Origin of the sequence: Chryseobacterium phosphatilyticum (assembly GCF_002899825.2) — a bacterium.
GTDB lineage: Bacteria > Bacteroidota > Bacteroidia > Flavobacteriales > Weeksellaceae > Chryseobacterium > Chryseobacterium phosphatilyticum.
This window is the reverse complement of the sequence record NZ_PPED02000002.1, coordinates 503,631-561,301: the sequence shown is the minus strand read 5'-3', so window position 1 is coordinate 561,301 and position 57,671 is coordinate 503,631. Positions and strand designations below refer to the sequence as shown.

Here is a 57,671-nt window from a genome sequence, read left to right as displayed (position 1 = left end):
AGAATGTTGATGAATGAATATACGCTCAACAAAGACTTACTGAGAGAAAGCCGGCTTTTGTCAAAATTAACCACCCGGGAATATTATAAGCAGCTGTTCAAAGGAGATGATATCATAGAAGTATTAAGTTCTATTGCCATTTATCTGGGAGCGATCTCTCATGAAGTAAATGCATTTTATTTTTTACATTTTTTATATGCAACATTTTATGGAGGACAAGCTTATGTAAAGGGAACCGGCCAGCGTATTTCTGATATTCTGCTAAAAGAATTTGTAGATCGTGGAGGGCAGATCTTAAAGAAAAACCCAGTCTATGAAATCGAGAATATGGGAGGATATATGCTGGCTAAAACAAAGAAAAAAAGGATTGAAGCAGAAAGAATAATAGCCACCTGTTCCCCCAACGACGTTGTTACGATGTTAGGAAGAGAAAAAGTTGAAAATAATTTTCTGAAAGTATTAGATCAATTCCAAATAGGTTGGGGGCACTTTTGTGTCTATGCTGTTACATCCGTTCCTCCTGATGAACTTGGGCTCATAGGTTCTGAGTATCTTCTCGTTTCCGATACCGGTGATTATTTTACAGAAGACGATTTTCAAAGAGATGTATACTATGACCTTCTGACGTTGAGTGTAACAAATTATCATAAGATAGATTCTTCGGGAGGCTATATTATCCAATTTATCATTCTGGATCACGGAGACAAATGGTTTTCTCTTTCCGAAGAAGAATACAACGACAGAAAAGAAAAAGTTCAGGAAAAAATTACCCAAAGAGTGTATAAAACTTTTCCGAAACTGGAAGGAAATCTTGTCTACATAGAGTCTTCAACGCCAAAAACCAATTACAGATTCACATTATCGACTCAGGGGTCGGCATTTGCCTACAAAGTATTGCCCAAAACTCACCTGGGGATGTTGAATAACTTTCCTGAAGAAAAAATAAAACTGGTAAGCAGCTGGGTCTCAGGGCCGGGCTATGAATCTGCGATGTGCTTCGGTTTTACACAAGCCTTATTATTAAATACCCAAAAATCATTAAAACATGTATGATTTAAAGAAAAAAAAATTAAGCTCAAAATTTTCAATTCTCCTTGAGAAACTTAATAAAGCCTCTGAAAAAAAACAAATGAGTCTTCTTTTGGATCATCCCTGGGATGAGCCTGTTGAAGGAGCCTGGCTGAAAAAAAGAGAAAATATTGCCATCTATGGAACCCCGTATTATGATCTTGCTTCAGAGGAAGAAAGAAGATTGCTATCGGTATACGAAACCGGGGCATGGTGGTATACCTTTATCGTTTTCGAAAATCTGGTATCGGAGTATTATATGAAAATCGTGAATCACGGTACCTTAAAAAGATTTCCGGATGTTGTTACTTATATGCATCACTTCTGCAAAGAAGAGATCGTACATGCAATGGTCTTCAGAAAAGCAATGACTCACTTTAAAATTACTCCGTTTCCCATTCCACTAAACCTGAGAGAAATATACAGCCATAATGCCGCTATGTCTGAATTCCCTCTCAAAGCCATCTACCTTACCATCCTTATAGAATGGCTGGCAGAAAACAATGCGATGGAAGATTGTAATGACAAAGGAATTTCAGTATTGTCCAGAGCAGTTGCCGTAGAACACCATAAAGAAGAAGCCAGGCACATTGAATGGGGTAAAAATATGATCCGAGAGTTTATTGACGTCGTTCCGGATTTTCTTCAGGAAGCTCAGCAAATTACAGCCCCTATGATCCGCAGTATGCTGGACATGGCTGTATCTAGTGTCGTTGTCTATTCCCGTGTTGGTTTTGAAAATAAAGCATTCAGAAATTATAAAGATCTCATCCCAACCGTACTGAATTCTGACAACAGAAAGAAAATCAATTCCAGAATTGTAGCTCCTATGATGAGGTATTTTGTAGAACTGGGAATATGTGATCCTCAAAACACCGAAAATATGAAAGTATGGGAAGAACATGGATTCGGGCAGGATGCCATAGATGCTTTGGAATACTTCAAAAAGAAAACCGCTACAGATACGGATATAGACAACGTAATGAATAAAAATTATAATTAATCATAATCACCTGATGAATACCATAATTTCCGGATTCGGACATGCTTTACCTGCTAGAATTATAGATAATCAAACAATTGTCAACTGGATCAATACCACGGAAGAATTTATCGAAAAGAGAACCGGCGTTCTTACAAGACGTCATATTTCTGAAACAGAAACCACCAGCATGCTGATGGCTAATGCCTGTTATGATGCCATTCTAAAAGCAGGACTTTCTCCTGAGGACATCGATATGTTGATCGTAAATACGCTAAGCCCCGATTATCACGACCCATCCCAAGCCTGTTTATTACAACCTTTAGTCTTTTTAAGAGATCATATTCCTGTATTTGATATAAGAGCACAATGCAGCGGGCTTATTTACGGGATGACCATTGCCGAACAGTTTATTTCTACCGGAAAATACAAAAACATTCTGGTGTGCTGTGGAGAAGTTTTATCTAAAAGGATGGATGATTCCGACGATGGCAGAAACCTGTCTATTCTATTAGGAGATGGCGCCGGAGCAGTTGTATTAAGTGCATCTGACATCAGTAATAAAGGGATAATTGATTCCAATATTCATGCAGATGGAACCTATTTTCAGCTGCTGTGGACAGAAAGTCCCGGAACCTCCGGAAGAGTATTTAATGGAGATGAAACAACATGCCCTCATTTTAGAATGAACGGAAAACAGATGTTTCGTCACGCTGTGGAAAAATTTACCGAAATAACCCTTCAGACCTTAGAAAAGAATAATCTTACCATTGAGGATATTGATGTCATAATCCCACATCAACCTAATATGAGGATACTGGATGCCGTGATGGAAAACCTGAAACTCCCTAAAAATAAAGTCAGAATAAATGTAGACCAATATGGAAATATAGCTTCAGCTTCTCTACCCATTACATTGAGTGAATACATGACAGAGATTCCGCTGGAACAAAGAGAAGGTAAACTGGCTCTGATCGTTGGGTATGGGTCCGGTGCAACCTGGGGAAGTATTCTATATAAATTTTAACAGAAGATTGATTATGTGGATAAATACAACAGGTATCGTACAGGATCATCTTATTATTTTGGGAACACTTACAAATCCCGTATACCTCATCAAAGGAAAGGACGAATATATTCTGGTAGAAAGTGGAGTAACCCGCGATGCTCCAACAATATTGTCCCAATTAAAAGAACATGTATCCGACCTGTCCCTGATAAAACACTGGTTCATTACCCATTCCCATTATGATCATTGCGGAACGATAGAATCTCTTTACCCTTATTTCAGGAATGTACAATTGTACGCCTCTGAATATGCTGTATCTAATTTCAGAAATGAAAAATATGTAAAAAAAATACGGCAATTGAATGCATTGATATCTGATCAAGAGATCACAGGATTCCCGGCAGATCTTCAGCAAATTCCTTTTATAACTGTAAAAGATAATGACATCATAGAAACAGATTCAGGAATATGGCAGATATTGTACACTCCGGGACATAGCCAATGTTCTGTAAGTTTGTACCATAAAGAAAGTGATACTCTTTTCGTTTCAGATGCCTTGGGAGAGATTATCGGCCATGAAAAATGGTTTCCCCTGGCTTTCGATCATGTTGAAAAGTTTGTGGAAAGCATCAATAGGTTGAATACCTTACACCCTCAAACCATAGCACTCGGACACAACGGAATACTTACCGGATCAGATGCCCGGCTCGCCCCTGAGCACAGCCTGCGGGGATATCATGAAACCCTGCAATTCATTTCAGAACTGCAACATACCTTATCTCATGAACAATTGATTGATGAGATCTGTAAAAAATTTAAAGTGATGGATCACTCTTTTATTTCCGATAAAGTATATCGAAAAAGTATAGAAATGTTATTATTTAATTTAAAAACAGAATCCATACTATGAGCCAGACGACAAAATCTAAAGAATATGACGTTTGCATAGTTGGTGCCGGAATTGCGGGAATTCTATTAGCCTGGTTACTGGGTTCACAAAATAAAAAGGTACTGATTTTAGAAAAAAATGCTGAAATCAATATGAATGGAGCAGACATTCTAAAACCTTCAGGAATTGATGTTTTAGAGAAATATGGATTATTTCAGGAACTGTTAAAAAAAGATTGCAGAGTAAGGGACAAGCTTAAAGTATTTCATAATGGGAATCACGTTCATCAGATTGATTATGCATTGGAAAATGAAAGAGGCTATTTTATGGTATGCCCTTATCATATCTTGTTGGAAACTATTTACGACAAAATTCAAAAAATCAGCACTATAGAATTGCGGGTCAGCCAAACTGTCTCAAAAATTAATGAAACAGACAAAGGAGTTGACGTTACCCTTAATTCAGGTGAGGACATCTTTTGTGAAGTATTAATCGGTGCTGATGGCATCCATTCTATAGTTAGAAATCATACAGATATAAAAGCTCATTTCACCTATTATGATCAGGTAATGTATTTCAAGAAATATCCCATAACATCAAGTATAGAAGAAATAAACAGACTCTATGTTGATGAAAAGGGAGGACTTGCTTACTTCTATCCTATTAACAAAACTGAAGCCCGTTGTATACTGGGTTTTAAGAAAGACGAAGGACAAAAACTAATGGAAGGGGGGGATTTAAAAATCGTAATACCCCGTTTAAAGCAATTTATAACAGAGAGTGACGATATACTCGGCCAAATAAAAAATCTGGAAGATTTCTGCACTTTTCCTTTATGCAGAATGCATACAGAACAATATTACAAAGGGAGAATTCTTCTTTTAGGAAATGCAGCTCATTCCATACACCCTATTACAGGGCAAGGGATGAACCTGGCCATTGAAGATACCGGAGAACTTTTTATATGGTTATCTGCATATTTTGACAGAACACTTACCCTTGACGAAGCCTTTTCGGGATATCAGGAAAAACGGTTTGATATCAATCATAAAGTTATCGAGTACGGCCACCAACTGGCAAACAGCTTTGAAACATCAGATCTGTTCATCAACAGTCTCAATCCGAAAGTTCAGACCAGTAGCCGCAAACTGTCTGTTCTTAATAATATTTAATTTTTTTACTATGCGTATTGATTTAACAGACAAACATTTTTTAGTAACCGGAGGAGGAAGAGGAATAGGTAAAGCTATTGTTTATCAATTACTTTCTTCAGGAGCTTCCGTTTCATTCACATACAATCACGGAAAAGAAACTGCAGAACTATTTTTGAAAAATCTGCTAGAACAATTTCCGGAAAAAGCAGCCTTATACCAGGCAGATATCAAAGATGAAGACCAGTCTAAAGCTTTAGTTGATCAGATAGAAAAATCTTCTTTAGGCCCATTATACGGTCTCATTAACAATGCCGGAATTACCGCTGATGCACCCTTCTTTAGCATGACAACCGATATGTGGAAAGACGTTATGAATACCAATCTCAACGGGACTTATTTTCTTTCCAAAGCAGTGATAAAATCATTCATCAGAAAGAAAAATTCGAAGATCATTAATATTTCGTCCGTCTCAGGAGTAAGAGGAGCTGTAGGACAGGCAAATTATGGAGCCACTAAAGCCGCCATTATCTCTTTGACCAAAACCTTAGCTCTGGAATTTGCAAAATTTAACTTACAGGTAAATGCTATTGCTCCTGGATTCATCGATACCGAAATGGTAGCCAATATGAACGAACAGGATAAAAAGAAAATTCATCAGATGATTCCTATGAAAAGAATGGGAACACCTGGTGAAGTGGCAGATCTGGTAGTGTTCCTATGTTCTGAAAATACGAATTACATGACCGGCCAAACCTTCATCATTGACGGAGGATTAACATTATAAAAACAAAAATAAAGATATGAAAAGAGTTGTGGTAACAGGAATGGGAGTCATAAGCCCCTTGTCCTGTGATAAAGAGACTTTTTGGGAGAAAATACTGAACGGTGAAACGGGAATCAGCGACCTCACCAAACTTGATTCTTCCTATTACAAAGGGATTACCAGATCGGCAGAAGTACATCTGGAAGACGAATATAACAATGCTGAAGTTTTACAGCATTTCAAACCTTACGGTAAGGCCGTTTCTTATGCCGCTGCTGCCGTAGACAGAGGACTGAAAGATGCAGGTCTGGAAGATAAAATACCTCAGAAAAATAATTACGGCATTATTCTGGGGACTACCAATGGAAACCAGGATATCGTTGAACGAATCGTTGATGAGTGGAATCTTGAAATGGAACATGAAAGTCTGAATGAGGCTGCCTCAGAAAACCTTGCCTACTTCAGACCTATTGAACTGAGTGCAAGTATTGCTAAGTTTTATAATCTTGGCGGAACCAATATGGTAATCCCTACTGCCTGTGCAGCAGGAAACTATGCAATAGGAACAGCCTGTTCCATGATCAGAGAAGGACGTTCACCGGTTATTATTGCCGGAGGAGCAGATCCTTTTACCCGTTCTTGTTATACCGTCTTCTATCGTTTGGGAGCCATGGCAAAGAATGATTGCCGCCCCTTCGATCAAAACAGAACAGGAATGGTGGTTGGAGAAGGTGCTGCTGTTCTTATATTGGAAGAGCTGGAACATGCATTAGCCAGAGGAGCAAAAATTTACGGAGAAATAAAAGGATATGGTTTAGCATGTGATGCCTACGACCCTACCGCTCCGGACCCTGAAGGCTCAGGAGCTACTTTATCCATGAATAATGCCTTACATGCCAGCAATATGGATATTCACAGTATCACCTATGTAAGCGCACACGGAACCGGAACCAAAGCTAATGATGCACACGAAGTAAAAGCAATGAGCAATGTGTTTGGAGAAAAAATCGATACGCTATATGTCAACGGAATAAAATCTATGCTGGGGCATTGTATGGGGGCAGCAAGTGCTATTGAAGCTGTTTCTGCCTTATTATCTCTTTACAATCAAAAAATTCCCAGAAATTATAATACAGAAAAGATCGACGAAGCTTTTAATAAAACATTCAGGATACAACCTTATCCGGAAATAGAAAACAAAGTAGACAACGTACTCAGTAATTCATTTGCATTTGGTGGTAATATTTGCAGCGTAATATTTAGTAAATATGATACAAAATAATTTTTCAGATACCCATATCGCAGTTTCAGAAATAGGTTTTAATAGCCCTTACGGAACAGAGATAAATACCTATTTCTCTCAGGCAGGAGTAGACAATGATTCTTCTTTGATGATTGAAGACCATGATCCTCAAAAGTTTTTAAAGCCTAAAGGTCAGCGTTTTCTTAACAAAGCAACTCTTATTTATTGTAATACAGCATTTCATGCAATACATAACCGGAATTTAGCCGAGAAAATCGACAAAGCTCCACAAAGGATAGGATTGTATGATGGTACAGAACTTTCAAATCTGGAAGACTGTTTTATTTTTGACCTTACCGCTAAAAATCAGGGTCCTGACCGGGTAAGCCCGATGAAGGCACCAAGTACGATTGCCAATGCAGCAGCAAGCCAGATGGCAATACAGGCAGGAATTAAGGGGCCTAACTTCAGTGTATGTGCAGGGATGGCAGGTAGCTTACAGGCAGTAGATATTGCCAGTTTACACCTGAAACAAGGAATGATTGATTATGGAGTCATCGCTTCAACAGAAGTACGCAATGGTTATCAGGAATCGATTCGCAAAGGACACAGGAATGGTCTTACTCCTTCTTCGGAGCTGGGAATTTCTATGATACTGGAACATACAGATTCTTTAGAAAAAGATGGAAGAAAGCCTTTAGCTATCATCAAAAAAATACATTCCGAAACCCATACAGATGAGACAATTTCCTTAGAAGTTCACTTAACTCAGGTACTTTCCAATCTATCAGCATTCTTTGACTTTGATACCGTGATTTTCTCCGGGGGGCTATCTGCCATTGATGCCGAGGTATTTGAAAATATCTTAACCGCAAATGAACCGACAATATCAGTACTTTATCCTGAAAATACGTTCGGAGATTTTGATAACGTAGGAGGCATGTTCGGAATTGCCTATGCTATTTCCATTTTCAACGGAAAAAATAATCATCAGACCCATCAAAAAAATATTGTAGTTCTTTCAACAGATAAAACCGGAACCATTATTTTGGCTGTCATAGAAAGAGCTCATCCATAATCCATTTTTCATGCAAGCAATTTTAGAATCTTATCAGATTATACAAATATTAAAATACCGCTATCCTTTTTTGTTAATAGATAAAGTAACAGATTATATACCGGGAACAGAGCTTAAGGCCATAAAGGCCGTTTCTATGGGAGAACCTCATTTTGCAGGTCATTTCCCTGATTTTCCCATTATGCCCGGAGTTCTTATTACAGAAGCACTGAGTCAGGCTGCTTCTCTTATGCTCGCTCTGGATGATCTGGCTTGGGAAGTAGGTTCTTCAATCCCTACTATAGAAAGTTCAGTCCTTGGGGTTTTGGGAAATACACAAATCAATTTTATAAAGTCAGTATTACCCGGAAATCTATTAGAACTGGATGTAAAAGTAGATTGGCGAAAAGGTTCAGCTTGCTCTATTCATGTAAAGGCATCTGTTGATGGATCAGTCTGCGCAAAAGGAAAAGTAACCGTTATGACCATTGACAAAAACAAACTTTTTTCATAGCATGAGTGATAATGCCATCCTATTTTGCATTCCTTATGCCGGAGGTTCATCAATGTCTATTTCGAATGTTACCCGTCTTATCAATACAGATGGTTTGGATATTCAATGTCTGGAGCTTCCGGGAAGAGGAATGAGAAGTAAAGAACCTCTCGTATCTACCATCGATGAGGCAATGGATGATCTTTATGAAAATGTGAAAAGCAGATTGCAGAATCCACATCAACCTATTATTTTCTGGGGACATAGCCTTGGAGCTCTTTTAGCACTCTTGCTTTCACACAAGTTTCACCAGGACGGATATAATATTGCCGGATTAATTGTTTCGGGAATGAAAGCTCCTTCATTCGTAGAACCCTTTTCGAAAAATGCTGTAAAAAAGCATAGAGATTCATTATTTTCCGAAATGATGCCCATGAAAAAACAAAGCAATAAAGAATCTCCTTTATTCCGGAGAGCCCATAAAAAAGGAATGGAAATCATGGAAAAAGATATCGCAATTTTAGAAAAAAGTGATATGAAAAACTGGACTGAAATCATTATAGAAAAACCTTTAACGGTCATCATGGGAGAACAGGATGAATTATTCCCGACCACAGAATACTATAAAGACTGGAAACTTCATACTGCTGATAAAACGTATTATTACTCAATACCAGGAGGACATCTCGTGGTTATGCAACATCCCGGGGAAGTTGCAGCATTATTATCACAGGTTATCACCAACATCATATTAAACTAAACAAATGAACGAAGCTACCATTTCTTCCGCCCATACTCATATTGCCTTAGAGAACTTTTTCCATATTGAACATTTCTACGATTTCTTAAGGAAAAAGAAATTAAATAGTATCTGGTTTGAAGTCTCAGAAGCAGTGAGTACAGATCATCAAAAACTTATTTTCATAGGAGTAGATCCTATCGCTTCACTAAAGGTAGAAAATGATAATGAGTTATCTTATCTCATAGGAGAACAGGAAAAAAAAATTAAAACCATACACAACAATCAAGTCTGGCAATATGTTGAAGAATGGTACAATACCATTGTTCCTGTAAAAAATTTCCATCCTTATAATGGATTATTGGGATTCAGCAGTTATGATTCTATTCAGCTGGTGGAAAATATCAGATTACAAAAATATCATCAAGAACAAAGAGACAGCAATGTTCCTTTATTTAAATTTTCTCTGTACAGATATATCTATGTGTTCAATGAAGCTCTTTCTACGGTCACGTTGATCAATAATTTTTCTGAACAGGAGGATGAAATCAATATGATGAAAAGCTGGCTGGAAGATGTGCATAACCAAAATATCAATGATTTTTCTATAGCTGATCATGAAGAGAAAGATTGTAATGACGAAGAGTTTCTGGAAAAAGTAAAGCAGGCACAACATCACTGCCAGATTGGAGATGTTTTTCAACTCGTTGTTTCGCGGAAATTTTCCAGAAAATTTTCAGGAGATCCCTGGACATTTTTTATTGAATTAAAAAAGAACAATGCTCAATATTACTTTTTCCTTGATGAAGATCTTTATATCATCACAGGTGCCTCTCCCGAAACACACTTTAGCAGCTCGAAAGGAGTAGGTATTGTAAAACCTATCGCAGGAACCTATAAAAAAACGATGAATGCAGAAGAAGACACCCTACTGGAGAAAAAGTTATTAGAAGATCCTAAAGAAAATGCTGAGCATAATATGCTTATTGATCTGGCTAGAAATGACCTCAGCAAATATGCAAAAAATGTCCACATCAGTAAGTTGAAAATTATTGAACATTACAACAATGTCATCCATCTTGTAAGCCAGGTACAAGGTGATATGGACACCAGCCATAATGCCATCCGTCTCATCAAAGAATTTTTACCTGCCGGAACATTATGTGGTGCCCCCAAATACAGAGCCATTGAACTTATTGATGAAATAGAAAATTCATACCGCTCCTATTACGGAGGATTATTAGGATGGATCAGTTTTAATAGCGATATCAACACCTGCATCCTGATCCGAAGCGCTTTATTTGAAAATAATACGATGATTTATCGAGCAGGAGCAGGAGTAGTCATCTCTTCCGACCCTCAGAAAGAGTTGGAAGAAGTTAATAATAAGATTACCCTCATTGTAAATACGTTGAAAAAGTTTAACCGCCAATCTGAATACTATGAAGAACATTCTAATTGTTGATAATTATGATTCATTTACATACAATCTGAAACAATTGGTTTCTGAGTGTGTCAATTACCCTATTGATGTATGGAGAAATGATGCTTTTGAGTTGGAAGATATTGTAGATTACGACTATATTATCCTCTCTCCCGGTCCGGGAGTTCCACAAGATGCAGGACAGTGTCTTCCATTGATTGATTATTATAAACATACAAAAAAGATCCTGGGAATATGCCTGGGACATCAGGCGATCGGTGTGGCATTTGGAGCTCAGCTGATGAATACTTCAAAAGTTTACCACGGCGTTTCTACTTCTATAACGATTCATACTCATGAAAAAATATATACAGAATTGCCCGAAACCATAGAGGTCGCAAGATATCACAGCTGGATAGTAGAGAAAAAAGGGTTGCCTGAAGATTTAATTGTTACTTCTACAGATGATTCAGATATTATTATGTCGTTGAGACACAATCAGTATGATATTACAGGATTGCAATATCACCCTGAAAGTTTCCTGACTTCAGAAGGGAAGAAAATCATGAAAAACTGGCTTGAACAATAACTTAACTTACATGATAAAGAATAATGAAATGTCGATAAGTATTGTCGGCAAAGGAATAGGCGGACTTACTTTAGCTTATGCTTTAGAGCAATCAGGTTACCATAATATTACAATCTATGAACAATCTACGACCATAGAGCAGTCTACAAAAGGTTCAGGAATCATGCTAGCCTGTAATGCAATGCAGATCATGAAAAAATTAGGTCTCCATGAAGAGCTGAAGCAAGAAGGTAATATTCTGAAAAGGATGAATATCACTAATGAAAACTTAAAAGTCCTGTCTTGTGTCAATATAGAACCTTTTTCTAAATTATATGGCGTAGATATGGTCGCTATTCATAGAGAAAAACTCTACAACATTATCACTTCTAAAATTAAAAGTCCAACCCTTCTGGGAAAAAAATTAGATCGCATCACTGCAGTTCATAATCAATTGAATATGCATTTTGAAGACTCAACCCTTGGTACATCTGACATGATTATAGGAGCTGATGGTGTCAATTCCAAAGTAAGGGATAGTTATTTTCCTGAAATAACCATGCGTGATTCGGGGCAATTATGCTGGAGAGGGATCGCACATATGGAAATGTCCGAATTTGAAGAAGAACTCAATGAACTCTGGGGGAAAGGCAAACGTTTTGGTTTTGTAAAAATCAATAATCATCAGGTATATTGGTATGCTCTTATCAATAATCATGGTCAATATACTTCTGTTTCGTTAAATGAGCTTAATGATTTATATACAGATTTCCACCCCATTGTTTTGGAGATCATCAGTAATACCCATGAAGATGAGATCATCACCAGACAGATTAAGGATTTTAAAACCCCGGAATTATGGCATAAAAATAATGTTTGTCTCATAGGTGATGCTGCCCATGCCATGACTCCCAATCTGGGGCAGGGTGCATGCCAGGCCATAGAAGATGCGTATGTATTTTCCGAATGTCTAAAAAGATATGAAAGTGAAGAAGCTTTGGCTCAATTCAATAAAATCCGGGGAAGTAAAGCATCATGGGTTGTGGAAAGAAGCCGGAAAATCGGTAAAATGTCTCAACTTAATAATGCAACAGGAATTTGGCTGAGAAATACCATCATGAGTGCAATTCCTTCCCAATTAGCTTACGGAGATACCAAAAAAATGTTAGATATTTACTCCTATGAATCTATTTTGTAATTTTACTTTAACTTTAATTCTTGCTTCTATAGCAATTATCCACATCTATTGGGCTTTTGGAGGGAGTTGGGGGAAACAGCAAGCTGTTCCTACAACTCCGACAGGTGTTCCACTCTTTGCTCCCGGTTTTGTTGCTTCTTTCGGGGTTGGAGCAGTTCTTACTTGCTTCATAATATTGGTGAATCTTGGAAATTCTGATTATATCCCCCAGAAGATCTACACGTCCTTACTGGCCCTGGTAGCCCTTATCTTTTTAATAAGAAGCATCGGTGATTTCAAATATGTTGGATTTTTCAAAAAAGTCAATGAAACGAATTTTGCCAGATTAGATAAAAGGTATTATTCCCCTTTATGCCTGACTATTTTTATACTTTTTATTCTTAAGATAGTCAGCTTATAATACACTTCAAATCTGAATCAGTGATATTCATAAAAAAGCGGTTGCCTCGAAATGAGCCAACCGCTTTTTTTACTATAATTTTATGAATTAAACCAGATCAAATCTGTCCAGATTCATCACCTTTGTCCAGGCTGCCACAAAGTCATTCACAAATTTACCTTGTGCATCCGCACTTCCATACACCTCAGCTATAGCTCTCAATTCAGAGTTTGATCCAAATACAAGATCTGCACGGCTTGCCGTCCATTTTGGTTGACCTGTTTTACGGTCTGTACCTATGTAAACTTCTTTATCATCTGACATGGCTTTCCACTGTGTTCCCATATCCAGAAGATTGACAAAGAAATCATTGGTTAGAACTCCCGGACGATTGGTAAAAATTCCATTCTTTGATCCGTCAAAATTAGTGTCTAAAGCACGCATACCCCCAACCAAAACGGTCAGTTCAGGAGCAGTAAGCGTTAATAGCTGAGCTTTATCAATCAGCAAAGATTCTGTAGACACAGTGAATTTTCTTTTCAGATAATTACGGAATCCATCAGCAACCGGTTCAAGATAGCCCATAGATTCTATATCGGTTTGTTCCTGAGAAGCGTCCATTCTTCCCGGAGCAAATGATACTTTCACTTCATGTCCTGCATTTTTTGCTGCTGCTTCCACTGCTGCACTTCCTGCTAAGACAATAAGATCTGCCAGAGATATTTTCTTGCCTCCGTTTTGAGAATCATTAAATTCTTTTTGAATTCCTTCCAATACACCTAATACTTTTTGCAATTGTGCAGGGCTATTCACTTCCCAGCTTCTTTGAGGCTCCAGCCTGATCCTTGCTCCGTTTGCACCACCACGTTTGTCGCTCCCTCTGAAAGTAGAGGCAGAAGCCCAAGCAGCAGATACGAGTTCAGAAATACTTAATCCTGATTGTAAAATTTTTGATGTAAGATTTTCAATGTCATTAGCATCAACAAGTTCGTGATTTACTTCAGGAATAGGATCCTGCCAGATCAGTTCTTCCTGTGGTACTTCAGACCCCAGATAACGGGCACGTGGTCCCATATCCCTGTGGGTTAATTTAAACCAGGCTCTTGCAAACGCATCTGCAAATGCATCAGGGTTTTCATAGAAATGTCTTGAAATTTTTTCGTACACAGGATCCAGTCTCAACGAAAGGTCTGTTGTCAACATGGTTGGCCTGTGTTTTTTAGAAGAATCAAATGCATCAGGAATAATTTCAGCTCCGTCTTTTGCAACCCATTGATGGGCTCCGGCAGGGCTTTTCGTTAATTCCCATTCATTTTCAAATAAATTTTTGAAGAAATAATTGCTCCACTCGGTAGGTGTTTCCGTCCAGGTTACTTCCAGACCACTGGAAATAGCATCTCTTCCGCTTCCCGATTTATAGCTGCTTGCCCAACCTAATCCTTGTTGTTCAATTCCTGCTCCTTCAGGTTCTTTGCCTACATGATCTGCAGGACCTGCACCGTGAGTCTTTCCAAAAGTATGTCCTCCGGCAATCAAAGCTACGGTTTCCTCATCATTCATAGCCATACGCCCAAAGGTATCGCGGATATCTTTAGCGGCAGCGATGGGGTCAGGATTTCCGTCTGGTCCTTCAGGATTTACATAGATCAGTCCCATTTGCACTGCTGCCAATGGTTTTTCGAGATTTCTGGAATGAATATCACCATCTGCATCATCATCTGTAGGAAGCACCGCAGAGTGTCCTTCTACTACTCCTTCTGAACCGTGAGCATAACGTATATCACCGCCTAGCCATGTTTTTTCTGATCCCCAATATACATCTGCATCCGGTTCCCAGACATCCTCACGTCCTCCTGCAAACCCGAATGTTTTGAATCCCATTGATTCAAGGGCTATATTACCTGTAAGAATTAAAAGGTCAGCCCATGATATATTTCGGCCATACTTTTGTTTGATCGGCCATAATAATCTTCTTGCTTTATCCAAACTTACGTTATCGGGCCAGCTGTTCAACGGGGCAAAACGTTGTTGTCCTGCTCCGGCTCCTCCTCTACCATCTCCTACACGATAAGTTCCGGCACTATGCCATGCCATACGGATAAAAAGAGGTCCGTAATGTCCGAAATCTGCCGGCCACCAATCCTGTGAATCAGTCATTAAAGCGTGCAGATCTTTTTTTACCGCTTCAATATCAAGACTTTTAAATGCCTCAGCATAATCAAAATCTTTGTCCATAGGATTAGACAGGGATGAATGCTGACGAAGAAGATCTACTCTAAGCTGATCAGGCCACCAATCCTGGTTTTGGGTTCCGCCACCTGCTACATTCTTTTTCATGGTTCCGTTGTGAAACGGGCATTTACTGATGTCATTCAAATCGTTTTCCATTGTCGTTTATTTATTTTTTATATTGATTAATAATTTTATTTGTTATAAGAATGTGACAAACTTACAACGTTCACTCAATAAATACAATCTATTAATAGTTATTTCAATGATAGTTAAAAACTATAAATAAATATTTTCGCCGACATTTGAGTAAAGACACAATTGTGGTATTAAGTTACTCATTTTTTAAATCCGTTCAGCTACCTCTGCTCTATTTAGAATAACTCAATGTAAGGAGAAAGAGTTGAAAGAACGAAGCGATTATAGACAGAAAAAACTACAGAATACTTGTTGAAACTCATCAATATACACTTGGAAAAAGTATTTCTACTTCATCCTGAAGCATCACCAACTTCCCTTCTCCCAACTTCTCACCTCATCATGATCCTTCAAAAAAAATACCTATCTTTATATTTCCCTAAACATGACCATCTATGAAAAAAATATTAGTTGTCATTCTTGTGGCATTCATTATCATTCAGTTTTTTCCTATTGATAAGACCAATCCGGCTCCTACTCCCGGCATGGATTTTCTGAAAATAAAAAAGACACCGGATCCCATCGCCAAAACCATCCGTACCTCCTGTTATGACTGTCACTCCAACGAAACAAAATACCCCTGGTATACCAGCATTTCACCCTTTTCATGGTGGGTTAAAAATCATATTAATGAAGGCAGGAAACATTTGAATTTTTCTACCTTTGCAGTATATGAACCTCAGAGGCAACTTCATAAAATCGAAGAATGTATTGAAATGATCGAAAAGAAAGAGATGCCTCTTGAATCTTATTATATTGGACATCAGAATGCAAAACTGACCGATGATCAACGTACAGATCTTGTCAGATATTTTAAAAAGATAAAAGAAGACACCGAAAGAGGAATCATGTTTAACAAATAGAAATTGTGGAAAACTGGCAAAATAAACATATTGTATTTTTTGATGGCGACTGCGGAGTCTGCAACTTCTGGGTACAATGGATTCTGGAGAGAGATAAAAAAGATCAATTCATGTTTGCTTCTCTGCAATCTGAATTTGGCCAGCAATTTCTTTCTGAAAGAGGATTGGATACAAAAGAATTCAACACCATGTACCTTTGGAAACCGGGACGATACTACCTGATTAAATCCAGAGCAGTACTTAAAATTGCAGACCTGTTGGGCGGAATTTATAAACTCTCTGTTATCGGAAAAATAATGCCCAGATTTGTTAGTGACACCATTTACGATACCATTTCAAGGAACAGGATGAAACTCGCCAATCAGAAATGTTATTTACCTGATCAGCACCAGAAAAAAAAATTTATTCAGATTTAGTATAATCTCCCACAGGTTTCACAGATACTTTCGTTATAAATAGCTTTCGTTATCAGCAAAATCTGCGGGATAAATACTCATAAACAGGTTCCTGGCTCAGAGTTACTACTCATTACTTATAAATTAAGCGACCATACCGAATAACTGTTCGGCGGACATTGAATTTTCACCCATTTATCTCCCTGCGTTGTAGGGTACCAGTTTGAATTTCCGGTAAAATCCTTGATTTGCTGACCACTCCAGTTGGTTTCAACCCATCTTTCCTGCCAGCTGGAAGATGTGTTAATGTAGACGACCAATCCCGGGTTACCATTATAACCGTTACGTCTCGCAATATATTCATCATTATCAGTATACAAAATCGAAGTCGTTCCGGTAGCTTTATTGTTGTGAATCCAGATCAGGTTATTCATTCTCTCTTTATTCAGCCATTCTTCATAATCTCTGTAAAAAATTGTAGGATAGCCTTCATGGGTTAAAATATAGGCATAGGCCGGCATTTTATTATTGATAATATCCGTATCATGATTGGCTACAAAAGTGACTGCTTTATATGGATTTCTTTTCCACATCATATCGTCATTCAACACATTCAGATTTCCATTATCAAAAGCTTCATCCATTTTATAATAGGCAGCAAAATCAAATACGGAGCTGTTTGCATTATTTGCCCACCATTCTAAGGTATTCACATTGGAATCCCATAATTCACCCACAGAAAATCCACCCACTTTAGAGTTCCAGGTATTAACCACCCAGGGCCCAAAACCTTTTACGTAATCAAACCTCCATCCGTCAAATTTCATGACATTTTTATAGTATTTTCCCACAGAATCATCTCTACCCCACAACCAATCCTGTACGTGAGGATTCGCATGACACAAATCCGGAAATCCACCAAAAGAACCTTCGTCATTGTTTCCGTAAGCATTTTTATAAAAATCGTTATAGTTCCTCTGAAATTTTCCTGAAGCTACTCCGGAAAAATCAGTCCAGGTATTGGTTCCTGTAAAAGGATTAGCCTCAGATTGACCACCACTATTATGATTGATAACAATATCAGCATAGACCTGCATATTTTCGGCATGAGCTTTTGTTATTAAAGCTTCCAATTCCGCTCTCGACCCAAAGCGTGTCTCTACTGTTCCATTTTGATTAAAATTTCCAAAATCATAATAATCCGTAGGATCATACCCCATTGATAACGGGCCGTTCTGAGCTTTTGAAGCCGGAGGAAGCCATACTGCACCAATTCCGGCGTTAGACCATGCCGTTAATTTATCTTTAACGGTATTCCACCAGTTCCCTCCTTCCGGGACGTCCCAATAGAATCCCTGCATTAAAACTCCCCCACCAGGGCCTGCGATAAATTTCCCTTGTGCTGATCCGGAACCTTTTCCTGTACTAAATGGTCTCCCGTCATGATGGGTTACATGGACCGTTTTATTATGGACTTCCAACTGTTGTGGAGACTTATTACCAATTTCATCATTATTCTGGCAGGAAGTGATAAGCCCTAAAGCCAGTATAGAAGGCAGAAAGTATTTTTTTTTCATTACTGTATTTAATTACCAATATATCAACCAATATACAATTTAATTAAAAACAAATTCATTTTAAGGTGAAATATTTAAATTTCCAACAGGAAATCAAGTTAAAATCTCAATCTATATTTTCATTAAAAAATCATAAATTTTTAAGATTCTCGAAACAATTTTTCTTTTAATGCATATATTTGCATTCTATGGAATACAATACCCAAAAAACTCAGCTTCATATGCCGGAATACGGCAGAATTATACAACAGTTGGTTGAGCGCTGTAAAGAACTTCCTACCAAAGAGGAAAGGAACGAAATGGCTATGGCAATCATCGATTTTATGGGTCAGAGAAACCCACAACTTCGTGACGAAGAAAATTATAAACATAAACTTTGGGATCATCTTTTTATTCTGTCAGGTTATGATTTGGACGTAGAATCTCCTTATCCGTTTCCAACTATGGAACAATTGGCAGAAAAACCTAAAAGGATGGAATACCCAAAACTTCAAGGTGATTTTAAATTTTACGGAAAAAGTATTCTTCAATTAATAGAAAAAGCAATTGAACTGGAAATGGGCGATGAAAAAGAGGCGCTTATTGAAGTCATTGCCAATAATATGAAGAAGTCATATAATGTATATAATAAAGAACATGTAACGGATGATGTTATTTTTCGTCATTTAAAAGAATTGTCTGAAAACAGACTGGATCTTACAGGAATTGATTCTCTTGAAAAAAGCAAGATCTACTATACCAACAATAACAACCGAAACAATAACAATAATAACAACCGGAACAACAATAATAACAACAACAAAAATCAAACGAACAAGAAAAGGCACAACAATAATCATAAAAACAGAAAATAATGAGTGGAACATTTCAAATAAGAGGAGGAAAAAGACTGCAGGGTGAAATAACTCCACAAGGAGCTAAGAATGAAGCTCTACAAATTTTGTGTGCGGTTTTATTAACTGACGAAGAAGTAAGAATTAAAAATATTCCTGACATTCACGATGTCAACAGGTTGATTGAAATTCTGGGTGATTTCGGAGTAAAAGTGACTAAAAACGGACAAGGTGATTATACGTTTAAAGCTGATCAGGTTAATTTTGATTATATAAAATCCAACGAATTCAAAAAAGACGGGGCTAAATTACGTGGATCCATTATGTTGATGGGCCCTATGTTGGCACGTTACGGAGAAGCCTATATGCCAACTCCGGGAGGGGATAAAATCGGAAGAAGAAGACTGGACACTCACTTTCAGGGATTGGTGGAACTTGGCGCTGAATTCAATTATGATGAAGAGGAATATTTCTACTCATTAAAAGCAAAAGAGCTCAGAGGGAAATTCATCTTGCTGGAAGAAGCTTCTGTAACCGGAACAGCTAATATTGTAATGGCAGCTGCATTGGCAAAAGGAAAAACAAGAATTTACAACGCAGCATGTGAACCCTATCTTCAGCAATTATGTAAAATGCTGAACAGAATGGGAGCCAACATCTCAGGAATCGGTTCTAACCTTCTTACCATTGAAGGGGTAGAATACCTGAGAGGGACTGAGCATACCATGCTTCCGGATATGGTAGAAATCGGATCATGGATTGGTCTTGCTGCCATGACAAAATCTGAAATCACCATTAAAAATGTAAACTGGAACCAATTGGGAGTTATTCCCAATACATTCAGAAAATTGGGAATTGAGCTTGAACAAAGCGGTGATGACATCTATATTCCGGCTCAGGAACATTATAAAATTCAGAAATTTATTGATGGATCTATCCTTACCATTTCTGATGCGCCATGGCCGGGATTCACTCCGGATTTATTGTCCATTATTCTGGTAGTAGCGACTCAGGCTAAAGGAAGTATTTTGGTTCACCAGAAAATGTTTGAATCCAGATTATTCTTCGTTGATAAATTAATTGATATGGGGGCTCAGATTATTTTATGTGACCCACACAGAGCAACGGTAATCGGATTGAACCAGGAAGCTCCGTTAAGAGGAACAACAATGGTTTCCCCGGATATCAGAGCAGGAAATGCCCTTCTGATTGCAGCTCTTTCTGCTGAAGGAAAGTCTATTATCCACAACATCGAACAAATCGACAGAGGATATGAAAATATTGATGCAAGATTAAGAGCAATCGGTGCTGATATTGAAAGAATCTAGAAATTTATTTTTATTACTATAGAGCGTTCAGAGGAATCTGGGCGCTTTTTTTATCCCCCACCGACACTCCTTTAATGGAGATTATGATCAGAATTGAGGAGGCACTAAGGATCTGATTTCTGCTGAATCCCTTCGAGAGAATAAAAATATTATTTAATACAAATAAAAGTGCCCGATACAATACCGGACACTTTCGTAATTAAAACTATATGAATCTCTCTTAAGAATATTTCCGGCAGGTATACTCCACCGATGTGCTTAAAAGTTTATTTTTATTCAGATAGACATCAAGTTGCTGCTCATCTTCTGAATTGACATTAATGTATAATTGAACTGTCCCAAAGCTATATCCGTTCACATATTCCACATTAGCTGACAACACTCTGTGGCAAATCCCGAACTGATTATAGATGGTATTCATTAAATGTTCAAATTTCATTTTGCCATTCAACTCTATTTCCAGGATCAGTTCTTTTTTGGGCAGGTTTAATTTATTTTGCAAAACCTGCAGGCTAGGATTAGGTGTAATCATTGCTAAATATTTTGGGTTAAACATATTCAGTCCATTTTGCTATTGCGTTAAATCTGTGACAAAAATATAAAAAAATATTAGTCCACCAAATTAGTAGACTAATATTTTTTAAATTTTAACAAAAAAAGAAGCCGATGAGCTTCTTTATTATTTTATAGTTCTGTAATTCTTTCCAGTTTTTCTGAGCCTGCCAATCCATTGGGATTGCATCCAGGTTCCCCTTCAGGAACTTTTATATTTTTCTTTTTATAAAATTCTTCCCAGAATACATTCGTCTTTCCCGTTTTAGGATCAATGAAAGTCATAGGCTCCAGAGAAAAGATCTGATCACTCCTGAAAGACCTCTCTACAAAATCCGAACAATAATATGAGTTCTCATTCAGGATATAATTAAAGTTATAAGGTTTACCAAGCATTGAATTTGCTTTTTGAATAGCTGCCGGAATTGCTTTTTGATATTCAGGTTTCAGGCGATACACAATTACTCTTTGTTTATCTGCTTTCTGATCTTCAATAAATGCAGTAAGACTCTGCTTTTGAGAACCTCCTTTAGGAGCAGCATGCAATACAAACATTCTACTTCCCTCTTTTTCCAGTATCCCGATATGATCGAAAGAAGCTATCTTTTGCTTTTGTGTTACATTATTTATGGCTCCTGAAAGACCGGTTTCATTTGCAGTTACAAAAAGTAAATCCCCATTTTTAAGCTGCGAGGTTTGATAAGAGCTACAGTTGATTAATGCTAAAATCCAAAAGAATAAAAATCCTTTAACTACTGATTTTTTTATTTTTTTATCAAAAGATATTTTCAATTCTGACATCTGATTATTATTTCATTATCAAAATTACAAAATAGAATTCATTACATTTGTGTGAAGTATTGATCGGACTTCGCACCAACTTAAAAATTCCCTATATTCTTATGCCACATATTTTATTAGTTGAAGACGATGACAGGCTTTCCAAACTGATTGCTAAAGGTCTTCAGGAAGCTTCCTTTGAAGTAAGTATGGCTTATGACGGAGCAACAGGGCTAAAGCTGGCTCTACAGACCAATTTTGACCTTATTATAACTGATATTGTTCTGCCTAAAAAGAGTGGCCTTGAATTTTGTAATGAAATAAAAGTTTTGAAACCTAATCTTCCGGTAGTAATGTTGACCGCACTTGGAACAACAGATGATAAACTGGAAGGATTTGATGCCGGAGCTGATGATTATATGACAAAGCCTTTTGAAATGCGAGAACTGGTTGCAAGAATTAAAGTTCTTCTAAAGCGTTTTTCTCAACAGAAACAACAACAGGTTTTTGTCCTTAAATATGAAGGTATTGAAATGAATCTGGAGCAAAAAACAGTCAGCCGTAATCATACTCCTATCAAATTAACCCCAAAAGAGTTTAACCTGCTGAAATTCATGATGGAAAATTCCGAAAGGGTTCTTTCCCGCACTGAAATTGCAGAAAAAGTATGGGAAACACACTTCGATACGGGAACCAACTTTATTGATGTCTATATCAACTATCTCCGAAAGAAAATTGATAAAGATTTTGACATCAAGCTGATCCATACCAAAGCTGGAATGGGATTTATTCTCAAAAAAGACTACGAAACAGGCACTATATAGATGAACTAAAAATATAAAGATGAAAATAAGAACCAGACTTACACTGCTTTTTACTTTAATCACTGCATTGCTATTGGGTATCTATAGCATTTCAATTTATTATTCATCAAAGGAAGCCAGAGAAAAATCTTTTTACAGCGAACTACAAAACGAGGCGATTGCCAAAGCAGACCTGTTTTTTCAAAGCTCACTTCCCGAGCAGGAAATGCATCAATTGTATAAGAACAACAACAGGACTCTCAATGAAGTTCAGGTGGCTATTTATAGTATCAATAAGGAGCTTATTTATCATGATGATGCTAAAGTAGACTATGTAAAAGAAACTCCGGAAATGCTTTCGGAGATCTTCAGTCAAAAGAAAATCAATTTTTTTCTGGATAATTTACAGGTTATCGGGATGGTGTATCATTATAATGGAAAGTCATACGCAGTAACGGCCGCCGCTTACGACAAATATGGCTACGATTTCCTCACTCATCTTTTGACCATCAGTATTATTGCTTTTATCAGCATCTTAATCCTGATTTATCTTGCCGGGATTTTTCTTTCAAAAAAAGCATTGTACCCTCTCAGTGAAATGGTCAGCCAGATTAAAACGATTACTGCCGGAAAATTGCAGCTAAGACTCAAAACAACCGGAGAAAAAAAGGATGAGCTTAACGAATTGGCTCAAAACTTCAATGGAATGCTGGAACGCCTTGAAAATTCTTTTGACGCTCAAAAATATTTCGTTTCTAATATCTCCCATGAACTCAGAACTCCTCTATCTGCCATAATTACCGAACTGGAGCTGGCTTCTGAAAAAAAACAGACCCGGGAAGAGTATCAGCAAACCATTCGATATGCACTGGATGATGCCCGCAATATGGCTAAACTTTCCAATAGTTTAATGGATCTTGCCAAGGCAAGCTATGACCCGAATGAAATCAGTTTCTCAGAAGTACGTCTTGATGAAATTCTCCTCGAATCCTATTCGAAAACCATCAGGGAAAATCAGGAATACAAAGTTACATTGAATATTGAGGATACGGTAGAAGAACATCAATTGGTTATTCAGGGTAATGAATATCTTTTACAGGTTGCTTTTAATAATCTCATTGATAATGCCTGCAAATATTCACCGGAACATTTGTGTTCCATAAATGTAAAAGTAAAAACCGAAACCCTTCACATCAGTTTTATCAACACAGGAATCATTATTTCTCAGGAAGATTTAGAACATATTTTCGAGCCTTTCTATAGAAGTGAGAATTCAAAAAAAGAAAAAGGATATGGAATCGGGCTTTTCCTTACTGAAAAAATCATTCATCTTCACAATGCTATTATTAAAGTAACATCAGATGATAAGGCCACTGTTTTTACGGTGAAATTTACTCTCTAATTTTTTTTAAAGCCACAAAGCCTAAACACTTAAGTTGGTGAAAATGTAAAGTTTTTCATTCATAAGTTTGAAGTTGTTTCTTCATGGCTTCCTCTCTTATTGAAAACAGTCGTTCCTATACTGGCTGCTATTACACAAATAATGGAGATCCACTGTAAAAAGCTCAATTCTTCTGCCAGAAACACCAATCCCGAAAGGGCGGCAAATGCAGGTTCCAAACTCATCAGAATACTAAAAGTTTTTGCAGGCAACCTTTTGAGCGCCATAATTTCCAGTGAAAATGGTAATGCACTTGATAAAATTGCCACTCCCAAACCTTTCGCAAAAATCTCAGGTGTAAGATTGAATACAGCTCCGTCCCATGTAGCAAATGGGATAATGACAAGGCTTGCGAATAACATTCCGGTAGTAACAGCATCTTTTCCATCCATAATTTTGGCAACTTTACCACCCATAACAATATATAAAGCCCAAAACATTCCCGCAAGAAAAGCCAATCCAAGTCCCATTAGATCTACATGATCACTCTGCCATGGGACAATGAGTAATATCCCGATACAAGCCAGTAATGCCCATACAACATCCAACAATTTGCGTGAAAGTGCCAGTGCAAGAAATAAAGGCCCCGCAAATTCTACAGTAACCGCCAATCCCAATGGAATTCTTTGAATGGCCATATAAAAAATAAGATTCATCGCTGCCAGACCAACCCCATACATCGCACAGTATTTCCATTTTTGTGCTGTAAACTGTAAAAATTTTGGCCTGTTAATCAAGGTTAGCAAAATAGCTGATAATACAATCCTCAAAGTGACAGTGCCAATAGGTCCTATCAGAGGAAAGAGCTGCTTGGCAATGGAGGCACCTCCCTGCACACAGATAATCGCTAAAAGCGTTGCGGGAATCGCTATGTTTGAATTCTTCATTTCTAAAATCTCATCTTGTTATAAACCTCCTTGGAAAAGAATTTCCGGACTTAAGCGAACTTTATTATATACATTATCATTCGAGTTTATGATCTATAATAGTTTGCCCACAAATGTATTGAAATTTTGTTTTTTACAATGGATACAGATGCTGGTTTATTTTTCAAAATTCCTGGATATTATATAAAGTAAACCACTCGCCCCTAATGGCTTCTACCCTAGAAAAGCAGTTATTATTAAACATTAATATTTTATTAAAAAATACAGCTCAGTAATTTCTCTAATAATTTTCTAATAACATTCTAAGACCTTTCTAACAGCCTTTTTCCAAGGCTCACAATACCTTTGCAGCAAATAAAAATCACTATGGATACCGATTCATCCCATTATTACATCAACTAAGTATTCAACCCTATACCCTTCTTCTGTATAGCTGCTGAATGCTATAAAAAACAGAAAGGTTATGACCACATTAGAATTTACACTTCGTCTCTTTATCGCATTTTCCCTTGGCGCCAGTATTGGTTTTGAAAGACAATGGCGTCAGAAAAGTGCCGGACTCCGTACCAACACTCTGGTGTGCCTTGGTTCCGCCGCATTTGTTCTTCTATCCATAAGGATCGGGGGAGATGCCACAGGCAGAATAGCATCTTATATTGTAAGCGGTATTGGTTTTTTGGGTGGCGGGGTCATTATGAAAGACGGGTTAACCGTTCGGGGATTGAATACAGCCGCTACCATTTGGTGTTCAGCTTCTGTTGGTGCTCTCAGTGCTATGGGGCTTCCTTTTGAAGCAGCTATCACCAGCGGATTTATTATTCTTACTCATGTTATTCTCCGCCCTTTAGGGTTAAAATTAAGTAACAATATCAACAGCAGAAGTCATTACACTGAATATCTGATTACGATCAAATGTAAAAGTGAGGTAGAAAACCATATTCGGGTGCAGCTTATGCAATCTTTAAGCGGAAATGATAAAGTATTACTAAAATCCCTTACCAGCGATGATAACGGACTTCCTGAAAATGCCATCATTACGGCAGAAGTACACGCCTCCACTCCACAGGATAGTTTTATGGAAAAAACAGCCAGCAGATTAACGATCGAAGATAAAGTTATCAAGGTAAGCTGGGAAATTATAGGTACTGAAAATGATTTGTAACATTTGAAATAACAACTGAAACGATGTTAAAAAAATCCTCAAACAAAAATCTCAATTCAGCAGCGCTTGTAAAGTTGAAAGAAGCGGCATCTGAGAACGAGAAAATGGTTTATGCCATGCTGGAAACTTCAGAAGAAGGACTTAGCGAAAACACAGTAAAGGACCGTCTGAAAATGTATGGTAAAAATGAGATCGCAACACAAAAAGCTCCCTCCTGGATAAAACAATTTGCCCACTCATTTTTTAATCCCTTTAATTATATTCTGGCATGTATTGCTGTAATTTCATTATGTATTGATGTAATTCTTGCCCCTGCAGAAGAAAAGGATCTTAGCACAACCGTTATTATTTCGGTGATGCTTCTGTTGAGTACTGTTTTAAGATTTATCCAGGAATTCCGTAGCAACAAGGCTGCAGAAGCTTTAAAGAAAATGGTTAAAACAAGTTGCCTCACCAAAAGAAAGTTTAAAGAAGGTGAAGAAATTGAAATTTCCGAGATTGTCCCGGGAGATATTGTCATTCTTTCAGCAGGAGACATGGTTCCAGCTGATTGCAGAATTCTGAAAAGCAAAGATCTCTTTATCAGTGAATCCATTCTGACCGGAGAGGCGCTTCCCGTAGAAAAAAATGCCTTCCCTATCCGGGATGCCAAAGAGCAAAATCCGCTAAACCTGCAAAATATTTGTTTCATGGGAACCAATGTGGTAAGCGGATCAGCAACAGTAGTTGTTGCCAACACCGGAATTTTCACCTATTTCGGGAGCATCAGTAGAAGTCTGGTGTCCAAAAGACCGGAAACAGCCTTTGATATTGGCGTGAATAAAGTAAGCTTTCTTCTCATCCGGTTTATGTTGGTGATGACCCCGGTTATTTTCCTTATCAACGGATTGGTAAAAGGTGACTGGATGCAGGCCTTATTATTCGCTATTGCCGTAGCTGTAGGGCTTACCCCTGAAATGCTTCCCATGATTGTCACAGCTAATCTGGCTAAAGGAGCTGTCAACATGAGTAAAAAGAAAGTGATCGTTAAACGGTTGAATGCAATTCAGAATATCGGAGCAATGGATATCCTTTGCACCGACAAAACAGGAACCCTTACTCTGGATAAAATTGTACTGGAAACCCACCTCAATGTTCGTGGTATTGACGATGATGAAGTATTGAAATGGGCTTACCTCAACAGCTTTCATCAAACCGGGCTTAAAAATCTACTGGATCAGGCGGTTTTGGATCATGCAGAGGTTCACAACATGATGAAGGCTGATGAGCTCTATTTGAAAGTAGACGAAATTCCTTTCGATTTTGAAAGAAGGAGAATGTCCGTTATTTTAAATACTTCCAGGGGTAAGCATCTGATGATTTGTAAAGGTGCCGTAGAAGAAATGCTTTCTCTATGTACCTATGCTCTGGATCCGGGAGATGATCACAGTCTCCATATTGAAAATGACAATATTGTTCCCTTGGATAATTTGATGAAACAGCAAATTATCAGAATGTCCGAAAAACTTAATGCCGAAGGATTACGGGTATTGCTGGTGGCCATTCGTGAATTCGATGGAAACCACCCCCTGAACTATTCTGTAGCAGACGAAAATAATATGACATTAACAGGTTTTATAGGTTTTCTTGATCCTGCAAAACCATCTGCAGAGCCAAGCATCAAAGCTTTATACAAGTTAGGTATTGAAGTAAAAGTAGTAACAGGAGATAATGATATTGTGGCTAAAAAAATATGTCATGATGTTGGAATTCCGGTCAATACGATTATGCTGGGGGATGAATTGGATACCGTAAGTGACGAAGAATTGAGCAAAGATATGGATCTCTATTCTGTTTTCGCCAAGGTAAATCCGTTACAAAAACAACGTATCGTAAAAATACTGAGATCAAAAGGTCATACGGTAGGATTTATGGGCGATGGCATTAATGATGCAGCAGCAATCAAAGAAGCTGATGTGGGAATTTCTGTAGATACAGGAGCAGATATTGCCAAAGAAAGTGCGGATATTATTTTGTTGGAAAAAGATTTGATGGTACTCAGAAGTGGAGTCATCTATGGCAGAAGAACCTTTGGAAATATTGTAAAATATATAAAAATGACTGCCAGCAGCAATTTTGGGAATATGTTCAGTATGATCGGGGCAAGTGCTCTGCTACCGTTTCTGCCGATGCTTCCGTTACAGATTTTAACCCAAAATTTACTGTACGATGTTTCCCAATCCTCTATTCCATGGGATACCATGGATAAAGACTTTCTGGAGAAACCAAAAAAATGGGAAGCTGAAAGCATTAAAAAATTCATGTTGTGTATTGGTCCTTTAAGTTCCATTTTTGATTATATGACATTTGCAGTTATGTTCTTTATTTTCAAAGCCAATACACCTGAAAATCAGAGCTTATTCCAAACGGGTTGGTTTGTGGAAGGACTACTCTCCCAGACCTTGATTGTTCATATTATCAGAACTAAAAAAATTCCGTTTATTCAAAGCTGGGCTACCGCTCCTGTAGTTGCTTTAACCAGTTTGATTATGTTAATCGGAATTATGATTCCTTTTACACCTATAGCTGCATACCTGAAGATGCAACCTCTTCCGTTAAGCTATTTCCCTTATCTGATCGGAATTCTTACCGGATATTGTATCCTCACTCAGTTTGTCAAACAGTGGTTTATCAAAAAATTCGGCTACTGGCTTTAATACTCAAAAACGTCTCTCTTTCTAATCGTTTTCTAATAGCTTTCTAAAGGCTTTCTAACAGACTATTACAATCGATGAAAATACCTTTGCAGCAAAAAAAAGCAGGCAGAAAAAACTTTCTAAAGACACACCTAAAGATTGAAAATAAAAACTAAAATTTAATTCGTTGTTATACCCATTTTATATGAAAAGAATAATAGTAACAATTATACTTTTGGCAGTGATTACCTCTTGTAAAAATTCCAAAAGTGAACCCGCTAAAGATCAGGAGCTCCTCGTAAAAGGTGATAATGTCATCATTCCGGAAAACAATCCTGTTTTCAAAAAAATCAAAACCGAAGTGATTTCCGAGCAGGAGCATAGCGATGGGGTAATTTCGGCAGGAACTATTCAGGCTATCCCAAATCATTATGCAGAAATTGCAAGCCCATTTTCAGGAAGAATTACAAAATCATTCATTCAGTTAGGACAAAATGTATCAGCAGGCAGTCCCCTTTTCGAGATTCTTTCTTCCGATTATTTTTCAGTTCAGAAAGATTATACGGATGCATTGAACGATGTACAGCTTGCGGAGAAAAATTATAAACGTCAGCAAGATCTGGTAAAACATGGAGTAGGAATTCAGAAGGAACTTGATGAAGCAGAAACAGATTTTAAAAATAAAAAAACTTCACTTTCCAATGCTACTTCTGCTTTAAAAGTATACAATAGTAAAGGAGGAGGTATCGGAAGTCCTCTTATTGTAAGAGCCCCGATCAATGGAGAAATTATTTCCAACAAAATTGTTAACGGTCAATACCTGAAAGGTGATGCTGATCCGGTTATTATTATCGCTGAGCTATCCAAAGTATGGATTTCCGGTGATGTAAAAGAAAAAGACATCCGTTTTGTCAATACCGGAGATCATGTTTCTGTAAAGGTAAGTGCTTATCCGGATAGAAATATCACCGGAAAAGTCTATCATATCAACGAAATTGTAGACGAGAGCACCAGAAGCATAAAAGTACTCATTGAATGTGATAATCCGGACAGAAAATTAAAACCGGGAATGTATGCCACCGTTAATTTTTCAACTACTCCAACAAGAACAATCATGATTCCTGTTACAGCTTTGATGCAGCAGGACAGCTCTCAATATGTATGGGTAAAAACAGGTAAAAATCAATTTGCCAAACGCTCGGTTACTACAGGAGAAACAGATCAGAAAACAGTAAGAATTACCTCGGGATTGAAACCGGGAGAAACCATTATGACAGAAGGCGGAATTTATATGCTGGACGCAAAATAATGTACATGAAGTTCAATGTATAAATTATCTGCATGCTCAATGCATGTAAAAACTTTGTACACAAATTAAGAATTATGAAGCAATTACTTACAATCTCTATACAGAAGAGATGGCTCATGCTGGCCCTCTTCCTTTTACTGGGGTTCTTCGGATATTATTCCTGGACCAAATTATCTGTAGAAGCCTACCCCGACATTGCTGATGTAACCTCACAAGTAGTGACACAGGTTCCGGGACTGGCAGCCGAAGAAGTAGAACAACAAATCACCATTCCTCTGGAACGCGCTTTAAACGGACTTCCCGGAATGCACGTAATGCGAAGCAAAAGTACTTTCGGGCTTTCTATTATCACCATGGTTTTCGATGATGGTGTAGATGATTACTGGGCAAGACAACGTATACAGGAAAGATTATCCGATGTAGATCTTCCTTATGGTGCACAACCCGGACTTGATCCGCTAACCTCTCCTATCGGCGAAGTATATCGTTATATTATCGAAAGTAATAACCATAGCTTACGTGAGCTGACAGATTTACAAAAATTCGTCATTATTCCTCGTATCAAACAGGTTTCAGGCATTGCCGATGTAACCAATTTCGGAGGGATTACCACTCAGTTTCAGGTTGAGCTGGATCCTCATAAACTTGAACAATACGGACTTTCACTTTCCGAAGTGACAGAAACTATTTCCAAAAACAATGTCAGTGCCGGAGGAAGTATGCTTCCCCGTGGAAATCTGGCATATGTAATTCGGGGAATAGGTTTGGTAAAGGATCTTGACGACCTTGGAAAAATAGTCGTAAAAACTGAAAATGGAGTTCCTGTCTTTCTGAATGATGTAGGAACATTAAAGTATGGAAACCTTGAAAGAAAAGGAATTCTGGGCTATACTGACAGAAAAAGAAATTATTCTGAAAGTGTAGAAGGTATTGTTCTTTTATTAAGAGGACAAAACCCGTCACAGGTTCTTGAAGGTGTTCACAAGGCCGTTGAGGAATTGAATAATGAAACTCTTCCACCCGGAGTCAAAATTCATCCTTTTCTGGACAGAACTGATCTTGTGGACACCACCCTTCACACCGTTTCTCATACCCTGACAGAAGGAATCGTATTGGTTATTATTGTCCTTATTGTATTCCTTGGAAGCTGGAGAGGGGCTCTGTTGGTCGCCATTACCATTCCACTGTCTTTATTATTTGCATTTATCCTGATGCAGTTTACCAATATCCCGGCCAATCTTCTTTCTCTTGGAGCTATCGATTTTGGGATTATCGTAGACGGAGCCATTGTAATGCTGGAAACTATTCTTAAGAAAAGAGAAGATAATCCGGAAGAAGCCCTGGAAGAAAAAACAATTACCAAAAGAGTAATTGAGGTGGCCAAACCCATTTTCTTTTCCACGATCATTATCATTACCGCCTATCTTCCATTGTTTGCTTTTGAAAGGGTAGAGAAAAAATTATTTACTCCAATGGCATTTACGGTTGGTTATGCTTTGCTGGGAGCTCTTGCCGTTGCCCTGCTTCTCATTCCGGGGCTTGCTTATGTTATCTACCGGAAACCGCAAAAAATATATCATAATAGGTGGCTGGAAAAAATAAGTGCTGCTTATGGAAAAAGAATAGAAAAAATAATGCAGGTTCCAAGAAAAGTCATACTTCCTTTAAGTATCGTCTTAGTATCTGCCGGAGTTTTATCTTACAGCGTAGGAAAAGATTTCCTGCCTGAACTGGATGAGGGTTCTATCTGGCTCCAGGTACAACTTCCTCCCGGAATTTCTTTGGCTAAAGCAAAAGAAATGAGTGACACCTTACGTACGAGAACTTTAAAACACTCAGAAATCACCTATATGATGGTTCAGGCCGGCCGTAATGATGACGGAACAGACCCATGGACCGCTTCCCACTTTGAAGTATCCGTAGGTATAAAGCCCTACGACCAATGGCCATCCGGAAAAACAAAAGCAGATCTCATTAAAGAACTTGCAGCAGATTATAAGGATATGCCGGGATTCACTGTCGGTTTTTCACAACCGATGATTGATGGCGTGATGGATAAAATCTCCGGAGCGCATAGTGAGCTTGTCGTAAAGGTATATGGAGATGATTTTAAGGAAACGAGAAGAATAGCAGAAAACGTCTTATCAACATTACATAAAATTCCCGGTTCTGCTGATCTTGCTATCGATCAGGAGCCTCCGCTACCTCAGCTGCAGATCATTGCCAACAGAGATAAAATTGCACAATATGGATTAAATGTTGCGGATGTCGCCGATCTTATTGAAGTGGCACTGGGTGGAAAAGCAATCTCACAAATTTTTATTGGAAACAAAGTGTATGATATTTCCTGTCGTTACACCGAAGACAGCCGCGATACTCCTGACAAAATCGGAAATCTGATGCTTACCTCCGCTACAGGAGCCAAAATTCCTTTATCACAGGTGGCAGAAGTGAAATTAAGTACCGGTGAAAGTACCATTACCCGTGAAATGAACAAGCGACATCTTACGGTAAAACTTAATCTGCGGGGTACAGATCTTTCTTCTTTTCTGAAAAAAGCTCAGGATAAGATTGAAACGGACATCAAATATGACCATGAAAAATACCAGATCAAATGGGGAGGTCAGTTCGAAAACCAAAACAGAGCATATTCCAGGTTAGCATTTATTGTTCCGTTGGCATTGGCAATTATGTTTTTGTTATTGTATGGTGCATTCGGAGACTTTAAGCAGGCTTTGGTACTGATGTCAATTGTTCCGTTGGCATTATTCGGAGGAATGCTGGCTCTCAATATTCGTGGAATGTCTCTGAACGTTTCTTCAGCAGTAGGATTCATCGCATTGTTTGGAGTTGCCATTCAGAATGGAGTCATTATGATTTCTCATATCAATGATCTGCGTAAGAAAGGTCATGACCTGAAACATTCAGTAATCAAAGGAGCACATGATCGTTTCAGACCGGTTCTGATGACTGCAACCGTTGCCGTGATCGGCCTATTTCCGGCATCACTGGCCACAGGAATTGGTTCGGATGTACAGCGACCTCTCGCAACAGTAATCGTTTATGGACTTATGTTCTCTACTATTTTAACCCTATTCGTGCTACCTGCTATTTATTATATGGCTGAACGTCGCAGCGAAAAACAAAATTCAGAATCAGATGAAACACTTACATATGAAGACTAGCTTTCATTTTATTATCGTATCTGTCATCGTATTGAGCCTGACAGGAATGGTAAAGGCGCAGGAAAAAGAACTTTTACGTTTTGGTGAATACCTGAGTCTTGTCGGAAAGAAAAATCTTGGCTATGCATCACAGAAATATAACGTAAGTATGGCTGAAGCAGCCATTCAAACTGCAACTATGTTTCCCGATCCTCAGCTGGAAGTGGAAACCACCAACAATGGTGTTAATAAAAATATGGGATACGTGTATGGCACTTCCATAGGATGGACCCTGGAACTGGGAGGAAAAAGGAAAGCAAGAATAAATCTGGCCAAAAACCAATCAGAGTTGAGTAAAATACAATTACAGGATTTTTTCAGAAACCTTCGGGCAGATGCGAGCTTAGGATATATTGAGGCACTAAAAACTAAATCTTTACTGGGAGTACAACAGGATTCTTATCAAAATATGCTTCAACTGGCAAAATCTGATAGTATCAGATATCAATTAGGTACCATATCATTGGTTACCTCAAAACAAAGTAAATTAGAAGCAGCCTCCCTTCTCAATTCCATTTATCAGGCTGAAAGTGAAGAGCAACAGTCTCTGACCAACTTATCCGTATTTCTGAGTGATAACAAAATAACCGGCAGAGATGTTGATGGAGATTTTAACGCTTTCAACAGGGATTTCAATGCTGATGATCTGATTCTTCAGGCATTGAATGAAAGAGCAGATGTATTGGCAGCCAGACAAAACACACAGGTAGCTAAAAGCCAGATCAACCTTGAAAAGGCTAATCGTATGATCGACTTAGGATTAACTGCCGGTGCAGAAAGACATACCGAAGCTACTAACGAAATAGCTCCATCTCCAACAGTAAATGCTGTAAAGGTAGGCCTTAGCATTCCCCTGAAATTTTCCAACAGAAGAAATGCAGGATTAAAAATAGCTGAAATGGCACATTCTCAGGCACAGATCGAGTATCAACAGATTGAACAGGGAATAAGAGCTGAAGTGATGCAAGCCTATCAACAGTATACAGCTACTCAAAAGCAGGTAAAGCAATTCCACAACGGAATGCTCACAGAAGCTAAAAGTATATTGGATGGTATTATATACAGCTATAAAAGAGGAGAAAGCTCTATTCTCGAAGTTTTAAATGCACAGCGTACCTATAATGATGTAAGAAAAGATTATTATCAGGCCCTTGCAGATAATGCAGCAGCCCTAATCGAATTGGAACGTAAAGCAGGAATCTGGGATATTGAATTCTAATAATAAAACTAAAGAAAGCTGGTAGCTGAAAACAATTTTTGAGTCATTAACTTCCATAACCTTTTAACAGAAGCAGGCTCAATTAAAAAAACACTTTCATTTTCAAGCGAGTTTCTTCCAACTTATAAGTTACAACCTTACCCTCATTCAAAAAAGCCCTGAAATCTATTTGATTCCAGGGCTTTTGTTATTTCTTATACTGAGATTCATAAATACCGATCCACTCTTCAACCGTCATTTTCTTACTTAATTCAGAAATGAGCTCAAAAGGAATATCTTCCACTTTTTTAAAGCGAACACAGGATTTACCCATATCAAGTTTTTTCTTTGAATGTTTTGGATATTCTGCCACAAACCAATCCAGAATTTCAGGGGTAGAATATAATCCCATATGATATAAGGCTATAAAATTCTTTTGGGAAGCCAGATTGATAAATGGTAACGGTGTCCCGGGAGTACAATGATAACCGGCAGGATATGTTTTCAAAGGTACAGCCCATCCGATCATTCCATAACTTGGATTTTCCTCAAACCCCTTCGGCAAATTCTGACTGATGGTCTCAAAAAGTTTTCTGAAACCTTCCTGTCTCTCTTCAGGAATTTTTGAGATATAATCTTCTATGGAAACTGCTTGAATCTGCATATTTTATTTTTTTCTAAAGTACAATTATTTTATAAAATTGTACACACTAAACATTTGCACATCTTTACCGTTCTTTTGTAAAAACATCATTTTATTCACATTAGGAATATATTGAATCATGTTACCATCTGCAAAACCATAATTCTGGAAGAAATTTCCTCCTTTGTAACTAAGACTTACTTCCTGAGGTTTCAGCGTTGCGAAGTCAAAAACTTTCATAGAAAATCCAGTGTTCCCGAAAGCTCCTTTGGGATAAAATGTAGAAATATAAAGGTTATTTCCGGACTCGCTTACATGAATTCTTTTTCCTGTAGAGGCACCGGCAGCTACAAATTGTGTCACTTCACCTTCTTTATTAAATTTCATCAGCATCCCTGCTTCCAGTTTGTAAACAGGATCAGGAAAACGATTCATTGTAGAAGGCATTGGTCTTGTGACAGTTTCCTGCTGAACAGCCATCAAAATATCATCATTTTTTATAATAGTTTTGATCACTTTTACATCGTTCATATCTTTATCTCCCCCAAGATTAGTATTGCTGATTACAGCTTTTCCCGACTTCATATCATAAAACATTACTGTTCCAAAAGTACTGGCACCAATCGTCACTGCAGCTTTTTTTCTTCCGAAAGAAATCAGATAATCATTATCATTTTTGCTGATCGCATACAATTTTTCAGGAATATACTTATCATCAAAAGGAAGATCCCTATCTTCAGTATTGGAAACCAATTCCAGTTTATAAGACTCTTTCCAGCCTGCCGCTTTGCGCAATACGACAATTTTCGCTGAATTGGTTAACGCAAGAGATTTTTCCACATAATCACTGCTCAAAGTAATTTCTTTATTCCAAACCGGGGAAAGCGTTCTCAGATCCATCACCAGAACATCATTGATATTATCTGTCTTTTTATTGGCAAATCGGTCATTAAAAACCGCCGCATATTTTCCGTTTTCGGAGAAAAGAACATAGGTAGTTCCCGATCTGTTAGCAGATTCGATGCTGTATTTGGCAATACTTTTTGTTGTAAAAGTTCCGTCTTTTTTACTGAAAACATGCTGGAAGACTTCCTTCCTGTTTTCTTTTCCAAAGTATTCTTCCGTAAACGCTACGAACTTATCATCATCAATCTGTTGGGAGCCCAGATAATTATGAAGGACGCCGTTGGTTTTGTTAGCATAATCTTTGGTATAAGTATCCACCAGGCTACCGTTCTGATCCAGCTTTCTCATCAACAACTTTTTATGAGGATATACATTTCTCATTAATCCGTCAATGTTGATGGCACTGAACATATATGAATTGTAATCATCAGCCAGTACCAGCTTATCATCAGTTTCAAGGTTGGCATCAACAGAAAATTTTGTACCCTCCGTTACTTTTGTTTGGGCAAAAGAGCATACGGAAGTCATCATTAATGCTGAAGCAATAATTTGTTTAATCATATTATTTTCAAATTCTTAGTTATTGTAAATTTTTTCTTCTAATCTTTTTAGTTCAAGATTAGCATCATAAGACAATTTAATGTCTACAAGATGTTCCTGTAATTCGTTTAAGTATTTTTCTGCTTCCTGGTAATTTCCTAAAGCGATATTTAATCTTATCAAATTAAAATAAAGATATTCACCAATCTTTTGGTTGTAAACAGCTTTTTTATCCTGATAATTCACCTTAGTTAAAGTATTTTTCCAGATATCAATTCCCTTCTGCATATTCTCCATCGCTACTTTATTCGGTGCATAATCAGATTTTGCCTGAAGCTTTTTAAGATTGGTAGTAACATAGATGTAAGCCTTTTCCAAATCATCATATTCTCCTTTATTCTTCACGGTAGACAATGTTACCATAGAATTAATCGTCTGATACCCAAAATTTTCATTGATGATATTTCTTGTACGATCCATCGTTCTCTGTAAAAATCTTTTTTCCTGAGCATTCAGATTAATCTCATTAGTTGGGACACTGGCGATTTCTGTAAAATCAGAGAAATAGGTTTTATCAAGCTTAATATCTCCGTTTTGTTTACCAATAATTCTGGTAGGCTGATTGGCAAAAGTTTTTCCCTGATTATCCTGAAAATTTGTTCTTTCCATTTCGATGACAATATCAAGATTGCTTCCCCCTTTTGAAAATCCTGTGATATCCATCTGGGAAGCAAGGATTTTATTATCTACAATCAATGCATCTTTTAAATCAGGTTGTCTGTAAACGGGTACGGGAGGGATATTCAAAACAGGTCTTGATGGGATCCTTAATACCGGAGCACCGTTTGTTGCAGCTATTTTTTCAACGGCAGATAGCTTGCTGTATTCTGCAGATTCCAGTTTGTATTTTTCCTGAAGCTTTTTTACCTCTGCATCATAATCCTTCAATCTTTCGGCATGTTCCAGTTTCGCAGATTCTACGTTGGTCTGATAATTATCTACCTGTTTCTGATAATCTTCTTTAGATTGTCTTAAAACGTCATCCTTGGTAATATTATATGGAGACTTTACTGTGATGGTATAATTTCTACTGCCCTGATCGGTCGCAAAAACAGGCTCCTTTAATAACTGGAAACTGATGGTCTCTTTATCAATTCGTTGTGCATGCGAAAACGAAGAATAAAATACCGGAATTAAAAAAAGTAGTTTTAATTTATTCATGGGTTTTGTTTTTTCGGCGCAAATGTATAATAATTTTATCAACATCAAATTCAATAAGGTATTAAATCATTCATTTTCTAAGTTGTAATAAAAAAGACAGCCATTATATAGCTGTCTCTTGAAATGATTAATTGAAAAATTATTTCTTGATCGCTTTTACAGTAGATTTAGAACCATCTTTAAAGTGAAGAGTTACAAAATAGAGTCCGGTACCAAGTTCACTTAAATCAATTTGTTTCACAGAGCCTTCAATACTTTTCACAATTCTTCCGGAAGCATCTCCAACAATTATCCTATTGACATCTTTACCATCAGAAAGATAAAGAATATCTTTAAACGGATTAGGATGAATACTTATTTTAGGTGTTGATCCTTTTACCTCAGATGTACTCAACTGTGCACTTTCAACAGTGAAATTATCAACATAGAAATTATAGTCCGGAGTATCATCCACTGTTCCATCAGTCCCGTAGAAAGCAAATACTGTATTAGCTCCCACATAATTTGCTAAATTATAAGTATACTCATTAGAAGTATTGGAAGGTGTATTACTTGCATCCCAGGTTTTAAGGATATCCCATGTGCTCCCGCCATCATTGGAAATCATGAAATGGATCACATCATCAGATCCCATTGTGGCTGATGCCGTTCCTGAATAGGTTGTTACCCCGTAATTAAATTTCGCTCTGTAACCTCCGGCAGAAAGATCAAAAGGAACAGTCTTCAGCCATCCTATGGTGTTGGTTGTAAACAGGTTTATTCTTGCTGAGCCACTGGTACCAACGTTAAGAAACCCGTCTGCAGTCCAGCTGCTTCCATTTCCTGTTGGCCCTGTAGCCGGAGTTCCTCCTATAAGATTCTCCCAGCATGAACCAGGGAAACTGACAAAATCATTAGTATATGGTGGAATCATTGATCCACACAACGTTTTAAATGTCCCTACAAATGACCAGGAACTTTGCCCTGTTCCGGTACTACAATTTGTTCTCACCCAATAATAATAATTTGTACTTGGAGATAGGTTTCCTATGGTATATGAAGTACCTATAATTCCAGGGTAATTAGGCACAGCATTGCTTAACGGCGTTGTTGGACTCGTACTATAATATATATCATGGCTTGCTGCCGATGTCCCTGAAGGAACCGTCCATGAAATTTGGGCAGAATTTGCAGTAACTGTTCCCACAGAAGCCAAAGTTGGAGCAACGCAAGTACTATAAGCGTCTGCTGAAAATGCAAATATATTGGCGACTCCACTACTGTTTGTTTTGGTAATAGTCACACTTTGAATAGGTTTAGCCTGATTGGTAGGATCAATATTGAGAAGAGTTTGATACAACCTGGGATTAGTGGTACTGGCCTCCAATCCGTTTGTATTTCTCAGAATTCTTCCAATGCCGCGGATCGCATAATTAGTACCATCATACCAGTCAGGAACACTTTGCCCGGTAAAAGTCTGAGAAGTAGTATCTGTAAAATTGACTGTTATATTTACGGTAGAAGCTCCACTTCCACTCGTAGAAAGCATATAAAGCTTAAAAGCAGCCATAGGATTCGCAAACACAATGGTACCTTCATTGCTACCGGCAGTACTGCTATTAATCCGTAAGGAATTACTTCCACTTAAATTTCCAAGCTGAAAACTCAACCCCGGTGTTGAAGCTACCGCCGAATTGATCATACCATCCGCAGGAATACCATAAGTAAGAGGATTGCTCGTAGCGGTCAGCTGAAAATCTCTTGCTACAAAATTGTAGGAAACCCCATCAACATCCACTGTAGTAGATGTATTAGCAGCACCAATTCCATTTGCAATTACATCTTCTGTATACCCTGACTGTACAGGCATAATTTGAAAGTTTTGAGCCATTACAGCTGATACTGAAAAAAGAGCAATCACAGGTAATACTCTAGAAAATAAATTTATTGTCATATTTTTCATATTTGTTGTGAAAAATAAGAAAAATATCAATATAAAAATGTTATTTTTAATAAAAAATCAATATTTAATGAAAATATTTAAATATTAACCTTCAACACATTAAAAATTATTTATTCCAGAAAAATAATCCAACCCTAAGATCTACTTCTTCTTGTCTCTTAATTTTATTATTGAGAAATTAAATCTTATTTTTGTCATACAAATTTTTAAACAATGCCGAATATTTCAAACAGAGCACTGCACATGCCACCATCGCCGGTAAGAAAACTGGTTCCTTTTGCATTACAAGCAAAACAGAAAGGAATAAAAGTATATCATCTTAATATCGGGCAGCCTGATATTGAAACTCCGGAAACAGCTTTAAATGCTTTAAAAAATATTGATTTAAAAGTATTGGAATATGCACTTTCTGAAGGTAATATCGAATATAGAAAAGCCCTTACAGAATATTATCATTCATTAGGCTTTTCAGATCTGACACCGGATAACTTTATGGTAACCAACGGAGGTTCTGAAGCTCTTAATTTTGCAATTTCCACATTATGCGATGAAGGTGATGAAGTTATTATTCCTGAACCTTATTATGCCAACTACAATGGTTTCACAAGCACATTTGATGTAAATGTAGTTGCCGTACCTTCTACTATTGATACAGGTTTTGCTCTTCCAGCTATAGAAGAATTTGAGAAAAAAATCACCGAAAAAACAAGAGCAATCATCATCTGTAATCCGGGTAACCCGACAGGATACCTGTATACGCGTGAGGAACTTCAGAAACTTGCTGAAATTGCTTTAAAATATGACATTGTAATCATCTCTGACGAAGTATACAGAGAATATGTATATGACGGAAAGCAGCAAGTATCTATGCTTGATTTCCCTGAATTAGCAGAAAATTGTATCATTATTGACTCAGAATCCAAGCGTTATTCTATGTGCGGTGTAAGAATCGGATGTATGGTAACCCGTTCCAACAAAATCCGTAATGCAGCAATGCTTTTTGCGCAAGCAAGATTAAGCCCTGTTCTTTTGGGACAAATTGCAGCAACTGCTGCACACCAGAACGATGGTCCTTACATCAGAGCGGTAAGAGAAGAATATACACATAGAAGAAATATCCTGGTAGATCTTTTGAATGCTATTCCGGGAGTAATTTGCCCTAAGCCAAAAGGTGCCTTCTATTGCGTTGCTGAACTTCCTGTAGATGACACTGAAAAATTTGCACAATGGTTACTTGAAAAATATTCATTGAATAATGAAACCATTATGGTAGCTCCTGCCGGAGGATTCTACAGTGATCCTGAATTAGGAAAAAAACAAGTAAGAATCGCTTACGTTTTAAAAGAAGACGATTTAAAAAGAAGTGCTGAAATTCTGAAAGATGCTTTAAAAAAATACAGAGAAGAATTTAGTCTGTAAATAATATACAATGCCGACAACAAAAAATATACATCTGAAAATATTGTTTTCGATCCTTTTGCTGTCGGCATTTCTCTCTTGTGACAAAAAAAAACAGGAAACGTCTGGAGCTTCTGAAAATCCAAACGAAATAGCACTTATCAGTGTGTCTCATATCGGAGGAACATTAGGAGAGTACACCATCATTAAAGTCACAAAAGATTCTGTTTTTGCAGAAAAAGGAGCCACAGTCAGTCGCACCCACCAGAAATGGACTTCAGCCATCAGTAATGATACATGGAAACGGCTTATATCATCCATCAATATTAAAGATCTTGACGATATCAAAAGTTCTCCGAGCCAACAATCGGTAGACGGAATTGATGAAACCTTTCAGATTCGCACCCCTAAAAAGGCTCACATCTATGTCAATTCTTTCGCGGACACTGCTCATTACAAACAACTTCAACAGTTTAAAGAACAATTAGACAACATTCTTCCTAAAGAATACAAATAAAACATGCAAGAAAATTTTTCCTTACAGCCCTACAATACTTTCGGTGTTGATGCCCATGCCCGATACTTTATCGAAATCAATGGTATTGAAGAACTAAAAGAAGCGCTTACCTTTTCAAAAAAGCAACACCTTCCCCTTTTATTATTGGGTGGAGGGAGTAATATTTTGCTGACAAAGGACTTTGAGGGATTGGCTATCAAACTCAATTTAAAAGGAATATCTGAAGAGAGCATTAACGACAATGAAATTCTTGTAACGGCCAAAGCAGGAGAAAACTGGCATGAATTTGTGATGTATTGCCTGCAAAGAAACTATGGCGGATTAGAAAATCTTTCTCTAATTCCGGGAAATGTTGGAACCTCGCCTATGCAGAATATCGGAGCGTACGGAACTGAGATTAAAGATATTTTTGTTAACTGTAAGGTATTGGATTTGGAAAATCTTGAGATCAAAACCTTCAACCTTGAAGAATGTAATTTCGGATACAGAGATTCTATTTTCAAACAAGATGGAAAGGGTAAATATGTAATTCTTCAGGTTACTTTTAAACTGACTCAAAAAGACCACCACATCAAAACAGAATATGGAGCTATAAAATCTGAGTTGGAAAATCTGAATATTCAACATCCAACAATTCAAGATGTTGCTAAAGCAGTTATCAGCATCAGACAAAGTAAACTACCCGATCCTAAACAAATCGGAAATGCCGGAAGCTTTTTTAAAAACCCAACCATTCCGCTGGCACAATTTGAAGATTTAAAACAAAAATTTGAAAATATTCAGGGCTATCCCAATGGAGATGTAGTAAAAGTTCCTGCCGGATGGCTGATCGAACAATGTGGATGGAAAGGAAAACAAATCGGAAACGTAGCCTCACACAAACTTCAATCATTGGTCATCATCAATGCTACAGGAAAAGCTACAGGAAAAGAAATTTTTGATTTCTCCACAGAGATCATTAATTCCGTAAAAGAAAAGTTCGAAATAGAACTGGAACGGGAAGTGAACATTATTTAAAAAAACGGGCTGTTTCAATTTTGAATACAGCTTTTTATTTATTTTGTCGGTAACAATAAGGCATAAAGGTTCGCGGTATAGCTTCGTTTTTAAGAAGAAAGAAGTTCATCTATAAAAAAATTTAAGAACGTCTTAGCTATTGTTTATCATATAAAATCCTTTGCACCTTAATACAATCAACTTATCTATAATCGTTTTATCCCCATAAAATCATTATTTTAGCTAAAAAAACAGACACAATATGAAAATAGCAATTCTTGGAGCCGGAAATATGGGACTATCTTTTTCAAAATCATTTTTGAAATATGAACTCATCAAACCTGAACATCTGCACCTTATTATAAGAAGTGAATCCAAAATCTCCAGAATAGCTGAAGAATTTCCAAAATCCAAAATCTCTACTTTTGAAGAAGTCAGGGATCTTGATGCAGATCTGATCATTATTGCAGTGAAACCTCAGGACTTTCAGACAGTGGCTCAAAATATCAACTTTTCATTCAAGGAAAATCAGATGATCCTATCCATTATGGCAGGAATTAATATTGAAAAAATTCAGAAATCATTCAAACATCCCCTTGTGGTAAGAGCAATGCCCAACTCTCCTACTCTTCTTGGAATGGGAATTACAGGGTATACTGCTGCAGACGGAATTTCTTTCAGTCAATTGATTAATATAGAAAGGCTACTGAACAGTACAGGAAGATCGGTTTATTTAGAAAATGAAGAACTTCTGGATGGTGTTACCGCTCTTTCCGGAAGTGGTCCCGCTTACTTTTACTATATCATTGATGCGATGATCAAAGCAGGAATAGAGATGGGAATTGAAGAAAACCTTTCAAAGTTATTTGTAAAACAAACCATGCTGGGTGCTTATCATTTGATCAATAACTCTGAAAAAAACCTAGAAGAACTCATCAAAGATGTTGCCTCTAAAGGAGGGACTACCGAAGCAGCCTTAAAAACATTTGAAGAAAATAATTTTAAAACTATTTTACAACAAGGAATTCTGAACGCAGAAAAACGAGCTAAAGAACTTAATAAATAATTCTTTTTTCAATCCACCTGCAAAGCATCCATCCTGTATACACTCCAAAAGTATTCAGAATGATATCATCCACTTCAAATATTCCCATTCGGGTAAAATATTGAAGGGCTTCTACAATAACGATTGCCGAAATAAAAGTAAAAAGCAAGGGTTTCAATTTCCGTAACCCCGGGAAAATCCAGCCCAGGAAGCCAAAAGGAATAAACATCACAACATTTCCCAAAACAATCATAATGATACTCTTCCATTCCTGAGTACCCTGAATAAATTTTATCGTAGAAAAAACAGGCTCAACCGTAATTAAATTATCTTCATATTGAAATCTTCCCATCCCTAAAAACATCAGGTACAGCAAAAATAAACCATAAGGAATAATAATAATTTTATAAAATTTCTTTAACATCAAGTGCTAAGATATTCATTTCAAAAACATTAAATTTGTATGTTAAAATAATTTAATGAAATACGTCTTACTTACACTTATTTCAGCAATGCTGCTGTCGGTTTCATGGCCAACTTATGGAGTTCCGTTTTTTATATTTTTTGCTCTTGTTCCGCTTTTGATGATGGAACATGGAATCTCAAAATTTTCGGATTATAAAAGAAAAGGATGGATGGTTTTTGGACTTTCCTACCTATGTTTTGTCATCTGGAATATCGTAACAACGGGCTGGCTATATGGTTCAAAAAATCCGGATGGAAGTCATTCTATGATGGCTGTGGTATTTCCGGTACTTGTTAATTCTCTGTTGTACTCTGTGGTTTTCCAATGTTATCACTGGTATAAAAATGCACAGGGAACTTATTGGGGATTAGCTTTTTTAATAGCTATCTGGATGAGCTTCGAAAAATTTCATTTGGGATGGGAACTGACATGGCCATGGCTGAATCTGGGGAATGTATTCTCAGAATACCCTAAGCTGATTCAATGGTATGACACCTTAGGGGCAACCGGTGGAAGTTTCTGGATTTTATTGATTAATGTTTTAATATTCTACACCATAAGAACGTTTGAGGCCGGGAGAAAAAGAAAAGATCTGATCAGAAACTCTTCTATTATTGTGGGCTTAATTGCAGTTCCAATGATTATTTCGGTGGTCAAATACAATAATTTTAATGAAAAACCGTCAGGGCAAGTCAATGTATTGATGTTACAGCCGGATCTTGATCCTTACGCTGAAAAATATTCCAAAGACAGTTTAACGATTGAAAATGATCTGTTAGCTCTCGCTGAAAAGAATTCAACCACTGCAATTGATTATTATATTGCTCCTGAAACCGCACTTCCGGGAAGAGGTTCTATCTCTGAAACAGCATTTGAGAAAAGCTTACTATTAAATAATATCAAAGATTTTTTATCCAGACATCAAGGTTCTGTATTTGCAACAGGAATTTCATCTCACCATTTATTTTTTGATCCGGCAAAGATGCCAAAAGAAGCCTATCAAATCAATCAGGGAGTTTGGGTAGCCAGTTACAATACCGCCATTCAACTTGTTCCGAATCAAAAAGTACAGGTATATCATAAAGGAAAACTTGTACCGGGAGTTGAGATTTTCCCTTACATGAGCGTTTTGAAACCTATTTTAGGTGATGCTATGCTTAATCTGGGAGGAACCGTAGCTTCTTTAAGTACAGATAAGGAAAGAGTTGCTTTTGCCAACCCTTACAACAAAGGAAAAATAGCTCCTATTATTTGCTATGAAAGTATTTACGGAGAATTTGTCACCGATTATGTAAAAAAAGGAGCAAATTTCTTAGGCATTATGACCAATGACTCCTGGTGGGGAGTAACGGAGGGACACAAACAACTTTTGTCCTATGCCAGATTAAGAGCCATTGAAACCAGAAGAGAGATTGCCCGTGCCGCCAATAGTGGAATTTCTGCCCACATCAACGCAAAAGGCGAAATTGAGGCCGATACTTTTTACGGTGACCAAACAGCTTTATTTGCCAAAGTTAAACTCTATGATACCATGACATTCTACACAAGAGCCGGAGATCTTCTTTCAAGGTTCTCCCTATTTGCATTAGGATTTTTATTATTTTACTTCCTGATTAAATGGTTTCAGGCAAAAACAAAAAAAGCATAATTTTCAAACAAATAACCAGAAAAATCTGTTTAATCAGCTGAATTTTTAAGAGTTCATATTTTCTCCCGGATTTTGTAGATCAAGCAGATTTTCTGAGCATAAACTTTAATTATTATAACTTAAATTTTGAGCAAAAAAAAGAAAAGCCAGCTGGACGTCTGGCTTTTCTCATTGATAGAAGATAGAATTGATTCAATTACTTAATCGTAAGCTTCCTGGTGGTTATTTCGTTTTTTATCTTCAGTTTTAATACATATACGCCTTTAGGCAGATGAGAAACATCTATTGACTGATCTGCTTTTACAATGATATTCAGCTTTTTCCCGTCCATTGAATACATTTCGGCTTCCGATACCTTACCTCCCCTGATAAATACTTGATCAGAGGTCGGATTTGGATAAATAGTCAGCTGATTTGTACTAATATTATTCTCCATTGTTCCCAATGTACCTTCTGCAGACGGGTCGGAATATACTTTTGAAGCATCTATTGATCTTACACTCCAGAACACATTTTGAATCGCAGGATCAAGGTCAAGAAACCATGAAGGAGTTGTTACCACATATTTTGCAATATCCTGTCCTCCTTGTGTGGTTCCTACTTTAATTTCATAACGAAGAGCATTAACCGGCGTTTTGTCATCAGAAGCCCCACTCCATGCAAAATTGAACCTGTTTCCTGTTTTTGTAAGATTCAGGTTTGTAGGTGCTGTAGGTTTTAAATTGATATCAGTGGAATTGTTCTTAAAAAGTTTCGTTAAAGAAGGCAAATCATTATTTGCCCAATCAAACCCAGTTAGTAAAACATCCAGATGATTATCGTTATCGAAATCAAATAATTGTAATACTCCCGGCCCACCAAGCTGATATAATCCGGTCGTTGTTCCTTCCGTAAACTGATGCGTAGAAGGATTATAAATGTACGCTTTTACAAAAGCATTATAATTTACGTTTCCGGAGACGATGAAGTCATAGTATCCGTCATTATTCAAATCACCAAGACTTACTGATGAATCTGAAATATCAGGCATGGTAAGCTGCTGAGCAGTAAGATGTCCTGTTCCGTCATTCATTAAAACAGCAAAATATCCGTTATCATTTTCATCCTTGCCCATAACGATGATATCCTGAAAACCATCAGCATTGAAATCTGCAAAATCAATTTTCCCAACTGAAACCGGATCAAGATCCTGAGTATGAACCAAAGTACCTCCCTGATTCATATATACCTTAGACACCGGAAATTGATCAAGATCTGACCCGATAATGACTAAGTCTAAAAGTTGGTCGTTATTCAAATCAACTACTTTAAAACTTCCGTTCTGAGTTCCGTTCACCCAATTTTCAGTCATGGTAAAACCGGACCCCGTATTTTGGTACAAGTCTAAAGTATTTCTGAAACCTCCACCATGAATGTATTGAGTCCCGTTGATAGCATAATCCGGTTTTCCATCGTGATTAAAATCAAAAACCTCCATAGATCCATACACTTTCCCCGGAAGTTCACCTTCTTTTACAAAATCCGAACCGGTATTCTTGAATCTGTAATGCTTGTAATTAACAATATCCATATAGCTCAGGCCGGTAGAGATAATATCCATCAATCCATCATTATTGTAATCTATAAATTTGATGTCTCCCATATGGGTTACTCCGCTTAAGCCCGCATAAAGCGACATTGTACCGCCATTATTTTTATATACTTCATTAAATGTCTGATCTACATTCCCGTCTCCGTCCGAATCTATCGCTCCATTGAACACAATATCCTGAGTACCGTCATTATCCATATCAGCAATATCAGCTGCAGAATAATAAAAATTACTCATTCCGGTTGGTACCTCAGTAAAGGTTTGCGCTGTGAAAGCAATAGGCAGCATCGACAATAGAATATAAATTCTCTTCATAGTTATTTTTATTTAGATTAATTAAAAACAAAGATAGGCCATTAAATTATCTGATCTAAAAAAAGCCTGTATGAAATATATCAGCCTTGATTTTCTGGGATATCCCGGAAATTCGGATATTTTAAAATTTCAATATTATTAATCAGTTACTTATTTGCAAATATTTTTCAAAAGATTTGCCTATCTAAAAAATTCTTCGTTATTTTGCACTCTCAAATATTATACAAATAAGAACATCGAGATATGTCAAGAATTTGCCAAATAACAGGAAAGCGTGCAATGGTTGGTAACAACGTTTCTCACGCTAATAACAAAACGAAGCGTCGTTTTGAAATTAACTTATTAGAGAAGAAGTTTTACCTTCCGGAGCAAGATAAGCACGTAACACTGAAAGTATCAGCTCATGGATTGAGAGTGATTAACAAGATTGGAATCGAAGAAGCTATTGAAAGAGCTACTAGAAACGGATTGATTAAAAAGAATTAATAAATCATGGCAAAAAAAGGAAACAGAGTTCAAGTAATCCTTGAATGTACAGAGCACAAAGAAAGTGGTATGCCAGGAATGTCTAGATACATTTCTACAAAAAATAAAAAGAACACTACAGAGAGATTGGAATTGAAAAAATACAATCCTGTTCTTAAGAGATCTACCCTTCATAAAGAAATCAAGTAATTTATAAATATAATTTACAATGGCAAAGAAAGTAGTAGCAACCCTACAAAGCGGTCAGTCAAAAAAAATGACTAAAGTTGTGAAAATGGTTAAGTCTTCTAAGTCAGGAGCTTACGTTTTCGAAGAAAAAGTAATGAATGCAGACGAAGTAGATGGTTATTTGAAAAAATAATCAACACTTTATTTACAATATAAAAACTACTCACATTTTGAGTAGTTTTTTTATTTTTATATTCAAAAGATCTACTCATGAAATCGTTGTTCATTCTACTTTTAAGTATTTGTCTTTCAAGCCCCGTTGATGCTCAAAACAGCAAAAACAAAGAAAAAGAAACCTCAGATAAAGGAGTAACTCTGATTGTACTTGGAAATGTACAGGATGCAGGCTCGCCACAGGCAGGCTGCAAAAAAAGTTGCTGTGCAGACCTTTGGAAACATCCGAAACAAGACCGGAAAATAACATCGCTGGGAGTCATAGATCATGACCTTCAAAAAAACTATATTTTTGATGCCAGCCCGGATTTCCCGCAACAAGTTCAGCTGCTACAGCAACAATCCGGCTCCTTAGATAAAACAACCCCGGATGGAATTTTTATTACTCATGCTCATATTGGCCATTACACAGGTTTAATGTTTTTAGGAAGAGAAGCTATGAATTCCAAAAATATTCCGGTGTATGCCATGCCAAGGCTGAAAAAATATTTTGAAAACAATGGACCCTGGTCACAATTAACCCATTTAAAGAATATTTCGATCCAGGAAATGCAGAATGAAGTTCCTTTACAAATAACGGCTCACCTTCGGGTAACTCCTATCCAGGTCCCTCATAGGGATGAGTACTCAGAAACAGTAGGATACCTTATTCAAGGGCCTCATAAAAAAGCTTTATTCATCCCTGATATAGATAAATGGGGCACATGGAAGCATAACATTACAGATCTTATCAGGACTGTTGATTATGCCTTTCTGGATGCTACATTTTACGATGCAGAAGAAGTAGGTTTTAGAGACATCGCCGAAATTCCACATCCATTTGTAACAGAAAGTATGGAACTTTTCAGGAGTTTGCCTGCTCTGGAAAAAAAGAAAATACACTTTATACATCTGAACCATACGAACAAACTTTTAATTCCGGACAGCCAACAAACACAAACAGTTCTGGCAAATGGTTTTAATATTGCAAGGCTTGGAGACAAGGTAGAATTATAACATTTAAAAAAGATAAAAAGAAACAAGATACAAGTGTACAAGGTATAAGATTACCTTAAAACCAGTCTGTAATTTATATACAATGTAAAAAAAACACTTATCTTTTGGGTAGTTTTTTTGTTATCTTTGCTCACCAGATTATTAATCAATTAAATATGAAAAAAATTCTTGCTCTGGTTTGCACGGTATTTTTTCTATTTTCATTCAGTCAGAAAACAATGGATCCGATAGAATATAAAAGTTCACCAAAAGTTTTCAGCATTAAAGGGCTATCTCAATCAGTAAGTATTGACTGTGGCAATTCCAGGATGATTTTTTTATCCGGACAGGTTCCTTTAAACGATAAAGGAATTCTGGTAGGAAGTAATGTAGAAGAACAGACTCAACAGGTTTTCAGGAATATCGAAAATATACTGAAAGAATATGGAGGTACAGGAAAAGATATTATAAAATTAGGAATCTTTATAACCGACATTTCCAAAACACCGGATTTCAGGAAGGTCAGAGATCTATATATCAATATTCAAACTCCGCCTGTAAGCAGCCTTGTAGAGGTAAGTAAACTTTTCAGAAATGATGTGCTTATAGAAGTAGAAGCCACAGCAGTGATTAAAAATAAATAAGAATAAACTAAAACTATGAGTTGGTTTAAAAATATTTTCAAAAAGGAAGAAAAAGAAACTTTAGATAAGGGGTTAGAAAAATCCAGCCAGGGTTTCTTTGAAAAAATGACAAAGGCCGTAGTCGGCAAAAGTAAAGTAGATGATGAGGTTCTTGATGATCTTGAAGAAATATTGATTGCATCTGATGTGGGTGCCTCTACCACTATTAAAATTATAGAAAGAATTGAAGAGCGTGTTGCCAGAGACAAATATGTTGGGGTAAGCGAACTGGATAATATTCTTCGTGAAGAGATTTCAGGATTACTTCTTGAAAACCCTCATGCAGGAACAGGAAATATTGATACTTCCAAAAAACCGTATGTTATCATGGTTGTTGGGGTAAACGGTGTTGGTAAAACGACTACCATCGGAAAACTGGCTCACCAGTTTAAATCCGAAGGTAAAAATGTTGTTTTAGGAGCTGCCGATACCTTTAGAGCTGCTGCAGTTGATCAATTGACTATCTGGAGTGAAAGAGTGGGTGTTCCTATTGTAAAACAAGGAATGGGCTCTGATCCCGCTTCAGTAGCATTTGATACTGTACAAAGTGCTGTAGCTCAAAATGCGGATGTAGCCATTATTGATACCGCAGGAAGACTTCACAATAAGATCAACCTGATGAACGAACTTTCTAAGATTAAAAGGGTAATGCAGAAAGTTATTCCGGATGCTCCTCATGAGATTTTATTAGTTTTGGATGGTTCAACAGGACAGAATGCATTTGAACAGGCAAAACAGTTTACAGCCGCCACGGAGGTGAATGCGTTAGCGGTAACAAAATTGGATGGAACAGCAAAAGGAGGAGTAGTTATCGGGATTTCCGATCAATTCCAAATTCCTGTAAAATATATTGGTGTAGGCGAAAAAATGCAGGATTTGCAACTTTTTAATGGTACGGAATTTGTAGACTCATTCTTCAAGAAAAGATGATTTATATCATATTTTCCCTTATATTAGTAAACAAATCATTTAAATATTAACAATTAAAACATTTGAAACTATGGGAATTTTAACTTGGATCATATTTGGTCTTATCGCAGGAGCTATTGCAAAATTAATAATGCCGGGTACTCAGGGAGGTGGATGGCTGATGACAATTATCCTGGGGATTGTAGGAGCATTTGTTGGAGGATTTGTAGGAAACCTTATAGGCTGGGGAACAGTTGAAAGTTTCGATTTCAGAAGTATGTTGCTTGCCATAGGAGGATCACTCATTGTTCTCTGGATTTACGGAATGGCAACCAAGAAAAGCTAAGAGATAATAAAAATAAAATCCCGGATCTGAAATTCAGATCCGGGATTTTTGTGTACAATATAATTTAGTTAGTTAACCCTGATTTGGTAAGGCATTTCCATTTTAATTTCAGACTGTAATTTTTTGTCTGTGATCTGTTGTAAGATCTCATAGTTGGATTTACCTATTTTATTTTTAATAATTCTTGCAGATACATCCTCTTCATTAAGATCTTTGAAAAGTTGCTCTACAGGAGAGATTCTCTTTGGAAAAGAATCAACATGATAAGATTTTAACCCTGCTTTTTGTGCAGCAAATTTAACGGCATCATTTAATGTTCCCAGCTCATCTACCAGACCAATTTGTTTAGCACGAGTCCCACTCCATACTCTTCCGCCACCAACATTATCAATTTGTTCAAAACTTTGTTTTCTGTTTTGTGTTACGAAATGGACAAATCTTTTATATGTTCCTTCAACGCTTTTTGTCATCATATTCACTCCATACGGCGTCACTCCATTTAATCCTGAATAATACATAGAATTTGCATTCGTAGCAACAATATCTGCACGGATTCCGTTTTTATTGGCAATATCTTTATAATAAGGCATCACTCCAAAAACCCCGATGGATCCGGTAAGCGTATTAGGTTCCGAATAAATCTTATCTGCAGCCATTGCTATGTAGTATCCACCCGAAGCTGCATAATCCCCAAAAGAAACAACCAGAGGCTTCTTCTTTTTCAATTGCTGTAATTCAAATAAAATTTCATCTGAAGCATTGGCACTACCTCCTGGAGAATTAATTCTAAAAACAACGGCTTTCACTTTATCATCGTCCTGAAGCTTCTTAATATATTTCACGTATTTTTCAGAATAGATATCGTTATAACCATCTCCGTTGTTAATAGATCCTGAAGCATATAGTACAGCTACTTTCTCTCCGGAATTATCCTTATCTGAAAAAGAATTGATGTAACTCCCTAATGAAATTTTATTGAGGTTTTCTTTATCCTTTACACTCAATTTTGCTTTAATCAGGTTCTCATATTCTGTTTTCTGAATAAGCTTGTCTGCAAGTTTATATTTTACCCCAAGCTCCGGTATCATTCCGTACAAACTATCGACTACTGTTTTGAACTGGGCTGAATCTATTTTTCTTGAAACAGCAATTTTATTGGATGTATTTTTCCAAAGATCATTCAAAAGAGTACTCAGCTGTTCTTTATTTTCAGGAGAAATATCATTTCTTAAAAAAGGTTCAACAGCAGACTTAAATTTACCGTGACGAATTACTTCGATACCAATTCCATATTTATCCGCAAAATCTTTCAGGAATGTAACTTCTGTAGAAAGACCTTTTAATTCTATACCTCCGGCAGGGTTTAGGTAATACTGATCAGCCACTGATCCTAAATAATAAGCAGATTGCGAAACCCCGTTTCCATAAGCATACACAAATTTCCCACTCTTTTTAAAATCTGCAATAGCATTCCTGATATCATCAATCTGAGTCAACCCCGCATTTAAATCATCAGCTTCAATACTAATTCCTTTAATGTTATCATCAGTCTTAGCTTTGTTAATAGCTTCCAATACATCATATAAAAGGACGCTCTTATTCTGACTTCCGATTCCAAATAATCCCACTTCTTCTTCAGTAGGGCTATCGATAATATTTGTTTTCAAATTAATCGTAAGAACGGAGTTCTTTTTCACCACTACTGACTTGTCACTGCCCATAGAACTAAAAACAAGCATCATAATGAAAAAGACGAAAAATAAAGCGCAAAGTATAAGAATTGCTACTATATTTGCCAAAACATTTTTAAAGAAACTTCTCATAAATCAATCAATTTTCCAATATGTCGCAGCAAAAGGTAGTTTTGTTACTAGGAAGTAATCTTGGAGAGCAAAAAAAAAATATAGAGCTTGCTTTACAGAAAATACAGGAGGCAGGGAATAACATTTCACAAATAAGCGAATTTTTATTTTCAGATCCTGTAGAATTTGCTAGTTCCAATATTTTTTGTAATATTGCAACAGTAATATTCACGCATTTAACACCAATTCAACTGCTTAATTGTATAAAAAGCATTGAAGTTGAAATGGGAAGAATTAATGATTCAAAGGTATCTGGAGGCTATACTGATAGACTAATAGATATTGATATCATTAAGTATAATGATTTGAATTTTAAATCAGAAAGATTAGAAATCCCTCATAAAAAACATCTTTTTGAAAGGGATTTTTCCAGAATATTATTAAAAGATTTTATTTAAAACATAAAACATACAGTATGAAATTAGGTTTATTATTATTGGCTACACTGCCTATCGCAGCTTACGCACAAGCTCAAAACAGCAGTACTACAGTAAACTCTTCCACTGAGTATCCTAATACTTTCTCTTCGGGTTCCGCCAATGTTCAACCATTCAACAATAAAGCCAGACGCTTCAGAGACTGGTCTATATCTGTTGGAGGGGGTCCTGCATTTATGGTGCACTCTGCCCTAACCTCTATCAACAAGGATAAGGTCAATTGGGGATATAATGCTTACGTAAGTATTGATAAGCAAATCTCACATACATTCGGGGCAAGTATTATGTACACCAGAGGAGAAACAAAACAAACAGGTCAGCTTCCCGGTGTACCTGGACAGTTAGCAGGCGTAGCAACGGCTACAACTCAGTTTGATCAAATTGCTTTATTAGGAGATATCAACTTCTCCAATTTACTAAGAAGAGTGGACAATCATTCTCCATACCGATGGGCATTCCATGGTTATGGAGGTATTGGACTTCAAGGGTACAGAACCTCTCTGCATGATAATGACAGAAACAGATGGAGTGATAATCCTAAGAGAGTTCCTCAATTTGTGAAGAAGGATCTTGATTTTGGTTCTGTATACTATCAGCTTGGTTTAGGGTTAAAGTATAACGTTTCAAAACTTATTGATGTTGAAGCCAGAACCATGTATCTGATTAGTGGAGAACAATCATTTGATGGAAGTGGATATAACAACGCAAGTTATGATCCTGCGCAACCTGTAGAATCCCAATACAGATATACAATCCTTAACAACAAAAGATCTTACAACGCCTGGACAGTATCTCTGGGAGTATCTTTCAAATTAGGAAAACATGAAACACATCTAGCGTGGCATGACCCACTTCAGGAAGCATACTACAGAACCAACGTTTTAGAAAACGCCTCTACAGACTTTGTAGTGTGTGAAAAAGGTGATAAAGATAATGACGGAGTATGTGACGACTGGGACAGACAACTTGATACTCCTGCAGGAGCAAGAGTAGATGGAGCCGGAGTTGCTTTAGATATGGATCTTGACGGAGTTATTGATCTTTATGATAAGTGTGTAACTGTGCCGGGACCTGTTGAAAATAACGGTTGTCCAGTCAAATAACAAAGTGTTTTAAAAACAACTTTGTACTTTATTAAAAAAATCAAATAATAATACACGATGAAATTAAGTTTAGCAATAGCATCACTGGCTTTGGCGATCCCGACAGCCAGCTATGCTCAAGACTCAACTGCAGCTACAGATGGAAAATATCCCAATACATTTTCTTCTGGTTCTGCGAATGTTTCCCCATTTAATAATCAATCGAAAAGATTTAATGACTGGTCTATATCAGTAGGAGCAGGTGTTCCCCTGATGCAATCAGCAGATTTAACCTCTATCAAAAACGGTAATGGTAAGAATCTTTTTGGATATTCTGCTTATGTAAGTATTGATAAAGCAATTACCCACGCTTTTGGAATTAATTTACAATATGACAGAGGTGAAACCAGACAGGGATGGTTCAATACTAAGGATGCCGCTCCAGATGCGAAAGCAATAGCCGGCAGAACCCAGTATGATGCAATCTCAATCTTGGGAGATATCAACTTCTCTAATCTGTTGAGAAGAGTAGATAACCACTCTCCTTACAGATGGGCACTTCATGGATATGGAGGTATTGGTACAATAGCATACAGAGCGTACCAAAAAGATAGCAAAGGACAGCAACTCATGACTGAAGTTAAACCTTTCAAACTAGGCTCTATGTTTATGCAGGCTGGTGCTGGTTTAAAATTCAAAGTGAACAGAAGAATTGATATTGAAGGTAGATTAATGTATGTCATCACAGGTGATGATACATTTGACGGAGGAGGAGATCCATACAGCGATGTAAACAGACGTTCATCACAAGTTTCCGACAACTTCTTCAACGCTACTTTAGGTCTTTCATTCAAACTTGGAAAACACGATTCTCACTTAATGTGGCATGATCCACTTCAGGAAATCTATTACAAACTTGATGTTTTGGCTAACAAAAAGCAGGATATCGAAGTATGTAAAAAAGGAGATGCTGATAACGATGGGGTATGTGACGATTGGGACAGACAACTTGATACTCCTGCAGGAGCAAGAGTAGATGGTGCCGGAGTTGCTCTTGACACTGACTTAGATGGTGTTATTGACCTTTACGATAAGTGTGTAACGGTTCCCGGCCCTGTTGAAAACAACGGATGTCCGAAGAAAAAAGACAACAATGATACTGCAGTAGAAGTAGAAAAAACATTGAAAGACATCTACTTTAACTTCAATAAGGCAACGATCAGACCTGAATCTAACAGTAAATTAGATCTTGCGGCTTCAATTATTAAAGAAAACGGAGGAAATTACTTGTTAACAGGACATACTGACATTAAAGGAAATGCAGCATATAACCTGAGACTATCTAAAGAAAGAGCTGCTTCTGTTGTTTCTGCTTTAGAAACCAGAGGAGTTAATGATAATGTGCTAAAATCAAGAGGTGTAGGTTCCGCAGAAGCCAAGATTCCTGCATCAGCTTCAGACGCTGAAAGATTAGCAGACAGAAAAGTAACAGTGAAATTTATAGAAAGTTCTGAATGGAATTCTATTAAAAAGAAAGACTATGAAGATGCTCCAGTGAAAAAAACTGTGAAAAAAGCACCTGCTAAGAAAAAGAAAAAGTAACTTTTTACTATACACATAAACCGAAAAGAAGTTCTTTTCGGTTTATTTTTTTTTTACTACGAAATATTTTACATACCTTTATATCATTTTAGAGGGAGTTCGTATTAAAAGGACTAACAGCCAACACGTTCCTCGGAAAAAAAATAACACGAAATCACTTTTTAACGTAAAAAATCATTTAAAATAACTTAACTTAAAAAAATAACACTATGAAATTAAGTTTAGCAATTGTTGCATTAGCTATGGCAATTCCTACTGCCACTTATGCACAAGACTCAACGGCAGTTTCAAAAGGAGAGTACCCTAATACATTTTCTTCTGGGTCTGCTAATGTTTCCCCATTTACCAACCAATCGAAAAGATTTAATGACTGGTCTATTTCCGCGGGGGTTGGAGTTCCATTGATGCAATCAGCAGATTTAACATCAATTAAGAATGGTAACGGTAAAAACCTTTTTGGATATTCTGCTTACGTAAGTATTGATAAAGCCATTACTCATGCTTTTGGTTTAAAACTACAGTACGACAGAGGTGAAACCAGACAAGGATGGTTCAATACTAAAGATGCTGCCCCTGATGCAAAAGCAATAGCCGGTAGAACTCAGTATGATGCAATCTCAATCTTAGGAGATATCAACTTCTCTAATCTGTTGAGAAGAGTTGACAACCACTCTCCTTACAGATGGGCACTTCACGGATACGGAGGTGTTGGTACAATAGCCTACAGAGCGTACCAAAAAGATATCAAAGGACAGCAACTCATGACTGAAGTTAAACCTTTCAAACTAGGCTCTATGTTTATGCAGGCTGGTGCTGGTTTAAAATTCAAAGTGAACAGGAGAATTGACATTGAAGGTAGATTAATGTATGTCATCACAGGTGATGATACATTTGACGGAGGAGGAGATCCATACAGCGATGTAAACAGACGTTCATCACAAGTTTCCGACAACTTCTTCAATGCTACTTTAGGTCTTTCTTTAAAACTAGGAAAACACGAATCTCACTTAATGTGGCATGATCCACTTCAGGAAATCTATTACAAACTTGATGTTTTGGCTAACAAAAACCAGGATATTGAAGTATGTAAAAAAGGAGATGCTGATAACGATGGGGTATGTGACGATTGGGACAGACAACTTGATACTCCTGCAGGAGCAAGAGTAGATGGTGCCGGAGTTGCTCTTGACACTGACTTAGATGGTGTTATTGACCTTTACGATAAGTGTGTAACGGTTCC

The 57,671-nt window shown here is 37.2% G+C and carries 53 protein-coding genes (1 of these 53 only partly in view); 41 read left to right on the top strand and 12 right to left on the bottom strand.

Translation table 11 applies throughout. The annotated features are described in order from the left end of the window. The 14 genes in view from C1631_RS09610 to C1631_RS09545 are tightly spaced (at most 16 nt apart) and all read left to right on the top strand, a layout consistent with a single transcriptional unit that may run on beyond the window. A protein-coding gene (locus C1631_RS09610) for a phytoene desaturase family protein (protein WP_109711877.1) crosses the window boundary here: on the top strand, positions 1-1,053 show its 3' portion. 444 nt of this gene lie to the left of the window's left edge; 1,053 of the gene's 1,497 nt are visible here — the last part of the coding sequence; its start codon lies beyond the left edge, outside the window; the stop codon is at positions 1,051-1,053. Further along, on the top strand, positions 1,046-2,071 hold the full coding sequence (locus tag C1631_RS09605; protein ID WP_103248384.1) for a diiron oxygenase: 1,026 nt from the start codon (positions 1,046-1,048) through the stop codon (positions 2,069-2,071). Before C1631_RS09610 ends, C1631_RS09605 begins: the two co-directional genes overlap by 8 nt. Before the next feature lie 13 nt (positions 2,072-2,084). After that, a complete protein-coding gene (locus tag C1631_RS09600; protein ID WP_228441148.1) occupies positions 2,085-3,077 on the top strand; it encodes a 3-oxoacyl-ACP synthase III family protein in 993 nt (330 codons plus the stop codon). 13 nt (positions 3,078-3,090) lie between these two features. Continuing rightward, positions 3,091-3,969 carry an MBL fold metallo-hydrolase gene (locus C1631_RS09595; RefSeq protein WP_165828267.1) on the top strand — a complete coding sequence of 293 codons (879 nt, stop codon included), beginning with the start codon at positions 3,091-3,093 and terminating at the stop codon, positions 3,967-3,969. Continuing rightward, positions 3,966-5,120: an FAD-dependent monooxygenase gene (locus C1631_RS09590; protein ID WP_109711875.1), complete on the top strand. Its 1,155-nt coding sequence runs from the start codon at positions 3,966-3,968 to the stop codon at positions 5,118-5,120. The genes C1631_RS09595 and C1631_RS09590 overlap by 4 nt, the downstream gene beginning before the upstream one ends. 10 nt (positions 5,121-5,130) lie before the next feature. Beyond that, a complete protein-coding gene (fabG, locus tag C1631_RS09585; protein ID WP_109711873.1) occupies positions 5,131-5,886 on the top strand; it encodes a 3-oxoacyl-ACP reductase FabG in 756 nt (251 codons plus the stop codon). Positions 5,887-5,902: 16 nt separating this feature from the next. Beyond that, on the top strand, positions 5,903-7,147 hold the full coding sequence (locus C1631_RS09580; RefSeq protein WP_103248145.1) for a beta-ketoacyl-[acyl-carrier-protein] synthase family protein: 1,245 nt from the start codon (positions 5,903-5,905) through the stop codon (positions 7,145-7,147). After that, positions 7,134-8,186 (top strand): beta-ketoacyl synthase N-terminal-like domain-containing protein, encoded by a 1,053-nt coding sequence (locus C1631_RS09575; RefSeq protein WP_103248144.1) that lies wholly within the window; start codon positions 7,134-7,136, stop codon positions 8,184-8,186. The genes C1631_RS09580 and C1631_RS09575 overlap by 14 nt, the downstream gene beginning before the upstream one ends. A gap of 10 nt (positions 8,187-8,196) precedes the next feature. After that, the gene (gene fabZ, locus C1631_RS09570; protein ID WP_109711871.1) at positions 8,197-8,679 is read left to right on the top strand and encodes a 3-hydroxyacyl-ACP dehydratase FabZ; all 483 of its coding nucleotides are present in this window, start codon (positions 8,197-8,199) and stop codon (positions 8,677-8,679) included. A gap of 1 nt (position 8,680) precedes the next feature. Then, positions 8,681-9,418 carry a thioesterase II family protein gene (locus C1631_RS09565; RefSeq protein ID WP_103248142.1) on the top strand — a complete coding sequence of 246 codons (738 nt, stop codon included), beginning with the start codon at positions 8,681-8,683 and terminating at the stop codon, positions 9,416-9,418. Positions 9,419-9,422: 4 nt separating this feature from the next. Next, positions 9,423-10,862 (top strand): anthranilate synthase component I family protein, encoded by a 1,440-nt coding sequence (locus tag C1631_RS09560; protein WP_103248141.1) that lies wholly within the window; start codon positions 9,423-9,425, stop codon positions 10,860-10,862. Beyond that, the gene (locus tag C1631_RS09555; RefSeq protein ID WP_103248140.1) at positions 10,840-11,409 is read left to right on the top strand and encodes an anthranilate synthase component II; all 570 of its coding nucleotides are present in this window, start codon (positions 10,840-10,842) and stop codon (positions 11,407-11,409) included. Before C1631_RS09560 ends, C1631_RS09555 begins: the two co-directional genes overlap by 23 nt. A 10-nt stretch (positions 11,410-11,419) precedes the next feature. Next, positions 11,420-12,586, top strand: coding sequence for an FAD-dependent monooxygenase (locus C1631_RS09550; RefSeq protein WP_109711869.1), 1,167 nt, complete (start codon positions 11,420-11,422; stop codon positions 12,584-12,586). Further along, on the top strand, positions 12,570-12,986 hold the full coding sequence (locus C1631_RS09545; RefSeq protein ID WP_109711867.1) for a DUF3995 domain-containing protein: 417 nt from the start codon (positions 12,570-12,572) through the stop codon (positions 12,984-12,986). Before C1631_RS09550 ends, C1631_RS09545 begins: the two co-directional genes overlap by 17 nt. Positions 12,987-13,073: 87 nt before the next feature. On the opposite strand, the gene katG is transcribed toward C1631_RS09545, so the two are convergent. Then, entirely contained in the window at positions 13,074-15,353 is a 2,280-nt protein-coding gene (gene katG / locus C1631_RS09540; RefSeq protein ID WP_109711865.1) for a catalase/peroxidase HPI, read from the bottom strand. Between the two features lie 434 nt (positions 15,354-15,787). Between katG and C1631_RS09530 the strand changes: the two genes are divergently transcribed. Then, positions 15,788-16,255, top strand: a complete 468-nt coding sequence (locus C1631_RS09530; protein ID WP_109711863.1) for a heme-binding domain-containing protein — start codon at positions 15,788-15,790, stop codon at positions 16,253-16,255. A gap of 5 nt (positions 16,256-16,260) precedes the next feature. After that, a complete protein-coding gene (locus C1631_RS09525; RefSeq protein WP_109711861.1) occupies positions 16,261-16,671 on the top strand; it encodes a thiol-disulfide oxidoreductase DCC family protein in 411 nt (136 codons plus the stop codon). Positions 16,672-16,787: 116 nt separating this feature from the next. Here the strand turns inward: C1631_RS09525 and C1631_RS09520 are convergent, their stop codons facing one another. Continuing rightward, entirely contained in the window at positions 16,788-18,227 is a 1,440-nt protein-coding gene (locus C1631_RS09520; RefSeq protein ID WP_103250068.1) for an alpha-amylase, read from the bottom strand. A 188-nt stretch (positions 18,228-18,415) separates the two neighbouring features. Here C1631_RS09520 and C1631_RS09515 point away from each other — a divergent pair, with 188 nt between their 5' ends. Both C1631_RS09515 and murA read left to right on the top strand, forming a co-directional pair. Next, on the top strand, positions 18,416-19,081 hold the full coding sequence (locus tag C1631_RS09515) for a DUF4290 domain-containing protein (protein WP_103248974.1): 666 nt from the start codon (positions 18,416-18,418) through the stop codon (positions 19,079-19,081). Beyond that, on the top strand, positions 19,081-20,388 hold the full coding sequence (gene murA / locus C1631_RS09510; protein WP_103248975.1) for a UDP-N-acetylglucosamine 1-carboxyvinyltransferase: 1,308 nt from the start codon (positions 19,081-19,083) through the stop codon (positions 20,386-20,388). Before C1631_RS09515 ends, murA begins: the two co-directional genes overlap by 1 nt. Before the next feature lie 220 nt (positions 20,389-20,608). Here the strand turns inward: murA and C1631_RS09505 are convergent, their stop codons facing one another. Together C1631_RS09505 and C1631_RS09500 are read right to left on the bottom strand one after the other, a co-directional pair. Then, positions 20,609-20,920, bottom strand: coding sequence for an NIL domain-containing protein (locus tag C1631_RS09505; protein ID WP_109712350.1), 312 nt, complete (start codon positions 20,918-20,920; stop codon positions 20,609-20,611). A 152-nt stretch (positions 20,921-21,072) separates the two neighbouring features. After that, positions 21,073-21,741 (bottom strand): YiiX/YebB-like N1pC/P60 family cysteine hydrolase, encoded by a 669-nt coding sequence (locus C1631_RS09500; RefSeq protein ID WP_109711859.1) that lies wholly within the window; start codon positions 21,739-21,741, stop codon positions 21,073-21,075. Between the two features lie 101 nt (positions 21,742-21,842). Here C1631_RS09500 and C1631_RS09495 point away from each other — a divergent pair, with 101 nt between their 5' ends. Together C1631_RS09495 and C1631_RS09490 are read left to right on the top strand one after the other, a co-directional pair. Further along, positions 21,843-22,544: a response regulator transcription factor gene (locus C1631_RS09495; RefSeq protein WP_103248977.1), complete on the top strand. Its 702-nt coding sequence runs from the start codon at positions 21,843-21,845 to the stop codon at positions 22,542-22,544. Between the two features lie 19 nt (positions 22,545-22,563). Beyond that, on the top strand, positions 22,564-23,925 hold the full coding sequence (locus C1631_RS09490; protein ID WP_109711857.1) for a sensor histidine kinase: 1,362 nt from the start codon (positions 22,564-22,566) through the stop codon (positions 23,923-23,925). Positions 23,926-23,984: 59 nt separating this feature from the next. Here the strand turns inward: C1631_RS09490 and C1631_RS09485 are convergent, their stop codons facing one another. Further along, on the bottom strand, positions 23,985-24,851 hold the full coding sequence (locus tag C1631_RS09485) for an EamA family transporter (protein WP_109711855.1): 867 nt from the start codon (positions 24,849-24,851) through the stop codon (positions 23,985-23,987). 463 nt (positions 24,852-25,314) lie between these two features. Here C1631_RS09485 and C1631_RS09480 point away from each other — a divergent pair, with 463 nt between their 5' ends. From C1631_RS09480 to C1631_RS09460, 5 genes are all read left to right on the top strand, one after another. After that, positions 25,315-26,013 carry an MgtC/SapB family protein gene (locus tag C1631_RS09480; protein WP_103247889.1) on the top strand — a complete coding sequence of 233 codons (699 nt, stop codon included), beginning with the start codon at positions 25,315-25,317 and terminating at the stop codon, positions 26,011-26,013. 23 nt (positions 26,014-26,036) lie between these two features. Then, the gene (gene mgtA, locus C1631_RS09475; protein ID WP_109711853.1) at positions 26,037-28,709 is read left to right on the top strand and encodes a magnesium-translocating P-type ATPase; all 2,673 of its coding nucleotides are present in this window, start codon (positions 26,037-26,039) and stop codon (positions 28,707-28,709) included. Between the two features lie 184 nt (positions 28,710-28,893). Continuing rightward, a complete protein-coding gene (locus tag C1631_RS09470) occupies positions 28,894-29,997 on the top strand; it encodes an efflux RND transporter periplasmic adaptor subunit (protein ID WP_103247887.1) in 1,104 nt (367 codons plus the stop codon). Between the two features lie 74 nt (positions 29,998-30,071). Further along, positions 30,072-33,182: an efflux RND transporter permease subunit gene (locus C1631_RS09465; RefSeq protein ID WP_185144660.1), complete on the top strand. Its 3,111-nt coding sequence runs from the start codon at positions 30,072-30,074 to the stop codon at positions 33,180-33,182. Then, positions 33,172-34,440 (top strand): TolC family protein, encoded by a 1,269-nt coding sequence (locus C1631_RS09460; protein WP_103247890.1) that lies wholly within the window; start codon positions 33,172-33,174, stop codon positions 34,438-34,440. Before C1631_RS09465 ends, C1631_RS09460 begins: the two co-directional genes overlap by 11 nt. A 187-nt stretch (positions 34,441-34,627) precedes the next feature. On the opposite strand, the gene C1631_RS09455 is transcribed toward C1631_RS09460, so the two are convergent. The 4 genes from C1631_RS09455 to C1631_RS09440 all read right to left on the bottom strand — a co-directional run bounded on the left by C1631_RS09455 (position 34,628) and on the right by C1631_RS09440 (position 39,662). Continuing rightward, positions 34,628-35,083 carry a DUF1801 domain-containing protein gene (locus C1631_RS09455; RefSeq protein WP_103247886.1) on the bottom strand — a complete coding sequence of 152 codons (456 nt, stop codon included), beginning with the start codon at positions 35,081-35,083 and terminating at the stop codon, positions 34,628-34,630. A gap of 24 nt (positions 35,084-35,107) precedes the next feature. After that, the gene (locus C1631_RS09450; protein ID WP_109711851.1) at positions 35,108-36,529 is read right to left on the bottom strand and encodes a hypothetical protein; all 1,422 of its coding nucleotides are present in this window, start codon (positions 36,527-36,529) and stop codon (positions 35,108-35,110) included. Positions 36,530-36,544: 15 nt separating this feature from the next. Continuing rightward, positions 36,545-37,729 (bottom strand): hypothetical protein, encoded by a 1,185-nt coding sequence (locus C1631_RS09445; protein ID WP_109711849.1) that lies wholly within the window; start codon positions 37,727-37,729, stop codon positions 36,545-36,547. 139 nt (positions 37,730-37,868) lie between these two features. Next, complete coding sequence (locus tag C1631_RS09440) at positions 37,869-39,662, bottom strand: T9SS type A sorting domain-containing protein (RefSeq protein WP_165828266.1); 1,794 nt, start codon at positions 39,660-39,662, stop codon at positions 37,869-37,871. 222 nt (positions 39,663-39,884) lie between these two features. Here C1631_RS09440 and C1631_RS09435 point away from each other — a divergent pair, with 222 nt between their 5' ends. The 4 genes from C1631_RS09435 to proC all read left to right on the top strand — a co-directional run bounded on the left by C1631_RS09435 (position 39,885) and on the right by proC (position 43,648). Further along, positions 39,885-41,090 (top strand): pyridoxal phosphate-dependent aminotransferase, encoded by a 1,206-nt coding sequence (locus tag C1631_RS09435; protein WP_109711847.1) that lies wholly within the window; start codon positions 39,885-39,887, stop codon positions 41,088-41,090. A 10-nt stretch (positions 41,091-41,100) separates the two neighbouring features. Further along, the gene (locus tag C1631_RS09430) at positions 41,101-41,586 is read left to right on the top strand and encodes a hypothetical protein (RefSeq protein ID WP_109711845.1); all 486 of its coding nucleotides are present in this window, start codon (positions 41,101-41,103) and stop codon (positions 41,584-41,586) included. A gap of 3 nt (positions 41,587-41,589) precedes the next feature. Then, entirely contained in the window at positions 41,590-42,603 is a 1,014-nt protein-coding gene (gene murB / locus C1631_RS09425) for a UDP-N-acetylmuramate dehydrogenase (protein WP_103248952.1), read from the top strand. Between the two features lie 241 nt (positions 42,604-42,844). Further along, on the top strand, positions 42,845-43,648 hold the full coding sequence (gene proC, locus C1631_RS09420) for a pyrroline-5-carboxylate reductase (protein ID WP_103248953.1): 804 nt from the start codon (positions 42,845-42,847) through the stop codon (positions 43,646-43,648). Here the strand turns inward: proC and C1631_RS09415 are convergent. Next, positions 43,638-44,051 carry a VanZ family protein gene (locus tag C1631_RS09415; protein ID WP_109711843.1) on the bottom strand — a complete coding sequence of 138 codons (414 nt, stop codon included), beginning with the start codon at positions 44,049-44,051 and terminating at the stop codon, positions 43,638-43,640. The genes proC and C1631_RS09415 overlap by 11 nt on opposite strands. Before the next feature lie 55 nt (positions 44,052-44,106). On the opposite strand from C1631_RS09415, the gene lnt reads away from it, so the two are divergent. Further along, positions 44,107-45,741: an apolipoprotein N-acyltransferase gene (lnt, locus tag C1631_RS09410; protein ID WP_109711841.1), complete on the top strand. Its 1,635-nt coding sequence runs from the start codon at positions 44,107-44,109 to the stop codon at positions 45,739-45,741. 196 nt (positions 45,742-45,937) lie between these two features. Here the strand turns inward: lnt and C1631_RS09405 are convergent, their stop codons facing one another. Continuing rightward, positions 45,938-47,647, bottom strand: a complete 1,710-nt coding sequence (locus C1631_RS09405) for a T9SS type A sorting domain-containing protein (protein ID WP_228441145.1) — start codon at positions 47,645-47,647, stop codon at positions 45,938-45,940. Between the two features lie 243 nt (positions 47,648-47,890). Here C1631_RS09405 and rpmB point away from each other — a divergent pair, with 243 nt between their 5' ends. The 7 genes from rpmB (at position 47,891) to C1631_RS09370 (ending at position 51,448) form a co-directional block, all read left to right on the top strand. Further along, a complete protein-coding gene (rpmB, locus tag C1631_RS09400; RefSeq protein ID WP_002976757.1) occupies positions 47,891-48,133 on the top strand; it encodes a 50S ribosomal protein L28 in 243 nt (80 codons plus the stop codon). A 6-nt stretch (positions 48,134-48,139) separates the two neighbouring features. Next, positions 48,140-48,322, top strand: a complete 183-nt coding sequence (rpmG, locus tag C1631_RS09395) for a 50S ribosomal protein L33 (protein WP_027373683.1) — start codon at positions 48,140-48,142, stop codon at positions 48,320-48,322. A 19-nt stretch (positions 48,323-48,341) separates the two neighbouring features. Next, positions 48,342-48,494, top strand: a complete 153-nt coding sequence (locus C1631_RS09390) for a DUF4295 domain-containing protein (protein ID WP_002976755.1) — start codon at positions 48,342-48,344, stop codon at positions 48,492-48,494. Positions 48,495-48,571: 77 nt separating this feature from the next. Next, the gene (locus C1631_RS09385; RefSeq protein ID WP_103247938.1) at positions 48,572-49,531 is read left to right on the top strand and encodes an MBL fold metallo-hydrolase; all 960 of its coding nucleotides are present in this window, start codon (positions 48,572-48,574) and stop codon (positions 49,529-49,531) included. 155 nt (positions 49,532-49,686) lie between these two features. After that, positions 49,687-50,154, top strand: a complete 468-nt coding sequence (locus tag C1631_RS09380; protein ID WP_103247939.1) for a RidA family protein — start codon at positions 49,687-49,689, stop codon at positions 50,152-50,154. A 15-nt stretch (positions 50,155-50,169) separates the two neighbouring features. Then, positions 50,170-51,123 carry a signal recognition particle-docking protein FtsY gene (ftsY, locus tag C1631_RS09375; RefSeq protein ID WP_103247941.1) on the top strand — a complete coding sequence of 318 codons (954 nt, stop codon included), beginning with the start codon at positions 50,170-50,172 and terminating at the stop codon, positions 51,121-51,123. A gap of 70 nt (positions 51,124-51,193) precedes the next feature. Next, positions 51,194-51,448: a GlsB/YeaQ/YmgE family stress response membrane protein gene (locus tag C1631_RS09370; protein ID WP_109711837.1), complete on the top strand. Its 255-nt coding sequence runs from the start codon at positions 51,194-51,196 to the stop codon at positions 51,446-51,448. Between the two features lie 68 nt (positions 51,449-51,516). On the opposite strand, the gene sppA is transcribed toward C1631_RS09370, so the two are convergent. Further along, on the bottom strand, positions 51,517-53,271 hold the full coding sequence (gene sppA, locus C1631_RS09365) for a signal peptide peptidase SppA (protein ID WP_109711835.1): 1,755 nt from the start codon (positions 53,269-53,271) through the stop codon (positions 51,517-51,519). A 20-nt stretch (positions 53,272-53,291) separates the two neighbouring features. Between sppA and folK the strand changes: the two genes are divergently transcribed. The 4 genes from folK to C1631_RS09345 form a co-directional block, all read left to right on the top strand. Next, positions 53,292-53,708, top strand: coding sequence for a 2-amino-4-hydroxy-6-hydroxymethyldihydropteridine diphosphokinase (gene folK, locus C1631_RS09360; RefSeq protein WP_103247944.1), 417 nt, complete (start codon positions 53,292-53,294; stop codon positions 53,706-53,708). A gap of 17 nt (positions 53,709-53,725) precedes the next feature. Next, complete coding sequence (locus C1631_RS09355; protein WP_109711833.1) at positions 53,726-54,850, top strand: flagellar motor protein MotB; 1,125 nt, start codon at positions 53,726-53,728, stop codon at positions 54,848-54,850. 57 nt (positions 54,851-54,907) lie between these two features. Beyond that, complete coding sequence (locus C1631_RS09350) at positions 54,908-56,431, top strand: OmpA family protein (RefSeq protein WP_109711831.1); 1,524 nt, start codon at positions 54,908-54,910, stop codon at positions 56,429-56,431. 209 nt (positions 56,432-56,640) lie between these two features. Then, positions 56,641-57,671 (top strand): OmpA family protein (locus tag C1631_RS09345; protein ID WP_109712346.1); only part of this gene is annotated, 1,031 nt, incomplete at its 3' end.

Bases quoted from the DNA above. Each gene is read 5' to 3' on its own strand.
- fabZ (WP_109711871.1), top strand. From the start codon at position 8,197: ATGCAAGCAATTTTAGAATCTTATCAGATTATACAAATATTAAAATAC.
- lnt (WP_109711841.1), top strand. From the start codon at position 44,107: ATGAAATACGTCTTACTTACACTTATTTCAGCAATGCTGCTGTCGGTT.
- C1631_RS09495 (WP_103248977.1), top strand. From the start codon at position 21,843: ATGCCACATATTTTATTAGTTGAAGACGATGACAGGCTTTCCAAACTG.
- C1631_RS09520 (WP_103250068.1), bottom strand. From the start codon at position 18,227: ATGAAAAAAAAATACTTTCTGCCTTCTATACTGGCTTTAGGGCTTATC.
- C1631_RS09350 (WP_109711831.1), top strand. From the start codon at position 54,908: ATGAAATTAAGTTTAGCAATAGCATCACTGGCTTTGGCGATCCCGACA.
- C1631_RS09600 (WP_228441148.1), top strand. From the start codon at position 2,085: ATGAATACCATAATTTCCGGATTCGGACATGCTTTACCTGCTAGAATT.
- C1631_RS09560 (WP_103248141.1), top strand. From the start codon at position 9,423: ATGAACGAAGCTACCATTTCTTCCGCCCATACTCATATTGCCTTAGAG.
- C1631_RS09440 (WP_165828266.1), bottom strand. From the start codon at position 39,662: ATGACAATAAATTTATTTTCTAGAGTATTACCTGTGATTGCTCTTTTT.
- C1631_RS09605 (WP_103248384.1), top strand. From the start codon at position 1,046: ATGTATGATTTAAAGAAAAAAAAATTAAGCTCAAAATTTTCAATTCTC.
- C1631_RS09565 (WP_103248142.1), top strand. From the start codon at position 8,681: ATGAGTGATAATGCCATCCTATTTTGCATTCCTTATGCCGGAGGTTCA.
- folK (WP_103247944.1), top strand. From the start codon at position 53,292: ATGTCGCAGCAAAAGGTAGTTTTGTTACTAGGAAGTAATCTTGGAGAG.
- C1631_RS09435 (WP_109711847.1), top strand. From the start codon at position 39,885: ATGCCGAATATTTCAAACAGAGCACTGCACATGCCACCATCGCCGGTA.
- C1631_RS09450 (WP_109711851.1), bottom strand. From the start codon at position 36,529: ATGATTAAACAAATTATTGCTTCAGCATTAATGATGACTTCCGTATGC.
- C1631_RS09415 (WP_109711843.1), bottom strand. From the start codon at position 44,051: ATGTTAAAGAAATTTTATAAAATTATTATTATTCCTTATGGTTTATTT.
- C1631_RS09455 (WP_103247886.1), bottom strand. From the start codon at position 35,083: ATGCAGATTCAAGCAGTTTCCATAGAAGATTATATCTCAAAAATTCCT.
- rpmG (WP_027373683.1), top strand. From the start codon at position 48,140: ATGGCAAAAAAAGGAAACAGAGTTCAAGTAATCCTTGAATGTACAGAG.
- ftsY (WP_103247941.1), top strand. From the start codon at position 50,170: ATGAGTTGGTTTAAAAATATTTTCAAAAAGGAAGAAAAAGAAACTTTA.
- C1631_RS09460 (WP_103247890.1), top strand. From the start codon at position 33,172: ATGAAGACTAGCTTTCATTTTATTATCGTATCTGTCATCGTATTGAGC.
- fabG (WP_109711873.1), top strand. From the start codon at position 5,131: ATGCGTATTGATTTAACAGACAAACATTTTTTAGTAACCGGAGGAGGA.
- C1631_RS09555 (WP_103248140.1), top strand. From the start codon at position 10,840: ATGAAGAACATTCTAATTGTTGATAATTATGATTCATTTACATACAAT.
- C1631_RS09430 (WP_109711845.1), top strand. From the start codon at position 41,101: ATGCCGACAACAAAAAATATACATCTGAAAATATTGTTTTCGATCCTT.
- C1631_RS09405 (WP_228441145.1), bottom strand. From the start codon at position 47,647: ATGAAGAGAATTTATATTCTATTGTCGATGCTGCCTATTGCTTTCACA.
- C1631_RS09470 (WP_103247887.1), top strand. From the start codon at position 28,894: ATGAAAAGAATAATAGTAACAATTATACTTTTGGCAGTGATTACCTCT.
- C1631_RS09550 (WP_109711869.1), top strand. From the start codon at position 11,420: ATGATAAAGAATAATGAAATGTCGATAAGTATTGTCGGCAAAGGAATA.
- C1631_RS09390 (WP_002976755.1), top strand. From the start codon at position 48,342: ATGGCAAAGAAAGTAGTAGCAACCCTACAAAGCGGTCAGTCAAAAAAA.
- C1631_RS09385 (WP_103247938.1), top strand. From the start codon at position 48,572: ATGAAATCGTTGTTCATTCTACTTTTAAGTATTTGTCTTTCAAGCCCC.
- C1631_RS09580 (WP_103248145.1), top strand. From the start codon at position 5,903: ATGAAAAGAGTTGTGGTAACAGGAATGGGAGTCATAAGCCCCTTGTCC.
- C1631_RS09370 (WP_109711837.1), top strand. From the start codon at position 51,194: ATGGGAATTTTAACTTGGATCATATTTGGTCTTATCGCAGGAGCTATT.
- C1631_RS09465 (WP_185144660.1), top strand. From the start codon at position 30,072: ATGAAGCAATTACTTACAATCTCTATACAGAAGAGATGGCTCATGCTG.
- C1631_RS09505 (WP_109712350.1), bottom strand. From the start codon at position 20,920: ATGATTACACCTAATCCTAGCCTGCAGGTTTTGCAAAATAAATTAAAC.
- murB (WP_103248952.1), top strand. From the start codon at position 41,590: ATGCAAGAAAATTTTTCCTTACAGCCCTACAATACTTTCGGTGTTGAT.
- rpmB (WP_002976757.1), top strand. From the start codon at position 47,891: ATGTCAAGAATTTGCCAAATAACAGGAAAGCGTGCAATGGTTGGTAAC.
- C1631_RS09530 (WP_109711863.1), top strand. From the start codon at position 15,788: ATGAAAAAAATATTAGTTGTCATTCTTGTGGCATTCATTATCATTCAG.
- C1631_RS09355 (WP_109711833.1), top strand. From the start codon at position 53,726: ATGAAATTAGGTTTATTATTATTGGCTACACTGCCTATCGCAGCTTAC.
- C1631_RS09500 (WP_109711859.1), bottom strand. From the start codon at position 21,741: ATGTCAGAATTGAAAATATCTTTTGATAAAAAAATAAAAAAATCAGTA.
- C1631_RS09515 (WP_103248974.1), top strand. From the start codon at position 18,416: ATGGAATACAATACCCAAAAAACTCAGCTTCATATGCCGGAATACGGC.
- katG (WP_109711865.1), bottom strand. From the start codon at position 15,353: ATGGAAAACGATTTGAATGACATCAGTAAATGCCCGTTTCACAACGGA.
- C1631_RS09590 (WP_109711875.1), top strand. From the start codon at position 3,966: ATGAGCCAGACGACAAAATCTAAAGAATATGACGTTTGCATAGTTGGT.
- C1631_RS09545 (WP_109711867.1), top strand. From the start codon at position 12,570: ATGAATCTATTTTGTAATTTTACTTTAACTTTAATTCTTGCTTCTATA.
- C1631_RS09490 (WP_109711857.1), top strand. From the start codon at position 22,564: ATGAAAATAAGAACCAGACTTACACTGCTTTTTACTTTAATCACTGCA.
- sppA (WP_109711835.1), bottom strand. From the start codon at position 53,271: ATGAGAAGTTTCTTTAAAAATGTTTTGGCAAATATAGTAGCAATTCTT.
- mgtA (WP_109711853.1), top strand. From the start codon at position 26,037: ATGTTAAAAAAATCCTCAAACAAAAATCTCAATTCAGCAGCGCTTGTA.
- C1631_RS09595 (WP_165828267.1), top strand. From the start codon at position 3,091: ATGTGGATAAATACAACAGGTATCGTACAGGATCATCTTATTATTTTG.
- C1631_RS09480 (WP_103247889.1), top strand. From the start codon at position 25,315: ATGACCACATTAGAATTTACACTTCGTCTCTTTATCGCATTTTCCCTT.
- C1631_RS09575 (WP_103248144.1), top strand. From the start codon at position 7,134: ATGATACAAAATAATTTTTCAGATACCCATATCGCAGTTTCAGAAATA.
- C1631_RS09485 (WP_109711855.1), bottom strand. From the start codon at position 24,851: ATGAAGAATTCAAACATAGCGATTCCCGCAACGCTTTTAGCGATTATC.
- murA (WP_103248975.1), top strand. From the start codon at position 19,081: ATGAGTGGAACATTTCAAATAAGAGGAGGAAAAAGACTGCAGGGTGAA.
- proC (WP_103248953.1), top strand. From the start codon at position 42,845: ATGAAAATAGCAATTCTTGGAGCCGGAAATATGGGACTATCTTTTTCA.
- C1631_RS09445 (WP_109711849.1), bottom strand. From the start codon at position 37,729: ATGAATAAATTAAAACTACTTTTTTTAATTCCGGTATTTTATTCTTCG.
- C1631_RS09380 (WP_103247939.1), top strand. From the start codon at position 49,687: ATGAAAAAAATTCTTGCTCTGGTTTGCACGGTATTTTTTCTATTTTCA.